Consider the following 54,994-nt stretch of genomic DNA (forward strand, 5'->3'; position numbering starts at 1 on the left):
CCGAGCTTCCCCTCGCGCAGCAGCACCGCCACGATGAACTCGATGTTGGTGCCCGGCGCGTGGTGCCCGGTGTCCACGACGACCTGCGCCTTGTCGCCCAGCTTGAGGCAGTGCGCGTACGCCGTGCCCCAGTCCGGCACGTCGGTCGTGTAGAAGGCCGGCTCGAAGAGCTTGTACTCCAGGAGCATCCGCTGGTCGTCGCCGAGCCGGTCGTAGACGACCGTGAGCGCCTCCGACAGCCGGTCCTGGCGGGAGCGGATGTCGCCCTGGCCCGGGTAGTTGGTCCCGTCGGAGAACCACAGCTTCAGGTCCTTGGACCCGGTGGCGTCCATGATGTCGACGCAGTCGAGGAGATGGGCGATCGCCTTGCGCCGCACCCGCGGGTCGGGATTCGTCACCGAGCCCAGCTTGTAGTCGTCGTCCTGGAAGACGTTGGAGTTGATCGCCCCGATCCGCAGGCCCAGCTGCTCGGCGTGCGCGGCGAGAGCTGCGTAGTCGTCGACCCTGTCCCACGGGATGTGCAGCGCGACGGACGGGGCGGCGCCGGTGTGCGCGTGCACCCGTGCGGCGTCGTCCAGCTTCTCCCGCGGGGTACGCGGCACTCCCGGCTGGGCGAACACCTTGAAGCGGGTCCCCGAGTTCCCGTACGCCCAGGACGGCGTCTCGATGGCCTGGGTCTTGAGTGCGGCCTTCACCGCGGCGAGATCGGTCACTGCAGGACTCCTGTGACATCGGTCGGAAGGGCTGGTCGAAGGTCTTTATGAAACGATTCAAAAGTGAAGCTAGGGGGCTCGGGTGAAGGTGTCAACCCTGTCGGCAGGTCGCGGGTCGGTCGATTCTGGCGCAGGGTGCCGGCCTGCTCCTTGACCGGACGTGCTGTCCCTGCTTAACGTCCCAGAGGGTGGGTTGAAACCTTTCATCGCATCGTCACCGTTAGGAGCGCATCCCGTGCAGCGCGTCTGTTTCCTCCTCAAGGTCCGTGAGGACCGGATCGCCGAGTACCGCGAACGGCACGCTGCCGTGTGGCCGGACATGCTCGAGGCGCTCTCCGCCGCCGGCTGGCACAACTACTCGCTCTTCCTGCGCGACGACGGCCTCCTGGTCGGCTATCTGGAGACCGAGGACTTCGCCGCGGCGCAGGCCGCCATGGAGGCCACCGAGGTGAACGCCCGCTGGCAGGCCGGGATGGCGCCGTTCTTCGAATCGCTCGACGGCGCCCGCCCCGACGAGGCGATGAAACCCCTCGCCGAGGTGTTCCATCTCGCCTGACGACCCGGCCGCCGGTGTCGGTCCGGGCGCCTGACCGGGGCGGCTCCCGAGACGGCGTGACGGTAGTGTGAAGCGCTCCGGCCGCCCCTCGTCACTCGTCTCACGCGCCCCCTCGCTCCCCGCGCCCTCGCCCTCTCGTCCTCTCGGAGGTTCCTGCCTGATGTCCCAGTCGGTGGGTATCAAGGACGTCGCTCGCGCCGCCAACGTCTCCGTGGGCACGGTGTCGAACGTCATCAACCGTCCGGACTCGGTGGCCGCCGAGACCCGGTCCCGGGTGCTGTCCGCCATCGACCGGCTCGGGTACGTCCGCAGCGAGTCCGCACGCCAGTTGCGCGCCGGCCGCAGCAGGATCATGGGACTGCTCGTCCTGGACATGGGCAACCCGTTCTTCGTCGACGTGGCCCGCGGAGCCGAGCGCGCCGCCCGGAGGGCCGGCCTCGGCGTGATGGTCTGCAACAGCGACCAGAGCCCCGGCGAGGAGGCCGAGTATCTGTCGCTCTTCGCCGAACAGCGGGTACGGGGAGTGCTGTTGACCCCGGCCGACGCCACCGGGAGCACCGTCGCCGCCTTCCGCCGCCACAACATCCCCTTCGTCCTCGTCGACCGTGTCGCCGAGGGCCTCACCGAATGCTCGGTCTCCGTCGACGACGTGACGGGCGGCGCGCTGGCCGTACGGCACCTGCTCGACGCGGGGCACCGCTCCATCGCCTACGTCAGCGGCCCGCCGAACCTGAACCAGGTCAGGGACCGCCGCACCGGCGCACTGAACGCACTCGCCGAGGCCGGTCTCGGGCCGGAAGCGCTGCGCGAACTGCCCACCGAGCGGCTCGACGTCGGTGCCGGGCGGGACGCCGGCGCCCGGATCCTCGGTCTCGCCGACCGACCGACCGCCGTCTTCTGCGCCAACGACCTGCTCGCCCTCGGCGTCCTCCAGGCCCTGTACGCGGCGGGTGTCGCGGTCCCCGACGACCTCGCCATCGTCGGCTACGACGACATCGAGTTCGCGGCCGCCGCGGCCGTCCCGCTCACGTCGGTGCGGCAACCGGCCGTCACCATGGGCACGATGGCCGCGGAACTGCTGCTGGAGGAGACCGAGGCGCAGGGCGGCCGGCGCGCGCACGAACACCGGCGGGTGGTGCTCCAGCCCGAACTGGTCGTCCGGAGCTCCAGCCTCTCCGCCCGCTGAGCCGGCGGCCGGCGGGACGTGTGCCGCACCGGGGCCGGCGGCCAGGCGGGACCGGTGCCACGCGGGCGACCCGGACAACCGGGCGGAGGCGCGGGGCTGCTTGAGGCAGCGGTGGGCGTCGTGCTCCCAGGTGATGCCGATGCCGTCGTGGAGCCGGCTCACCCCGCTCGCGACCGCGGAGAACGCCTCGGAACAGGCGGACTTGGCGGCGGCCGTGGGCCGGCTCGCCCCCGGGTGCCGCGCCGGCCGCCGCGCCCAGTTTTCGACCGCGCGCCGCCTCGGCCTGGATGTACGCGTTGACGAGACGGTGCTTCACCGGCTGGTACGAGCCGATGGGCCGGCCGCACCGGACCCGCTCCCTCAGATGGGCGACCGTGACCTCCAGGCGGCGCGTGGCCGCGCCGGCCTGCTCCGCCACCAGCGCCGTACCGGCCGGGTCGAGGGCCCGTGCCGGGTCGAGGGCCCGTGCGAGTCCCCGGCCTGTCGCCGGTCCCGCCGAGGAGCCGGCCGAGCGGATGCTCGGCCGGCCCAGGGAGGCGCGTGGATGAACGGCGCCGTGCCCCAGCCGCCTCCTCGTGCGCCGGGCGGCGGTGGGCGGGCCGGGGCATCCCCCGATCGGCGGGGGACGACAATGGCAGCGTGCCGAAAAGTAATGTGCCCCGCATGAACGCGCCCGGCGGCAATGCGCCGGACGACAAGAAGGCGCCGGTCAGTGACGCGCCGACAGACAAGAAGGCGACGCCTGCCGCCGGCCGGAAGAAGACCGTGAGCGCCCCGCCCGAACGCCGTCGTGAACTGCTAGGCGTCGCCGCGGAGGTCTTCGCCGCGCAGGGCTACAACGCCACCACCGTCCGCAAGATCGCCGACGCGGCCGGAATGCTGGCGGGGAGCCTCTACTACCACTTCGACTCCAAGGAGTCGATGCTCGACGAGATCCTCTCCACGTTCCTCGACGAACTGTGGGCCGGCTACGACACCGTGCTGGCCGCGGACCTCGGTCCGAGGGAGACCATCGAGGCACTCGTCGTGGAGTCCTTCCGCGAGATCGACCGCCACCGCGCGGCCGTGGCGATCTACCAGAAGGAGTCCCGGTACCTCGCGGCCCAGCCCCGGTTCGGATACCTCACGGACTCGCAGCAGAAGTTCGAGAAGGCGTGGCTGGGCACCCTGGAGCGCGGGGTCGCCGACGGGGTCTTCCGCGCCGACCTGGACGTCCGGCTCACCTACCGCTTCGTGCGCGACACCGTGTGGGTCGCCGCGTCCTGGTACCGGCCGGGCGGTCTGCACAGCCCCGACGAGATCGCCCGGCAGTACCTGTCCATGGTCCTCGACGGCATCGCCCTCGGGAGCGCGCACACGTAGCAGCCACCGGGACGCCGGAGCCCCGGCGAAGGAACCGAAGCCATGCCGGAGGCGTACATCGTCGAAGCGGTCCGCACCCCGGTCGGCGAGCGGGGCGGCGGCCTGCCCGCCGTGGAGGACCTCGTCCCCGGTGTGTCGCCACGCTCGGCCCGCGGGCCGGTGACCCCCGCACCTGCCGGCTCGCCGTCTCACGGGCCCGGCGCGCCCCGTACGCCCTAGACTCTGCGGATGGCGAAGTACTTCGATGTGCACCCCGAGAACCCCCAGCGACGCACCATCAGCAGTGTGGCCGAAAGCATCAGAGCCGGCGCGCTCGTGGCCTATCCGACGGACTCCTGCTTCGCGCTGGGATGCCGGCTGGGCAGCCGTGACGGCATCACCCGGATCCGGTCGATCCGCAATCTCGACGAACGCCACCACTTCACGCTGGTGTGTCAGAACTTCGCACAGCTCGGGCAGTTCGTGCAGGTCGACAACGACGTGTTCCGGGCGATCAAGGCGACGACGCCCGGCAGTTACACCTTCATCCTTCCCGCGACGAAGGAGGTGCCGCGCCAGCTGCTGCACCCGAAGAAGAAGACCGTCGGCGTCCGGATCCCCGACCACGTCGTCGCCCAGGCCCTGGTCGCCGAACTCGGCGAGCCGCTGCTCTCCAGCACGCTGCTCATGCCGGACGAGGAGGAGCCGATGACCCAGGGCTGGGAGATCAAGGAACGGCTCGACCACGTGGTGGACGCCGTGGTCGACTCCGGCGACTGCGGCACCGAGCCGACCACGGTCATCGACTTCTCCGGCAGCGAACCGGAGATCGTGCGCCGCGGAGCGGGCGACACCTCGCGCTTCGAGTGACAGCGGCGCGCCGGCGGGGCGGGTCCGGGCAGGGAAACCGCCCGGGCCCGCCGGGCGACGACGCCGCCCGGCGGGCCCTTCGCTGTGACACCGGGCATAGGGGCCACGTCACGTCCTAAGCCCGGTAGTGGACACCGGCGCCCTGTCGAACCGGAACAATGGGCCCATGAAGGAGTCATTCGGGCATTTCTTGGTATTCGGGTAGTAGGTCACATTCTTGCGCTGTGCTCCCGCCGCCTTTAACCATGGCTGACGTCAGGAGGGGCATCCCCCTCCGCCGCCGCACCTCATCCGGTCGGCCCCCCCCCGACGTCCCCCTGGGAGTTCCCCCGTATGACCGCCTTCGCCCGCACCGCCCGCACCGTTCGCCTCCGCAAGCTCTCCCTCACCGGCCTGGCCACCGCGGGCGCCGCGGCAGTGGCGCTGACCCTCGCCCCCTCTCCCGCTCACGCCGCCCCCGCCGCGACGCCCGCGGCGGCCGAAGTCGCGGCGGAGAAGAAGGCCGACAAGCCGAAGAAGGTCAAGAAGGTCTACGCCGACAACCTCGACGGCTGGATCAAGGAAGCGCTCGCGATCATGAAGGGCGAGGGCATCCCCGGCAGCTACGAGGGCCTGCACCGCAACATCATGCGCGAGTCCAGCGGCAACCCGAACGCCCAGAACAACTGGGACGTGAACGCGCAGAACGGCACCCCGTCCAAGGGGCTGCTCCAGGTCATCCAGCCGACCTTCGACGCCTACCACGTCGAGGGCACCCCGCGTGACCTGACCGACCCGGTCGCCAACATCACCGCGGCCGCGAACTACGCCGCCGACAAGTACGGCTCCATCGACAACGTCGACTCCGCCTACTGATCCCTCGCCGGCGGCCACAGGTGCGTCGTCTCGCCCGGCGCGAGCTGGTCCACGACCTCGGCGAGCGCCGAGCAGGCCAGCTCGATCTTGCGGCGGACGGCGATCTGCTCCGCGACGATCGCCGCCAGCAGCAGCCCGGTCAGCGCCGCGCACCCGTTGAGCGCCTGGAGGATCACCATGACCTCCAGCATGGTCCGGTCGCCGAACACGCCGGAGCCGCCGGTCGCCGCCGAGATCGCCATCACCGAGATCAGCAGCGCGCACGGCGCGGTGCCGGGCAGCTGGAACCGCAGAGCCGCCCAGATCAGCACCGGGAACACCAGAAAGAGCAGTGACAGGTCGGCCCGCGTGGCCACCAGCGTCACGGCAACCGAGGTCACGCAGAGTGCCACCGCCTCCGTCCACCACCACGCCCGGGTGTCGCGTGGCAGCCGGGCGCGGCGCAGCACCAGCAGCAGCGGCGTGATCACCAGAACACCCATCGCGTCACCGGTCCACCACGCGGACCACACCGCCCAGAACTCGCCGAGCGACAGCGACCCGCTCAGCACCAGGGTCCCCGCGCCGAACGTCGCACTCACGAGCATCCCGGCCAGAGCGCCGAGGAACACCAGTGCCAGCCCGTCCCTGAGCCGGTCGAGACCGGTGTGGAAGCCGATCCGCCGCAGCATCAGACAGGCGGACAGCGGGGCGAGCGTGTTGCCGGCCAGGATGCCGAGCGCGCCGAGGTCGAGGGTGCCGATCGTGGCGATGGTGAGCAGCGCGCCGAGGGAGATCCCGGGCCACACCCCGGCCCCGGCCCACAGCAGACAGGCGAGGGAGATGCCCGTGGGCGGCCACAGCGGTGTGACGACCGCCCCCTCCACGACCACCTGCTGGAGAAGGCCGATCCGGCCGCCCACCCAGTAGGCGCCTGCGACGGCGAGGACACGCAGCAGTGCTGCGGCAGGGCGTCGGACTCGTTCGCTGCGGACCACGCAAGTCATCACACAGCGTCCCCGCCGCCCCGCCCGTGTGACACGCGCGGCCGGTGGCCGCGAAACTTCCCCGGCGGCTACGCGGCGTCCTGGAGCAGGACGAGAACCGCCGCGTCGTCGGTGTGATCGGTCAGCGCAGCCGTGCCCATCACCCGCGCCGCCAGCTCCTGTGCCGCCGTGCCGTCACGGGCCGCGCACCGGACCACGTCGGTCACCGCCGCCAGCCCCGCCTCGATCGGATACGACGGCCCCTCCACGACACCGTCCGTCAGCAGGACGAACGCGCCGCCCGTGGACAGCTGCCGGGTCGCGACCGGATACACCTCGCCGGGCAGGATGCCGAGCGGTACGCCCGCCTCGTCCTCGACGACCCCGCCCTCCCCGCCGGCGGTCGCCCACACGGCCGGCACATGTCCGGCGCGGGCGCTCCGCAGCTCGCGCAGCGCCGGGTCGTAGCGCAGAAAGCTGCATGTCGCGAAGAGCCCGTGATCGACGGAGAGCAGCAGCTCGTTGGCGCGGCGCAGCACCTCGCCCGGGTCGGCGGTGGCCATCGAGACGGCGCGCAGCCCGATACGGACCTGCCCCATGAACGCGGCGGCCTCCACGTCGTGGCCCTGCACGTCACCGATGGACAGGGCCAGGGAGCCGTCGGGCAGGAAGAAGGCGTCGTACCAGTCGCCGCCGATGTCCAGACCGTTCCGGGCCGGGGCGTACCGTGCGGCGACGCGCAGGCCCGGCACGGTGGGCAGCTCGGCCGGCAGCATCGAACGCTGCAGCGCCTCGGCCAGCTCGACCCGGGCCTTGTGCTGCTCGGCGCCCTGCCGCGCCCGGTCGGTGAGCCGTCCGAGCGCGGCCAGCATCTCCTCCGCGGTCGCCGATCGTGCGGGGCGATGCCAGCTCATGGACGTCTCCGAACCGCGTCCGAAGGTCGACCGGCCCGATGCCCGTGCGGCGTACGGCGGACCGGCCCGGATGGGCCCTGCAGCCCGCGTCCATTCTATTTCCGCCGGACAGGCCCTGCCCGGGCTGACAGAGGGCCGCCGTCAGGGCTGTCCGGAGGGCGGGGGAGGGGGCACCATGGCCCACCGGATCGCACCGGTCAGCGCCGTCCCGGTCGGCTGCACGCAGCGCCGCTCGACCCCCGGCGCGTACGGCAGCCCCAGCGGCTTCCTGGCCCACGGCGGCAGCAGAGCGACGGCGTTCGCGGCCAGGACCGCGTACGGCGCTCTGGCCGCCCACGGCAGGGGCGGGTGGCGGAGCATGAAGCGGGCGGCCTCCCGGGCCTCCCGCGAGGCGCGGAGTTCGGGACGGTAGGCATCGAGCCGCTCCGCCAGCCCGGCCCGGTCGCGCGGCGGATCGGCCGCCCCGAGGGCCTCGGCGACCCGTGCCGTGTCGGCCACGTACCCGTCGCAGCCCGCCGGGTCCAGCGGATGCCTTCCGTAGCGCTGATGCGCGGACAGGAAGCTGTGGACCTCCGCGACATGCACCCAGCCCAGCAGATGCGGGTCAGCGGCGCGGTACGGCTCTCCCGACTCCGTCGTGCCCGCCACACGCGCGTGCACGGCGCGCACCGTCTCCACCGCGTCCCGGGCGTCGTCCGCCGTGCCGTACGTCGTCACCGCCAGGAACGTGCTGGTGCGCTGGAGCCGCCCCCACGGGTCGCCCCGGTAGCCGGAGTGCGCCGCGACGGCGGCCATCGCCAGCGGATGGAGGGACTGCAGCAGCAGGGCGCTCAGCCCGCCGATGAACATGGAGGCGTCGCCGTGCACGGTGCGGATCGGCCGCTCGGGCCCGAACCAGCGTGGGCCCGGGGTGCCATGGATACGGGCACGGTTCTCCGGTCCCGAGGGGCCTGCGACACGGGCGAAGAGCCTGCTGCCCAGCTGCCGCCGCACATTCGGGATCCGGTGCGCCGAGCTGTTCATTCCTCAAGTATCGCGCCCGTCGCGGCGAACCCCCGCCGCCCCGGTCCCGGCGTCAGCGGTGGGCGGCCAGCAGCCCCGCGAGCACGCACAGGGCGATCGAGCCGAGCAGCGCCGCGACGCTCGCGCACAGCAGCCGGCGCCGGAGCTCCTCGTAGCGTGCGGTGTACTCCGCCCGCAGCTCGTTCGCCCGCGAGACCAGGGCCTTGAGGACACGCCGTGACAGCGCGATGCGGTCCTCGGTGTAGATGCGGACGACCTCCTCGCGCTGCGCGCCCGTCAGCCACGGCATCCGGCCGGCGAACTCCTCGGCCTCCCGCTCCGCCTCCCGCACCCGGCTCTGCGCGAGGAGATAGCCCTCCAGCTTGGCGATCCCCGCCGCGACCTCCGCCTCCGGCTGCCGCACCCGGCCCCTCACCTGCCGTCCTTGTCCTCGCCGAGCGGTGGGGCTACTCCCTGCCCCGGCTCGTAGACGTCGCGCCGTCCCGCGTCCGTGACCTCGTCGAGGGTGGCGATGGCCGGATGATGCAGGTCGAACGACGGGGACTCGCTGCGGATGCGCGGCAGCGTCGTGAAGTTGTGCCGCGGCGGCGGGCAGGAGGTGGCCCACTCGAGCGAGCGGCCGTAGCCCCACGGGTCGTCGATCAGGAGCTTCCTGCCGTACTTCGCCGTCTTCCAGACGTTGTAGACGAACGGCAGCATCGACAGACCGAGCACGAAGGAGCTGATGGTGGAGATGGTGTTCAGCGCGGTGAAGCCGTCGGCGGAGAGGTAGTCCGCGTACCGCCGCGGCATTCCTTCCGCGCCGAGCCAGTGCTGCACCAGGAACGTGCCGTGGAAGCCGATGAACAGCGTCCAGAAGGTGATCTTGCCCAGCCGCTCGTCCAGCATCTTGCCGGTGAACTTCGGCCACCAGAAGTGGAACCCGGCGAACATCGCGAACACCACGGTGCCGAAGACGACGTAGTGGAAGTGCGCGACGACGAAGTACGAGTCAGACACATGGAAGTCCAGCGGCGGCGAGGCCAGGATGATGCCGGTCAGACCGCCGAACAGGAACGTCACGAGGAAGCCGATGGACCAGAGCATCGGCGTCTCGAAGGACAGGGAGCCCTTCCACATCGTGCCGATCCAGTTGAAGAACTTCACGCCCGTCGGCACGGCGATGAGGAACGTCATGAAGGAGAAGAACGGCAGCAGCACCGCTCCCGTGACGAACATGTGGTGCGCCCACACCGTCACGGACAGACCGGCGATCGCGATCGTCGCACCGACCAGGCCGATGTAACCGAAGATGGGCTTGCGGGAGAAGACCGGCAGGATCTCGGTGACGATGCCGAAGAACGGCAGCGCGATGATGTAGACCTCGGGGTGGCCGAAGAACCAGAAGAGGTGCTGCCACAGGATCGCCCCGCCGTTGGCGGGATCGAAGACGTGCGCGCCGAACTTGCGGTCCGCCTCCAGGACGAACAGCGCGGCCGCCAGGACCGGGAAGGCCAGCAGGACCAGCACGCCGGTCAGCAGGACGTTCCAGGTGAAGATCGGCATCCGGAACATCGTCATGCCGGGAGCGCGCATGCAGATGATCGTGGTGATGAAGTTGACCGAGCCGAGGATCGTGCCGAAGCCGGAGAAGGCCAGACCCATGATCCACATGTCGGCGCCGACCCCCGGTGTGTGGGCGGCGTCGTTCAGCGGGGAGTAGGCGAACCAGCCGAAGTCGGCGGCGCCCTGTGGAGTGAGGAAGCCGGCCACCGCGATCAGCGAGCCGAACAGGTACAGCCAGTACGCGAACATGTTCAGCCGCGGGAACGCCACGTCGGGCGCGCCGATCTGCAGCGGCATGATCCAGTTCGCGAATCCGGCGAACAGCGGCGTCGCGAACATCAGCAGCATGATCGTGCCGTGCATCGTGAACGCCTGGTTGAACTGCTCGTTCGACATGATCTGCGTGCCCGGCCGGGCCAGCTCGGCGCGCATGAACAGCGCCATCACACCGCCGACGATGAAGAAGCCGAACGAGGTGGTGAGGTACAGCGTGCCGATCGTCTTGTGGTCGGTGGTCGTCAGCCACTTGATCACGACATTGCCGGGCCGCCTGCGCTGCACCGGCAGCTCGTTCTCGTATGCGTCCTCCGACTGCACGTCGAGGCGAGGACCTGACTCAGATGCCACACGAACTCCCGTACGTTCGGGTGCCTTCTGCTCTGCTTCAGGCGCAGATGCACCCACAGGCGGCGACCCCTATGACCTATACCGGTGCAATGTATATGTGTGGGGCCTTACCGGCGGTCCACGACATCCGCCGTCCGGGTGACGGACTTCGCCGGGTCCGGCGTTACGAGTTCCCGATGCCGGGTACCTCTGTGCGGTCGGTGCGCCGTGTGCCGGCGACCTGACACGGGAGGTACGAGGTGGATGCTTCGGTGGACCGGATCGCCCAGCCCTGGGGAGGTCGTACCCCCTACGCACGGCACGGGCAGTGGCCGACGCGGGTGGACACCCACCTGGGTGACGGGGTGTCGGTGGACGACGTGGAACGGTGGGTCCAGACCGCCTCGATTCTTCACTCGGACGGGGACGCCATGGACGTCGCCGTACGAGGCGGCCGCATGGTCGGCGTACGCGGCCGGGCGATCGACCGGGTCAATCGCGGCAGGCTCGGGCCCAAGGACCTGTTCGCCTGGCAGGCAGGCGCCTCGCCCGACCGGCTGACCAGGCCCCTGGTCCGTGAGGGCGGGCGGCTGGTGGAGACCGACTGGGACACCGCGATGGGCCGGGTCGTCTCCCGCTCCCGCGAACTCCTCGGCGGACAGGGCCCCGGCTCCATCGGTTTCTACACCTCGGGCCAGCTGTTCCTGGAGGAGTACTACACGCTCGCGGTGCTCGCCCGGGCCGGCATCGGCACCAACCACCTGGACGGCAACACCCGCCTGTGCACCTCCACCGCCGCGGAGGCGCTCAAGGAGTCCTTCGGCTGCGACGGCCAGCCCGGCACCTACGACGACATCGACCACGCCGACGTCATCGCCCTCTTCGGCCACAACCTCGCGGAGACGCAGCCCGTGCAGTGGATGCGCATCCTCGACCGGCTGGAGGGCGCCGACCCGCCGCGGCTGGTGTGCGTCGACCCGCGGCCCACGCGGGTGGCCCGCAGCGCGACGGTCCACCTGGCCCCGCGCGTCGGCACGAACGTGGCCCTGCTCAACGCCCTGCTGCACGAGACGATCCGTCACGACCGGGTCGACCACGCGTACATCGAGGCGCACACCGTCGGCTTCGAGGAACTGGCCGACCGGGTCAAGGACTGCACCGCGGAGTGGGCGTCCGCCATCTGCGACGTCCCCGCCCGGCAGATCGTCGAGGCGGCGGAGGTCGTCGGCACCGCCGACCGGCTGCTCTCCACGGTGCTCCAGGGCATCTACCAGTCCCACCAGGCCACCGCCGCCGCCGTCCAGATCAACAACCTGCATCTCATCCGCGGCATGCTCGGACGGCCGGGCGCCGGCCTGCTCCAGATGAACGGTCAGCCCACCGCCCAGAACACCCGCGAATGCGGCGCCAACGGCGACCTGCCGGGCTTCCGCAACTGGGAGAACGACCGGCACGTGGCCGACCTCGCGAAGGTGTGGAACGTCGAACCCACCACGATCCCGCACTACGCGCCGCCCACCCACGCCATGCAGATGTTCCGCTACGCGGAACAGGGCTCGATCCGCATGCTGTGGATCAGCGGCACCAACCCGGCCGTCTCCCTCCCCGAACTGTCCCGCATCCGCTCGATCCTGTCCCAGCAGCGGCTGTTCACCGTGGTGCAGGACCTGTTCCTCACCGAGACGGCGCAGCTCGCGGACGTCGTGCTGCCCGCGGCGACCTGGGGCGAGAAGACCGGTACGTTCACCAACGCGGACCGTACGGTCCACCTGTCCGACAAGGCCGTGGAGCCGCCGGGCGAGGCACGGCCGGACCTGGACATCTTCCTGGACTACGCCACCCGCATGGACTTCCGCGACAAGGACGGGGGACCGCTGGTCCACTGGACCGACCCCGAGTCGGCGTTCGAGGCGTGGAAGCGCTGCAGCGCCGGCCGGCCGTGCGACTACACGGGCCTCACCTACGGCCGGCTGCGCGGAGCGAGCGGCATCCAGTGGCCCTGCAACGACGAAGCCCCGGACGGCACACCGCGCCTCTACACCGACGGCATCAGCTGGGCCCACCCCGACACGTGCGAGAACTACGGCAAGGACCTGGTGACCGGCGCGTCCAGCAGCGTCGTCGAGTACCGCTCCCTCAATCCGGACGGCAAGGCGATGCTCAAGGCGGCCGGATTCATGCCGCTGCACGAGGCTCCGAGCACGGACCACCCCTTCCAGCTGACGACCGGGCGCACCGTCTACCACTTCCACACCCGCACCAAGACCGGCCGTGTACCACAGCTGAACGCGGCGGCGCCCGACGTGTGGGTGGAGATCTCCGAGGCCGACGCCGCCGCGCGGGACCTCGCGGAGGGCGACCTCGTCGAGGTCTCCTCGCCGCGCGGCTCCCTGCGGGGCCGGCTGCGCGTCACCGGTCTGCGGAAGGGCACGCTGTTCGTGCCCTTCCACTACGGCTACTGGGACACGCCCGGCGGCTCCGGGCCCGGCCCCGGGACACCCGGGCGTGCCGCCAACGAGACGACCGTCACCGACTGGGACCCGGCCTCCAAGCAGCCGCTGTTCAAGACCTCCGCCGTCGCGCTCACCCTCGTCGAGAAGGCCGACGGAAAGGCCTCCCCGGCCCCCACCACCACCGCCTCCGAGCCCGGACCCGGCTCCGGCGTACCGGCGACGGAAGGCGGGCCGGACGCCCGCGTACACCAGACGACGGACGAGGACCCGGCCTCGCGGGAAGGCGGCTCACGATGAACGGCATCACCCTCGCCCTGCGGGTCCTCCACCACGGTGAACGGCACCTCGCCGGAGAACTCCTCGCGGTCGCCGACCGCCACCGCACCGAGCACGAGGTCCACCACGTCGCCAAGGACATCGCCGGCTGGTCACGGGACCACGTCGAGCGGCTGGCCGACACCGGCCGCGCATACGGTCTCGAACTCGACGAGCCCCGGGCGAAGCCGCCGCAGGCGCTGCTGACGATGGTGCGGCAGAAGGCGGCGCAGGCCGTCGGGCACCGCCCCGAGCCCGGCCTGCTGCTCCTGCGCGACCTGCGCGACCTGCATCTGGACGCGTCCGAGAACTCCCTCTACTGGGAGATGCTCGCCCAGGCCGCACAGGCATCCAAGGACACCCGGCTGCTGGAGCTCGCCTCCGCGTGCCATCCGCAGACGCTCCGGCAGATGCGGTGGACCAACACCATGATCAAGAACATTTCGCCGCAGCTTCTGACCAGCCTGTGATCCGAGGGGCCCGCGATGCCTGTGACGCCCGGGGTGCTCGCCCCACCCGCCACGCCCGAGGAACCGACGAGAAGACCGGAAGCCCCGGTGGTGCTGATCACCGGCGCCTCCTCAGGGATCGGCGCGGCCGTCGCCGACCGTTTCGCCGCCGCGCCGGGCTGGCGTCTGCTGCTCCACGGACGCGACAAGGCGCGCCTCGACGAAGTGGCGAGCCGTACCGGCGGCGCCGCGCTCCCGGCAGACCTCGCCGACCCCGGCGGGGGCGCGCACCTCGCCCGTACGGCCCTCGACTCCGCCGGACAGGTGGACGTCCTGGTCGCGGCGGCGGGCGTCGGCTGGGCCGGGCCCTTCACCGCCATACCGCCCGCGGCGATCGACGAGGTGCTCGCCGTCGACCTGGCGTCCGTGGTGCACCTGGTGCGCGGGCTGCTGCCGCGGATGATCGCCCGGGGGAGAGGGCGGATCGTGCTGATGGGCTCCCTCGCCGGAGCCGTGGGCGTCGCGGACGAAGCGGTGTACTCGGCGGCCAAGGCGGCGCTGGGCGTCTTCGCCGAGAGCCTGCGCTACGAGCTGCGGGGCACCGGCGTGGGGATCTGCCTGGTGCTGCCGGGCGTCGTCGACACGCCCTTCTTCGAGCGCCGCGGCGCTCCTTGTCGCCGGACCCGCCCGAAGCCGGTCCCGGCCGGGCGGGTGGCGGACGCGGTCTGGCGGGCGGTGGTGCGGAGTCGCGCGGAGGAGATCTTCATCCCGCGGTGGCTGTGGCTGCCGGCGCGGATCCACGGGGCGGTGCCGGTGGTGTTCCGGCGCCTCGCCGAACGCTTCGGCTGAGCGGGGGGCGCGGCCCGGCACCGCGCCCCCGCGGTGTCCCGGGGCTCCGCCCCCGGACCCCCGCGCCCTATCGCCGGCGGGGCTGGGTGTGGCCGGTCCTGTCGGGGCGCTGCCCCGAGCCCCGCGCCTCAATCGCCGGCGGGGCCGAAGTTGCCCGAGCCGGCCGCGTCGCAGCCGGCGCTCACCCTGGGCGACGCGCCGCTGAGCGTGGTGCTGGGGGTGGTGCTCTTCGACGAGCGGGTGCAGCTGGGCCGACGGACACCGTTCGAGGTGGTGGCGCTCGGCCTGCTGGTCGCCGGCTGCGTCGTGCTGTCGCGGTCGCCGCTGCTGGCGAAGGACCCGGGCGGCGAGGAGAAGTGGTGACGCGGGTGCCGAAGCGGGCCGGTTTGTTTCTGCCCGTTTGCCTGCCCGGATCTGTTTACTTCTCGATGAAGCGGGCGTAGCATTCGTGAAAACCACAGACTCGGTCATGGAAACGGATGTAAAACCACATGTTCGCAGCGGAGCGTCAGCAGGAGATCATGCGCCTGGCCCGCGACAGCGGTCGGGTGGATGTGCTGTCCCTCGCCGAGGAGTTCCAGGTCACCGCGGAAACCGTGCGGCGCGACCTCAAGGCCCTCGACCGCGCGGGGCTGGTGCGGCGGGTGCACGGCGGCGCCATTCCGGTCGGACACCTGGACTTCGAGCCCGACCTCGCCGAGCGCGACGCCGTCGCGGCCGACGAGAAGGAGCGCATCGCGCGCGCCGCACTCGCCGAGCTCCCCGGCGACGGCAGCGTCATCCTGGACGCCGGCACGACGGCCGCCCGGCTGGCCGCGGGCCTCCCGGTGGACTCGGCGCTGACCGTCGTCACCCATGCGCTGCCCGTCGCCGCCCGGCTCGCCGACCACCCGGGCATCGCCCTCCACCTCGTCGGAGGGCGGGTGCGGCACCGCACCCGTGCCGCCGTCGACGCGTGGGCGCTGCGCGCGTACGCGGAGATCAAGGCCGACGTCGTCTTCCTCGCCACCAACGGGTTCTCCCTCGACGGCGGCCTGACCACGCCCGACCTGGCGGAGGCCGCGGTCAAGCGGGCCGTCGTCGGCGCCGCCCGCAGGGTCGTGCTGCTGGCCGACTCCGCCAAGTTCGGGCAGCAGCACTTCGCCCGCTTCGGCGACCTCGCGGACGTGGACCTGCTGATCACCGACACGGGCCTCGCGCCCGACGACGCCCGCGCCATCGAGGCGCAGGGCACGGAGGTCGTCCGCGCATGATCCTCACCATCACCCCGAACCCGAGTCTGGACCGCACCTACGAGCTGCCGTCACTGGACCGCGGAGCCGTGCTGCGCGCCGCCCGGGACCGCGTCGACCCCGGCGGCAAGGGCGTCAACGTCTCCCGCGCGGTCGCCGCCGCCGGCCACCGCACCGTGGCCGTGGTGCCGCTCGGCGGCCCCGAGGGCGCGCTTCTCGACCGCCTGCTCGGTGAGCACGGCATCGAGGCCGCCGGCGTCCCCGTGGCCGGCTCCACCCGCGTCAACATCACACTCGTCGAACCCGACGGCACCCTCACGAAGGTCAACGCGGCCGGCCCCGACCTCGCCGCCGCGGAGGCCGAGGCGCTGCTGGAGGCCGTACGGACCCGCTCCGCCGACGCGGACTGGATCGCCTGCTGCGGCAGCCTGCCGCGCGGGCTGCGCCCCGAGTGGTACGCCGAGCTGGTGGCGCGCCTGCACCGGGCCGGCGCCCGGGTCGCCCTCGACACCTCGGGCGCCGCCCTGACCGCCGCGCTGCGGGAGCGGCCCGACGTGGTCAAGCCCAACGCGGAGGAGCTCGCCGAAGCCGTCGGCCGTCCCCTCGCCACCGTCGGCGACGCCGTCAAGGCGGCGGAGGAGCTGCGCGAGCGGGGAGCCCGGGCGGTCCTGGCCAGTCTGGGAGCCGACGGCCAGCTGCTCGTCGACGACACCGGCACCTGGTTCGGACACGCGCCCGCCGCGGCGGTCCGCAGCAACGTCGGCGCCGGAGACGCCTCCCTCGCCGGCTTCCTCACCGCCGGCGGCAGCGGCCCCGCCGCCCTCGCCGCCGCCGTCGCCCACGGCACCGCCGCCGTCCAGCTGCCGGGCAGCGTCATGCCGTCACCGGCCGACCTGGACCCGGCGGCGGTGACGGTCACCGAGTCCGTCCCCCTCGACCACGTCCTCGGGGGGCCGGCGTGATGACCGCCCTCCCCGGGCCCGGCCCGGCCCGGACCGACCAGGGCCCGACGGGTGCCGCACCACCACGTCCCACCACCGCCCCCGCGGCGGTTCGCGAGCAAGGAGCCGCGTGATGAGTGAGTTGATCACCGCAGGACTGGTCGACGTCGACCTGTCCGCCGAGACCAAGCAAGCCGCCGCGCGGTCCCTCGCCGAACGGATGGTCGCCGCCGGACGTGTCACCGACATCGACGGCTTCCTCGCCGACGTGGCGGCACGCGAGGCGCAGATGCCCACCGGGCTCGACGGCGGCATCGGCATTCCGCACTGCCGCAGCGAGCACGTCACCGCCCCGACGCTCGCCTTCGGCCGCAGCGCCCCGGGCATCGACTTCGGCGCCCCCGACGGACCGGCCGACCTGATCTTCCTGATAGCCGCGCCGGCCGGCGCCGACGACGACCATCTGACGATCCTGTCGTCGCTGGCCCGGCGGCTCATGGACCCGGAGTTCACCGCCGCGCTCCGCGCCGAGCGCGACCCGGCGGCCGTCGCGGCCCTCGTCCGCGGGGACGAGGCTCCCGCCGAGGCCGCGGGCGGCCCCGAGGCCGCCGAGGCCCCGGGGGCCACTCCTGCGGCCCCCGCCGCGCCCCTCCGGATCGTGGCCGTCACCTCCTGCCCCACCGGGATCGCGCACACCTACATGGCCGCCGAGTCCCTGCAGAAGGCCGGCGAGGCGGCGGGCGTCGAACTCGTCGTCGAGACACAGGGCTCCGCCGGATTCACCCGCCTCGACCCCGCTGTCATCGCCGCCGCCGACGGTGTGATCCTCGCCCACGACGTCGAGGTCAGGGAGAAGGACCGGTTCGCCGGCAAGCCCACCGTCGACGTCGGGGTCAAGGCCGCGATCAGCCGGTCCGCCGAACTCATCGCCGACGTACGCGGCAAGGCAGAACGCGGCGAGACCACCGTCGCGGCGGCCGGCCCGGCGCCCATGGACACCGGCGCCCCGGGCGACCACTTCGGCACGCGGCTGCGCAAGTGGCTGATGACCGGCGTCAGTTACATGGTGCCGTTCGTCGCCGCGGGCGGGCTGCTCATCGCCCTCGCCTTCGCCATCGGCGGCTACGAGATCAACAGCGCCCCGTCGGTCGCCGAACACTTCGTGTGGGGGGAGGCCACGAGCTGGGCCGCGCTGATGTTCCAGATCGGCGGCGCCGCGTTCGGCTTCCTGGTCCCCGTACTCGCCGGATACATCGCCTACGGCATGGCCGACCGGCCGGGCCTCGTACCGGGGTTCGTCGGCGGCGCGCTCGCGGTCACCATCGAGGCGGGCTTCCTCGGCGGACTTGCGGCCGGCCTCATCGCGGGCGCCGTGGTGAAGGCCATCCAGCGCGTACGCGTCCCCGCCGCGCTGCGCGGTGTCATGCCGGTGGTGGTGATCCCGCTGATCTCCTCCGCCGTCGTCGGATTCCTGATGTTCGTCGTCGTCGGCAAGCCCATCGCCTCCCTCCAGAAGGCCATGACCGACTGGCTGAGCGGCCTGTCCGGCGGCAATGCCGTCCTGCTGGGCGTCCTGCTCGGTCTCATGATGTGCTTCGACCTCGGCGGCCCGGTCAACAAGGTGGCCTACGCCTTCGCCATCGGCGGCCTCGCGGCCCCCACCGAAGGCAGCCTCAAGGTCATGGCCGCCGTCATGGCGGCGGGCATGGTCCCGCCGCTGGGCATGGCCCTGGCGACGACCGTCCGCGGGAAGCTGTTCACCAAGACGGAGCGGGACAACGGAAAGGCCGCCTGGGTCCTCGGCGCCTCCTTCATCAGCGAGGGCGCCATCCCCTTCGCCGCGGCGGACCCGCTGCGGGTGATCCCGTCCGCGATGGCCGGCGGAGCCGTCACCGGCGGCCTGTCCATGGCGTTCGGCGCCACGCTGCGCGCTCCGCACGGCGGCGTCTTCGTCGTCCCCCTCATCGGGCAGCCGCTGCTCTACCTGCTCGCCGTCGCGGCCGGCACGGCGGTCACCGCCGCCCTCGTGGTCCTGCTCAAGAGCCACCGCAAGCGCGAGACCGCGGCCGCGACCACCCCCGCCCCCACCGACGCGGCCGCGGACGTCAAGGTCCCCGCCGCCGCATGACCGGCCGGTCCGGCCCGGGGCGCGTCCCCGGGCCGGACCCCGGTCACGTACCGCCCACCGGCCCGGCGCCGTGCCGGCCACGGCGGACATCCACCCCACCGGCAGCCTCGTCCCCCTCCCCGTAGGAGTGTCATCCCCATGCCACAGCGCACTGTCGTCATCGGCTCCCGTTCCGGACTGCACGCCCGGCCCGCCGCCGTCTTCGTCCAGGCCGCCGCCCGCCAGCCGGTCCGGGTGACCGTCGCCCGCGACGGAGGAACCCCGGTCGACGCCCGCAGCCTGCTGTCCGTGCTCGCGCTCGGCGCCAAGCACGGCGACCCGCTGGTGCTGTCCGCCGAGGGCGACGGCGCCGAGGCCGCCCTCGAGGAACTGGCCACGCTGGCCGCGGCCGACCTCGACGCACAGGAGCAGCGGTGACGACCGGCACCACCACCATCGGCACCCCCGTGCTGCACGGCATCGGCACCGGGGGCGGCAGCGCCGCCGGGCCCGTCGCCCGCATGGCGCCCCCGTCCGCCATGCCGCCGGCGCACACGGTGGCGCCGGCCGACGCCCCCGCGGAGGCCGCGGCGGCGCGCGGCGCGCTGTCCTGGGTCGCCGCCGATCTGGAGGAGCGGGCGGCCGCCGCCGGCGGCGACGCGGGCGCAGTCCTGTCCGCGCAGGCCATGATGGCCGCCGACCCGACCCTCGCGGACCAGGTCGCGGACCTCGTCCTCGGCGGGGTCGACGCGGCCCACGCGCTGGACGGGGCATTCCGCACCTTCCGCTCGTCCCTCGAGGCGGCGGGCGGCTACTTCGCCGAACGCGTCGCCGACCTCGACGACCTGCGCGACCGCGCCGTGGCCCGTGTCCTCGGACTCCCGATGCCCGGCCTGCCCGACCCCGGCGGGCCGTACGTCCTCGTCGCCGACGACCTCGCGCCCGCCGACACCGCCCTCCTCGACCCGGCCAAGGTGCTCGCCCTGGTCACCGAGCGCGGCGGACCCACCAGCCACACCGCGATTCTGGCGAAGATCCTCGGCCTGCCCGCGGTCGTCGGCTGCGCCGACGCCGCCGCGCTCACGGACGGCACACCGGTCCTCGTCGACGGCACCACCGGTACGGTCGTCCCCGACCCGGACCCGGACACCGTCGCGGCGGCCGCCGCACGCGACGAGCACCGGCGCCGCCTCTCGGCCCGGGCCGCCGGCCCCGGGCGCACGGCCGACGGCCATCCGGTCAAGCTGCTCGTCAACCTGGGCGCGCCGCAGGAACTGCCCGCCGCCGCGGCGGCCGACAGCGAGGGCGTCGGACTGTTCCGTACGGAGTTCCTCTACCTCGACCGCGAGCAGGCCCCCACCGGCGAGGAGCAGACGGCCGCCTACCGCGAGGTGTTCGCCGCCTTCGCCGGCCGCCGGGTCGTCGTGAGGACCCTGGACGCCGGGGCCGACAAGCCGCTGCCGTTCGCCACCGCGGCCGACGAGCAGAACCCCGCGCTCGGTGTCCGCGGCCTGCGGACGGCGCGCCGGGACCCGCAGCTCCTCGAGACGCAGCTGGCCGCGATCGCCACGGCGGCGCGGGGCGCCGACACCGACGTATGGGTGATGGCGCCCATGGTCTCGGTGCCCGCAGAGGCCGCCGACTTCGCCGAACGGGCGAAGGCCCACGGGCTGCGGACCGCCGGCGCCATGGTCGAGGTGCCCGCCGCGGCACTGCGCGCCGGGGACCTCGCGCGGCAGTGCGACTTCCTCAGCATCGGGACCAACGACCTGGCCCAGTACGCGTTCGCCGCCGACCGCACCCTGGGCGCTCTGGCCGGACTCCTCGACCCCTGGCAGCCGGCGCTGCTCGAACTCGTGCGGACGGCCGCGGAGGCGGGAGCCGACCAGGGCAGGCCCGTCGGGGTGTGCGGCGAGGCCGCCGCGGACCCGCTGCTCGCCCTGGTCCTCGTCGGCCTGGGCGTCACCAGCCTGTCGGCCGCGCCGGGCCGCCTCGCCGACGTCCGGGCGTCGCTGGCGTCGCACACCCTGGACGACTGCCGCCGGCTCGCCGGGCTCGCGCTCGCCGCCGCCGACGCGGCGACGGCCCACGAGGCCGTGCAGGAGGCCGTACGGGAGACGGCGACGGCCTGACCTGGTGACCCAGGCCGCCGGCGGCGCGGCCCGTCCGGGCACGGGCCGCGCCCACCGCTGTGTCCGGGGCAGCACTCCACGGCCAACGGTGCGAGCATGACGAGAGGGCCGTGGAGCACGGGCCGTCGCCGTCGCGGACCGGGACCAGAGGGCGGCCACAGGGATGGTGGAGCCGTTGAACGCCGCTGACCGGCAGCGGGAGCCGGACCTCCTGTGCGCTGTGTTCGAAAGCATGGGCGCCGGACTCTTCGTCACCGACATCACCGGACGGGTGACGGCCTCCAACCCGTGGGCCCGGCGACTCGTCGGACGGACCGAGGAACAGATCCTCGGCCAGGACGCGCACGACCTGCTGCACCGCCAGGCCGACGGCAGACGGATCCCCCGGGAGGAGTGCCGCGTCCTCGCGGTGATCACCACCGGGCGCCCGGCCGAGGGCAGCGACGAGTTCTACCTCCGGGCCGACGGCACCACCGTCCCGATCATCTGGGCCGCGACCCCCTTGACGCGGCACGGGCGGGTGGACGGCGCGGTGATCGTCTTCCACGACTTCAGCCTGCACCGGGAGGCCGCCGAGCAGCGGGCGACGCACCTCGCGGCACTGGAGGAGCTCACCGAGCGGCTGACCATGGTCGCCGAGATCTCCGCGGTGCTCAGCTCCACCATGGACGTCCCCAAGATGCTGCACCGGATGGTCCGCCTGCTGGTGCCGGACCTGGCCGACTGGGCGGCCGTCGACCTGTGCCACCAGGACCAGGCGCAGGACATGGAGCGGATCGCCGTACGGACCAGAGGTGAGGCGGGCGCGGCGGACGAGCTGCTCGGCCCGCTGCCGCCGCTGACCCGGACCCCGTCGTCGTCGGCACTGGTGCGGGTGATGCGGGGGAGCCGGCCGCTGCGGCTCGACGCCGGTGACCCGCCCCGTGCCGGGGAGCCGCCGCTCGCGCCCGCGCACCGGGAGCTCTTCGACCGGCTCGGCGGGCACTCGGCCGTCGTCGTGCCGCTGAGCACCCGCCGCCAGGTCTTCGGCGCGCTCACCGTCGGCCGCACCGGGGAACGCCGGCCGTGGACGGAGGCCGAGATCCTCGTGCTGGCCGACATCGGCCGCCGCGCCGGGCTGGTGCTGGACAACGCCCGGCTGTTCGACCGGCAACGGCATGTGGCGGAGACCATGCAGCGTCAGCTGCTCACCCCGCTGCCCCAGGTCGACCATCTGCAGATGGCCGCCCGCTACCAGCCCGCCCAGAGCGCCGCGGAGGTCGGCGGCGACTGGTACGACTCGTTCCTCCTGGCCGACGGCGTCACCACGATGGTCATCGGCGACGTCGTGGGCCACGACCTGCAGGCCGCGGCCCACATGGCCGAGGTGCGCAACATGCTCCGCGCCCTGGCCTGGGACCGCCAGGAACCGCCGAGCCTCATCATGCGCCGCCTCGACGAGGCCATGACCAACACCAGTGACGCGCCCATGGCCACCGCCGTGTTCGCCCGGATCGAGGGGCCGAAGGGCGGCCCGTGGGAGCTGCACTGGGTCAACGCCGGCCACCCGCCGCCGCTGCTGGTGACGTCCGACGGGCACGCCCGCTTCCTCGAGCAGGGGCGCGGCCCCCTGCTCGGCATGGACTCGGTCCTGCATCTGGGCCTCGGCTGGCCGGACGCCCGTGAGCCGCTGCCCGCGTGTTCCACGCTGCTGCTCTACACCGACGGCCTCGTCGAGAGCCGGCACCGCTCGATCGATGTGGGCCTCGCCCAACTGCGGCGCCATGCGGCCGCCCTCGCCGGCCGTGGGGTGGAGGACTTCTGCGACGAACTGCTCGCCCGCATCAGCCCCAGCGGCGACGACGTCGCCATGCTCGCCCTGCGCATCCCGGCGTGGGGCGAGGGCAAGGACGGCGACCCGCCCCCGCCGCTGCGGGTGCACAACCCGGCCGCCGCCGACCGCGCCGCCCCTGGATCGCAGGTGGAGGACAGCCCGGTGCGGGACACGTCGGTCGACGGCGGGTCATCGGAAAGCGCCTGATACGCGGCAAAGCCCTCGCAGACGGGCGGATTATGTCCAACTCCGCTAAATTCATCCTTCCGGGTGAGTGATCGGATCGCAGACGCCGGGAGCGGCCGGCGCTGTGGGGGTGGGGCGCGCCATGGCACTGTCACAGCTGAGCGATCCGACGCCCCACTCACCCGTGTTCGTGGACGCGACCGGGCGCCGCGGCAGGACGTTCCGCCGCCTCGGCGGGCTGCTCGCCGTCGTGTGCTCGGGCTACGCGGTCGCGCTCGTCGCCCTCATGGCGGGAGGCGACGCCAGCGCGCCCTGGCTGCCGAACCTCGGCGGCGCGGACGTGGCCGAAGGCGTCGAGACACGTCCCTTCCTGAGCGCATCCGCGACTCCCGCGGCGAGGGTCCCGCCGGCCGCTCCCCGCCCGGCACCGGACCCCGCACGGACACGCCCGCCCGGCCCCGCGAGCCGGCCGGTCCAACTACCCGTGGCCGCTCCGTCGGCCGCGTCCCCGGCGCCTGCCCTGCACCCGGCGGAGCCCACCGCGCCGGGCGGCACGGCAGCCCCGCTCCCGGCCCCGTCCGCCACGGCCCCGCACTCGGAGCCGTCCGGCACCGGCGAGCCCACGGTTGCCAACACCCCCGGCCCCACCACCACCGAGCCGGCGCCCTCCCGTTCCGCGGCACCCACCACCCCGGGAACACCCAGCGGCTCCGCAACGCCCGACGCTCCGCCGCCGACCGCCGACCGCCGACCGCCGACCGCCGCCCCGGCCCCCGCCGGCACCTGTCCGCCGGGGCCGCCGCCCGCGGACGTGGACGCGGAGTGCGGCCTGCCCTGACGCTCGCCCGCCGGCCGGCGTTCGAGGCGCGGGCCGGGGCGGACAGGCCGCGAGCCCGGTCCACCCGTCAGTCGTGCGGGACGACCGCGACCGGACACGGCGCGTGGTGGAGCGCCGCGTGCGCGACGGAGCCGATGCGCGTGCCGACGGGAGAGCGGCGCACCCGCCGCCCCACCACCAGCAGTTCGGCGGCGGGCGACGCCGACAGCAGCACCTGTCCGGCGCTGCCGATCTCCACGTGCTCGACCACCGGCACGTCGGGGAACCGCCGCCGCCACGGCTCCAGAGCCTCGGCCAGCACCTGCTTCTCGTACGGCTCCAGGCCGCCGGCCTCGTCGGCGAGCCGCAGCGCCCCCGAGCCGTAGGCGTACGCGGGCGGCAGGCTCCAGGCCCGTACGGCCCGGACGGTCGCGCCCCTGGCGGCCGCCGCCGTGAAGGCGAAGCCGAGGACCTCCCGGCTCTCGTCCGCGCTGCCCTGCTGGCCCACCACCACCTGCCCGGTGCCGTCGTCCGGCTCGTCCTGCGCGGGCGCGCGGACCGCGACCACCGGACGGGTCGCGGCGGCGATCACCTGCTGCCCGTAGGAGCCGAGCAGGAATCCGACGAGGGCGCCGTGGCCGCGTGAGCCGAGCACCAGCATCTCGGCCTCGGCAGCGGCGCGGAGGAGCGCGGGCACCGGAGTGTCCGCCACGATCTGCGGCGTCACGGACAGGTCCGGACGGCGCCCGCTCACCCTCGTCGCCGCGTCCCGCAGCACGGCCTCTGCCGTGCGCGCCTGCGTCTCCCGGTCCTGCACCAGGGGCACGTCGATCGGCTGCCAGAGCCAGGCGTGCACCAGGCACAGCGGCAGCCCGCGCCGCTCCGCCTCCGCGCCGGCCCAGTCCGCCGCGGCCAGGCTCTCCGCCGAACCGTCCACCCCTGCCACGATCGCGCGACCCATCGGAATGCCTCCCTGGTGCTGCGCCGTCTGATGCTGCCGGATGCCGCCGGGCCGGGTCTCGGACGAGCCGGTCACCGGCGCTGCCTTCTTCATGGTGCCGGACACACCGGGCAGGGCGGATCCTGGAATCAGCACCTCCGACAGGGCGGGAGAGCACGCCATGCAAAGAACGCAGGAGTGGAAGGTCGGACTGTTCCTCTCGGAGGAGGACGGTACGACGAAGGCCAGGGCGGTGCTGGACACCGGCACCACGACCCTCACCGGGCACGGGACCGCGCACTGCAGCCCCGCGGACGTGGACGTCCCCGAGATCGGTGACGACCTTGCCGCCGGGCGGGCGATGCGCAGTCTCGCCCAGAAGCTGATGCGGACCGCCGACCGCGACCGCGAACTCGAAGCGATGGGCGCGGGCCCCGCCGAGCCGCCCGCCCCCGGGTCGGTCATGCCGTACAGGACCCCCTGACTCCGGCCCGCGGGCCCTCCCGGCGCTTCGGCGGGCAGAGTGCGGGGTACGTGGCCATCCTGATCGCGTGTCCGGATCGCCCGGCGCCGACCGCCGGGCTTCACCGCCCGCGGCGCCGCGCCGGTCGCACGCCGCCGCCCCGGCCGGCGCGCACCTCCGGCCGGGGACGACCGCCGACGAGGGAGGACCGACATGACCGCGAGCGTTGGCCCCGCACCGCCGGACCACGGCGGCGACCCCGACCCGCACCGGTGAGCCCGGCCGGCTGGCGCGGTGTCGACGCCGTCGTCCTCGACACCGACGGCGTCATCACCGACTCCGCGCGGGTCCACGCCGCCGCGTGGAAAACGGCCTTCGACGCCTGTCTGCGCGCCCATCCGCCCGACGACCCGGCCGCCCGCCGCCCGTTCGACATCCAGGACGACTACCTCCGCCATGTCGACGGCCGGTCCCGCCAGGACGGCGCCGCCGCGTTCCTCGCCTCGCGCGGTCTGCGGCTGCCGCCGGGCAGCCCCGACGACGCGCCGGGCACGGACACCGTCGGGGCCGTCGCGGCGTACAAGGAGGAGCTGTTCACCGCGCGGCTGCGCGAGCGCGGGATCGAGCCGTATCCGGGGACCGTGCGGCTGCTGAAGCTGCTGCGGGAGCGTTCCGTCCCGCTGGCGGCCGTGTCCGCCTCCCGCCACGCGCGGGAGCTGCTCACCGTCGCCGGGGTACTGCCCTGGCTGGACGCGCTGGTCGACGGCACGGAGGCCGCCCGGCTGGGGCTCCCCGGCAAGCCGGAGCCCGCGCTGTTCCTGGAGGCCGCCCGCCGGCTCGGCGTCACCGCGGACCGCGCGGCGGTCGTCGAGGACGCCCTGGCCGGCGTCGAGGCGGGCAGACGCGGCGGCTTCGCCCTGGTGATCGGCGTCGACCGCACGGCGGGTCCCGGCACGGGCACCGCCCTGCTCGAGCACGGCGCCGACCTCGTCGTCCGGGACCTCGCCGAACTGCTGCCGGACGGCCCCGACTCCCCACCCGCCGCAAGCGACACCGAGGACTGAGGATGCACGAGTGGATCTGGACGTACGAGGGGTACGACCCCGCCCGTGAGCGGCTGCGCGAGGCGCTCTGCACGCTCGGCAACGGCTACTTCGCCACCCGCGGCGCCGCCCCCGAGTGCTCCGCCGACGCCACGCACTACCCCGGCACGTACGCCGCGGGCTGCTACAACCGCCTCACGTCGACCGTCTCGGGCCGCCAGGTCGAGAACGAGGACATGGTCAACCTCCCCAACTGGCTCCCGCTGCGCTTCCGGATGCACACCGGCGTCGGCGACGCGCCCTGGTTCACCCCGGACAGCACGGCCCTGGCCGAACACCGCCAGAGCCTCGACCTGCGCGCCGGCACCCTCGAGCGCACCCTGCGCTACGCCGCGGAGGACGGCCGCGTCCTCCACGTCCGGCAGGTCCGCCTGGTCCACATGGCGGACCCTCATCTCGCCGTGCTCCGCACCCAGTTCACGGCCGAGGGCTGGTCGGGGGACCTCGACGTGGAGGCCGCGCTCGACGGCTCCGTCACCAACAGCGGCGTGGCCCGCTACCGGGACCTCAACGGCAGCCATCTGATCCACGTCAACGCCGGAGACGGCGAGTCCGACACGATGTGGCTGCGCTGCCGCACCACGACCTCCGACATCCGGATCGGCATGGCCGCCCGGACGGCCGCCGACGACCCCGCGGAGGAGGAACGCGCCCACACCGCCCACGAGCCCCTGCGCGCCGTGCAGGTCATGCGGCTCGCGCTGACCGCCGGCACCACCCGTACCGTCGACAAGACGGTGGCCCTGCACACCTCGCGGGACCCCGCCATCAGCGACCCCCTGCACGCGGCCCTCGACCGGGTCGGCCGGGCTCCCGGCTTCGAGGCCCTGCTGGAGAGCCACCGGACGGCATGGCGCCAACTGTGGCGCAGGGGCGAGCTGGACGTGCCGGGGGAGGCGGGGAGCATCCTGCGGCTGCACCTGTTCCACGTCCTGCAGACGCTCTCGCCGCACACCGCCGACCTCGACGTGGGCGTCCCGGCCAGGGGGCTGCACGGGGAGGCGTACCGGGGCCACATCTTCTGGGACGAGCTCTTCGTCCTGCCGTACCTCAACCTGCACTTCCCCGAGGTGTCCCGCGCGCTGCTGATGTACCGCTACCGCCGGCTGGAACAGGCGCGCGGCCTGGCCCGCGACGCCGGGCACAGCGGCGCCATGTATCCGTGGCAGAGCGGCAGCGACGGGCGCGAGGAGACACAGGTGCTGCACCTCAACCCGCGGTCAGGCCGCTGGCTGCCGGACCACTCGAGGCTCCAGCACCACGTCGGCTCCGCGATCGCCTACAACGTGTGGCAGTACTGCGAGGCGAGCGGCGACACGGAGTTCCTGCAGACCAAGGGCGCGGAGATGCTGACGCAGATCGCGCGCTTCTGGGCCGGCTTCGCCTCGTTCGACGAGGAGTTCGGGCGCTACCGCATCCGGGGCGTGGTCGGCCCCGACGAGTACCACGAGGCGTATCCGGACTCCGGGGCGCCCGGCCTCGACGACAACGCGTACACCAACGTGACCGCGGCCTGGGTGCTGGCCCGCGCCCTGGAGGTGGTGCGCGAACTGCCGGAACCGCGCCGCCGCGAGCTCGCCGAGCGCACCGGCCTGGACCGCGGCGAACTCGCCCGCTGGGAGGACGTGTCACGCCGGCTGTACGTGCCCTTCCACGCCGGGGTCATCAGCCAGTTCCACGGCTACGAGGACCTGGAGGAGCTCGACTGGGACGGCCTGAGCGCCCGGCACGGGGACATCCGCCGCCTCGACCGCGTACTGGAGGCGGAGGACGACACCGTCAACCGCTACCAGGCCTCGAAACAGGCCGATGTGCTGATGCTCGGCTACCTCTTCTCGCCGGCCGAACTGGGCGGCCTCTTCCGGCGGCTGGGCTACGCGTTCGACGACGAGATGTGGCACCGGACCGTGGACTACTACCTCAAGCGCACCAGCCACGGCTCGACGCTGAGCGGCCTGGTCCACGGCTGGGTGCTGGCGCGGGTACGGCGTGAGGACGCGTGGACGTACGTCCGCGAAGCCCTGGAGGGCGACATCGCCGACCTCCAGGGCGGCACCACGGCGGAGGGCGTGCACCTCGGCGCGATGGCGGGCACCCTCGACCTGATCCAGCGGGGCCTGACCGGGATGGAGACCCGGGGCGGGGCGCTCTGGTTCGACCCGGTGCACTCCCCGCAGCTGGCCGAGTACGGCTTCTCGATCCGCTACCACGGCCACTGGGGCGTACGGGTGCGGATGCGGCCGGGGGAGCTGCACATCGGCGTGCCCGCGTCCGACGAGGCGCCCATCGAGGTGCGCCTCGGGGACCGGACGGTGTCGGTGGAGCCCGGCGGTTCACGGCTGCTGATGCTGCCCGACCACGGGCATCAGCCGCCGCCCTGACGGGACGCCGGACTCCCCGGACGCCTCAGGTGTCGTCGTGCTCGAAGGACAGCCGGTCCACCACCGTCACCGTGCCGTCCACGCTCTCGCAGAGCCGCACGACGACCGGCACCAGGCTGCGCCGGGGCAGCATCCCGCTGAGCGTCACCCTGCCGTCCGTCACCTCGACCGTGACCGCGGCGGGGGAGACGCCGAGCGTGCCGGCGAGCACGTCCTCCACGATCTCCTCCTGGATGGACCGGTCCCGCCGCAGGAACAGCTGCAGCAGATCGCTGCGGCTGACCACGCCGATGAGGACCCCGCCGCCGTCGACCACGGGCAGCCGCTTGACACGCCGCTCCTCCATCACCCTGGCCGCCCGGACGGCGCTCCACTCGGGCCTTGCCACCACGGCGGGGCTCGTCATCAGCTCACCGGCCGTCTCGCCCTCGTCACCGGAGGTGTGCCTGCGCAGCAGGTCGGCCTCGGACACGACGCCGATCGGGCGCTGGGCGTCGTCGACGACGGGTACGGCCGTGATGCCGTACTCGTCCAGCAGCCGGGCGATCTCCTTGAAGGTGGTGCCGGGCTGGACGGCGACGGCCTGCGGGGTCATGAGGTCGGCCACGCTGCGGTGTCTCATCGCGCATCGGGTCCCTTCACGGCGGGGCGCCGCCGGTGGTCTGCTGCTGCGACAAGTCTGGCGCGCCCCGGCACGGGATGCCGCACCGCGGCCGGCCGCGGCCCGAGGACGCCGGGTCCGCGGGTCATCCGGACAGTGCGGCGAGGGTGGCGTCGAGGTCCGCGGGCCGGGGCCGGTTGTGCGGAAGCTTCGCGAGGACGTTGGCCATGCCGCAGGTGTCCGTGAGCGCGGAGAACACCAGACCGCCGGCGACGCCGGCGGAGAGCAGGCGGGCCGCGGACCGGCGCCGTCCGAGGGCGAGCCCGGCCAGGACCAGCGACCCGGCCGCGAAGCGGACCTGCCGCTCCATCGCCCACGGCGCGGCCGCCGGCCGGGCGGTGCACGTCGTGGCCCAGCCGGGCCCAGGCGGACGTGCCGCCGGTCAGCGTGGCGGCGGTGATGCCGTGCGCGGCGAGCGTGGCGCAGGCCGTGGCCGAGCGGGCCCCGGACGCGCAGACCACGAGCAGGCCGCCCCTGCCGGCCGCGGCCCTCAGCGCGGGCAGCGCCGCGGCGAGGTGGTCCAGCGGGACGTTGTGCGCGCCGGGCAGATGACCGGAGGCGTACTCACCCGGGGTGCGCACGTCGACGACGGTCAGCTCGTGCAGCCGGGCGTGTGCCTGGGCGGGGGCGAGGGCGGTGGGAGTGCTCACGCGGGGACGCTCCAATTCCTGTCGGGGTCTGGCGGGGCTGTTTCCGGCCGTAGTACGCCGGTCTCGGTGCTGGGCGACACCCGTTCCGTAGGATACCCGGCGGGGTATGACGGCATAAGGAGTGGTCCCGTGGAACTGTCGATGGCGGCGGAGGAACTGACGACCGTGGTCAACCGGCTGCGCAGGGCGCAGGGGCAGATCGCGGGAGTCGTCAGGATGATCGAGGAGGGGCGGGACTGCGAGGACGTGGTGACCCAGTTGGCGGCGGCGTCGCGCGCCCTGGACCGGGCCGGTTTCGCCATCATCGCCACGGGCCTGCAGCACTGCCTCACCGACCCGGACACGGTCGCGAGCGGCGACCGTGAGGAGATGCGGGCCCGGCTCGAGAAGCTCTTCCTCTCCCTGGCGTAGCAACCGGCGGGAGCGTCGCCCGCGGGACCGTGGTCCGGTCGGCCGCCGTGCGGTCCCGGACCCCGCTGGCTACCGTGAACGTGCGCGGCGAGACCGCGCCTCGCCGCAGCCGGCGGACCGACACGGGAAAGGTGCCCGCCATGCCCGAAGAACCGCAGACCGGACACGGCTCCCTCGGTCCCGGGCACCCCAAGGGGGACATCGGCCGGCGGGTGGCCACCCGCCGGCAGCAGCTCGGGCTCTCCCGGGAGGACGTCGCCCTGCGCGCCGGTTCCGCACCCGGATACATCGAGTACCTCGAGGAGAAGACCGCCACGCCCGGCATGGGCTTCCTGCTGAGGCTGGCGGACGCCCTGGAGACGACCGTCACCGCCCTGACCGGCGGCGGCGCGGAGCTGGCCCCCGGCATCGGCATGGCCGGCGAGCGCCCGGAACTCGCGGAGCTCGGCCAGGACCAGTGCTGGGCCCTGCTCGGTACGCACGGCGTGGGCCGGGTCGCCGTCGTCACCGGGGAGGGCCCCGCCATCCTCCCGGTCAACTACCTGGTCTCCGAGGGACGGATCGCCTTCCGTACCTCACCGGCCGCCGTCCCTGCCAAGGCGGCGGGCACCGAGACCGCCTTCGAGGTGGACCACATCGACGACGCGTTCAGTCAGGGCTGGAGCGTGCTGGCGGTCGGCGCCGCCCGCGCGGTCACCGACGACGAAGGCGTCTCGAAGCTGGAGAGCCAGGCGTACAGCGCGCCGTGGGCGGGCGGTGAGCGCGATCTGTGGATCGTGCTGACTCCCGAGCGGCTGACCGGGCGCCGCATTCTCGTGCGCGGAGCACCGGGGCAGGGCCTGCGGCACTGAGTTCACTCGCCGGTTCGAGGTCCCTCCGAGTGCCGGCGGCACCCGCTCACGCACGCACCGGGTGTGCGCCGAACTCCCTTGCCCGTGACGCACCTTGAGGGGGTACCGCGCGCACCCCGATGGCGCAACGGGAACGCGCGTGGCGGGCGGAGGTTTCACGCCAGATCGGCGCGGCCGCCCCGCCCCGGGTGCCCGGCGTCGGTGTTTGAGCAGGCCGGCAGGTGCGTCGTCACTGGTCATGTCCCCCTGCGGCCGGTGCGGTTCGACAGCGGAGCCAGGGCGAGTATTGTCGAGCCCGACCGATGATGCAATTGCAGCTGGGATTACAGTGGCGGAATCCCGGTGAACAAGTCTGCGGACAAAGAGGAGTTGGGCGGAGTGGAGTTCGTCAACGGAATGCAGGCCGACGCCCTGGAGTCGGTGACCTGGATCAAGAGCAGCCACAGCAACGCCACCGGCAACTGCGTGGAGATGGCGGAGCTTCCGGACGGCCGGATCGCGATCCGTGACTCCCGCGGTCCGCAGGGCCCGGCGCTCGTCTGCACCCGCGACGAGTTCGCGGGGCTCGTGGCCGGAGTCCGCACAGGGGGATTCGACTCGGTAATCGGCTGAAAACAGCCGTTGGGCCGGCAGCTCGCCCATGGCTTCGACGGGGGAGTCCTGGATACTGTCGTCGTCCCTATTCCTCCGCAGGAGCGCCCGATGGCTGCAGCCGAACCGAGTCCGTCGTTGTTCGTCCGGCCGCTCGGAGCGGTCGAGAACAACCCGACCGCCCTGAAGCTCATCCTCGGCGGCAAACTGCGCGAACTGCGGGTGAGGGCCGGGCTCGACCCGGCGGACGTCGACTCCCGGCTGGGCTTCTCCCGTTCCAAGACCAGCCGGATCGAGCTGGGCCGCCACGGCTGCAAGCCGGCCGACGCCATGGTGCTGCTGGACCTCTACGGCGTCCAGGCGCCGGAACAGATCGCCGAGTTCATGCGGCTGGTCTCCCAGTCCCGCCAGTCGGACTGGTGGCGCTCCTTCAGCGACGTCCTCTCCGACTTCTTCGAGCCGCTGGTCGCCCTCGAGGGCGCGGCGGCGACCGTCCGTACCTACGAGCCGTTCTACGTACCGGGGCTGCTCCAGACCCCCGCGTACACCGACGCGGTCGTCCGGTCGGGCCCCGGACACCTCCTCATGCACGAGGTGGAGCGCCGTGTCGAACTCCGCCAGCAGCGCCAGCGGCAGCTCGACCAACCGGACGCCCCACGGCTGTGGGCCGTCATCGACGAGTCCGTGCTGATGCGCTCCGTCGGCGGGACCGAGGTGATGCGTGAGCAACTGCTGCATCTCGTCTCGATGATGGAGCGGCCCCGGGTGACACTGCAGGTCGCACCGCTGGAGGTGACGGCCGCCGTGGGAGTGGGCACGAGCGTCACCTATCTGCGCTTCGCCCTGAGCGACCTGAAGGACGCGGTCTACATCGAGCATCTGACGGACAGCACCTTCAGCCAGAAGCCCCAGGCCGTCGAGCAGTACCGCGACATGCTGGACCGGCTCGGCGCCTGCGCCCTCACGCCCAAGCAGTCGCTGGAACTGATCAAGGAACGCCTCAAGAACCTCTGACCCACCCCGGCCGACCCGGACGCCGGCCGGACGCGCACTGCGACGGCTGCGGCCCGGTGCGGCGCCCCTCGGGGCGTCCCACCGGGCCGCCGGCACCCGCCCCGCCCTCTACGGCAGGCGCGCGACGCCACCCCACTCGATCCACTCGTCGGTCTGCTGCACCGGCGCCAGCTCGCTGTCGGGACGCCAGGTGGAGACCTCCACGAGCCCGGGCTCCAGGATCTCCAGGCCGTCCAGGAACGCGGCGACCTCGTGCTCCTCACGCACCCGGCCCCAGTGGTTGCCGGTGGCCTCCGCCATGAAGTCGGTGACGAACTTGCGGATCTCCGGCCGGTCGCTCACCAGCTGGCAGACGACCAGGAAGCTTCCCGGCGCCAGCCGGGCGGCGACCCGCCGCACCAGCGCGGCCGGGTCGTCCTCGTCCGGAATGCAGTGCATGACCGACACGAACAGGGCCGCGACCGGCTTGCTGAAGTCGATCAGCCGGCGGGTCTCCTCGTGGTCGAAGATGACGTCGGTGTCCCGCATGTCGGCCTGGATGACGGTGGTGCGCTCGTTCTCGTCGAGGAGGGCCCGCCCGTGCGCGAGGACGATCGGGTCGTTGTCGACGTAGACGACCCTCGACTCGGGATCGACCGCCTGCGCGACCTGGTGCACGTTGTCCTGCGTCGGCAGACCGGATCCGTGGTCGATGAACTGGCGGATGCCGTACTCGCTCGCCAGCAGCCGTACGACACGCCGCAGGAACCTGCGGTTGTTGACGGCGAGCGTCTTGGTGCTGGGAACCTGCTTCAGCAGCTCCTCGCACGCGTCGCGGTCCGACTGGTAGTTGTCGTCGCCCCCCAGGAAGTAGTCGTACATGCGCGCCACGCTGGGCACTTTGGTGTCGATGGCGTCGGGGCGCCACGAGCTCTGCATCCAGTCCTCACCCGCGTCGATGGAGATCCGGTCGTGTGGGGTCCACATGCTAGGGAGCACCGGGACGGCGGTACAGGTGGATGTCCGGCGCGGGCGGCCCCGCACGTCGGCTTTCGGCCACGGCGCGGCCGTACCAACTGTCCCTTTTTCACCAGGCGTTACGGGTTCTCACAGCGCGCCCCAGGAGTGGGCGCGGCTGCGCAGGTGGTCGTGGACGAGGGCCAGCGGCGGATGGACGAGGGCGCCCGTCCGTGTCGCCAGGTAGAGCGTGTTGAGCGGTGGCGCGACGGGCTCGTGGAGCAGTTCCACGGAGCCCGCGGACAGGGCCGGCTCGGCGAGGTAGCGGGGGAGCGCGCTCACTCCCGCGCCCGCGACGACCGCGGCCAGAACGGCGCGCAGGTCCGGGACGATCACGGCGACGCGGTTCGGCGGCCGGCGGTTGAACTCGCTCAGCCAGTAGCGGCGCACGATCGGCAGGTCGTCCGCGTAACCGACCAGCGGGAGATGCGACAGGGCGTCCACCGGGTCGCCGGCCAGCCGCGCGCTGTCGACGGTGCGGGCCAGGGACGGCGGACCGACCAGGACGAACTCCTCGTCGACGAGCGGTGTGGCCGCGATGTCCTGCTGCGCCGGTCTGACGGAGGACACCACCAGATCCACCTCGCCGGCCGCGAGCGCGGCCAGCAGGTCCCTGGCGAGGCCCAGCGTGACATGGATGCGCATCCCCCGGGTGGTCAGCGGCGCGAGCGTGGGCAGCACGCGCAGGGCGATCAGCTCGGCCGGCCCCGCGATCCGTACGGTCCCGACGTGGGCCGCCCCCGCCGACGTCGGCTCCAGTGCCGCGCGCAGCTCGTCGAGGCGCGTGCCGATGCGGGCGGCGAGGTCGGCCGCGTGGGCGGTCGGGGTGACGCCCTTGCGGGAGCGGACGAACAACTGCTCGCCCAGCTGCTCCTCCAGCCTGGCCAGCTGGCCGGTGACCGCCGGCTGGGTGAGGCCGAGCCGTTCGGCGGCCGCGGACAGCGATCCGCAGCGGTAGATCTCCACGAAGGTCGACAGCAGATCCAGACCTGGCACGCGACACCCGTTCCATAAGAAAACTTATGAGGCTCATGATGCCCGCGGACGGAGCGGGGGCAAAGCTGGTGTTGTCCCCCTCGACGCTGCGATCAGCAGCGGTCGCAGTACAGCCCCGAGTGAAGGAAGCAAGGACTCTCCATGTCGAAGATCCTCATGGTCGTATCCGGCGCCGACAGCCTGAAGCTGTCCGACGGCACCAGCCACCCCACCGGCTACTGGGCGGAGGAACTGGCCGCGTCGCACGAGGTGCTCCGGGCCGCGGGCCACGCAGTGGACATCGCGACCCCCGGCGGCGTCCGGCCGACCGTGGACGCCATCAGCCTCGACGAGCGCGGCGGCGTCGAGGAGGCCGACGCCCGGCGTTTCCGCGCGTACCTGGAGTCGATCGACGCCGAGCTGGCCCGGCCCGCCGATCTCTCCGGCGTGTCGGTGGCCGACTACGACGCCGTGTACATCCCGGGCGGTCACGCGCCGATGGCGGATCTCGCCGTCAGCACGGACGTCGGCCGGCTGCTCAACGACGCCGACCGCAGCGGGAAGATCGTCGCGGCGCTCTGCCACGGCCCGGCGGCGCTGCTCAGCGCCGTGGGGGAGGACGGCTCCTTCACCTTCGCGGGCCGTGAGCTGACGGTCTTCAGCGACGAGGAGGAGCAGCAGGGCGGTCTCGGCGACAAGTCGCCCTACCTGGTCGAGTCGCGGCTGCGCGAGCTCGGCGCGGTGGTCCGGCCGGGTGACGCGTGGTCGAGCCGGGTCGTCGTCGACGGCAACCTGATCACCGGCCAGAACCCGCAGTCGAGCGCGGACACCGCGCAGCGGGTGGTGGAGGCGCTGGCGGGCCGCTGACCCGGAGGCGGCCCGACGGGCCGGGCCACCGGTCCGAACGCCGCTACCCGGCGGCGGCCGGGGACACCGCCAGGGAGAAGGAGTGGCCCGCCGGGTCCGAATAGATGCGTTCCTCGTGGGGCCCGCGCCGGTTGTTGGTGTCCATCGGCCGGGCCCCCAGGCCGACCGCCTCCCGCTCCGCCGCGTCCAGGTCGCCGCGGCGGACGAGGATGCGCAGATGGGACTGCTGGGAGTCCTCGGGTCGTGGCCAGCTGGGCGGCGCGTAGCCGTGGTCACGGCGCATCGCGAGATGCACGCCGCCGTGACCGACGATCTCGATGAAGTCGGGGTCGCTGCCGACGCGTATCTCCGCGCCGAACAGCCCCGCGTAGAACTCCGCCAGTTCCATCGGCTCCGCGGCGTCGAGGACAAGGACGCTGGTCTTCTCTACGGTCATGCACTGCGGCTACCCGCTGCCACGCCCGGCATACGGAGTGCTCTGCGCGGTCTCCCGGCCTGACGGCGTGCGGACGGGCCGGGCGTCCGGGCGTTACGGACGCCGCCGCGCGGGCACCCGCCGCGCAGGAAGGCAACCTCGGAGCGTACGCGATCGGCCCCACTCGAACACGGACAGTGACCGTCGCGTTCGCAGGTCGGCTCCCCGAGGAGCAACATGGAACCGGCCCCCGTACGAACCGCCCTCGACGGCCGGACATGGTGATGAACGAGAAATCGACCCCTACAGCGACCCGCACGACCGCGTCCGCCGCGGTGTTCGGCGCCCCTTGCTGGGTCAGCCTCATGGCCCGCGACCTGCAAGCGGCCCAGGACTTCTACGGAGCGGTGCTCGGCTGGAAGTTCCGCAGGGGGCGGCTGGGGGACCAGTTCAGGGTCGCCGTCGTCGACGGCATGCCGGTCGCCGGGATCGGCGCGCTGGCCCCGGCGCTGACGGTGGCGGTCGCCTGGACCCCGTACTTCGCCGTCGAGGACGCCGACCGGACCGCCTCCCGCATCCGGGAACGCAGCGGCACCGTGGCGGTCGGGCCGCTCGCGCTGTCGCTGGGCCGCGGTGTGCTCGCGGCCGACCGGGACGGCGCCGTCTTCGGGCTGTGGGAGGGCGAGCTGATGCGGGACTGGCCGGCCTGGCGCGACAAGGCGCCCGCCTGGATCCGGCTGCTGGCCAGGGACGCCTTCGAGTCGGCGATCTTCTACGGCGAGGTGTTCGACTGGGCCTCCGGCCGGGAGGGCTGCTGCGACGTCAGCTATCTGGAGGACGCGGTCGTACTGCACCGCGAAGGACGGGTGCTCGCCCGGCTGACCTCGGGCGCGGACGGCACCGCGACCAGCCCGCTGCTCCATCCGCGCTGGCACGTCCACTTCGCGGTGAAGGACCTCGAAGGGACGGTACGGGCCGCCGGCCGCCACGGCGGCAGCGTCCTCGGCGAGCGGGCCACCTCGCACGGCGCGGAGGCCACCCTGCGCGATCCGGACGGCGCCATCTTCACCGTGACCGCCACGGACAACGCCGTACCCGAGTAGACGCCGTACCCGCCCAGCCGTCGGAAGCGACCGGAAGGATCTGCAGACATGGCACGCGCCGCTGTGTTCGACGTCGACGGGACACTGGCCGACACCAACCACCTCCATGTCGTCGCCTGGTGGGAGGCCTTCCGCCAGGCGGGCCACGAGGTGCCCATGCACGACATCCACCGCTCCGTCGGGCTGCCCGGCCAGGACCTGGTCGAGCACCTGCTCGGCGACGACCGGGACACCGGCCAGGACAGCACCCTCAAGGCCGCCCACAAGGCTCTCTACGGGACGTACTTCGACCGGCTGCCGGCCTTCGACCAGGCCGGGGACCTGCTGCGCGCCCTCGCCGGCGACGGCTGGCAGGTCGTGCTGGTCACCTCGGCGGGCGGCTCCGAGCTGGCGGCACTCCGGCGGGCCATCGACGCGGACGACGCCATCACCGCGACCGCGAGCGCCGACGACGTGGAGGAGGGCAAGCCCGCGCCGGACCCGGTCGAGCAGGCGCTGGAGCTGGCCGGAGTCGCGGCGTCGGACGCCGTGTTCGTCGGCGACACCGTGTGGGACATGCAGGCCGCCTCCCGGGCCGGGGTGCCGGCCGTCGGGCTGCTCTGCGGCGGTATCCCGCGTACCGCCCTGGAGGCCGCGGGCGCGGCAGCGGTCTTCGACAACCCGGCGGCTCTGCTCGCCCAGATCGAGACCAGCCCCCTCGCCGCCGGATAGCCCGACAGACCGAAGCCACGGGGCCCGGTCACGGCAGCACGGCTCAGTGCGCGCGGTGGCCCGCCAGCGGGGCCGTCCGCTCGCCCGCGCCCTTGCGGACCCCGCGCAGGAACTCCTCGATCGCCTCCGTCGAGCTGTGCCGCGGCTGCCACTCCAGTTCCTCCCTGGCCCGGTCGGTGCTCATCACCGGCAACCGGAGCAGGGCGTCGAACAGGTGCGGCGACGCCGGGACGGCACGCAGGTTCCAGGCGGCCGACAGCGCGGCGTGCACCGCCCGCAGCGGCACCCGGATCACCTTCGCCCCCAGCAGCTCCCCGAGCGCCGACGCGTCGATCACCGGCTCGGCGGCCAGATTGAACGCCCCGCGCGCGTCGAGGAGGACCGCCATCAGATACGCCTGGGCGGTGTCGTCGGTGTGCAGCACCTGGAAGCGCAGCCCCTCCAGGTCGGGGACGAACGGGAGCAGTGCCGGGTTGAGCAGCGGGCCGGGCAGGAACCGGCCCGCGAAGATCCGGCGCTGTTCGCTCGCCGAGGTCTCCTTGAACATGAAGCCGGGACGGATCCGCGCCACCCGTATCTCGGGATGCCGCAGCTCATACGTGTCGAGCACCCGCTCCACGTACGCCTTCTCCCGGCAGTAGGCCGCGTCCGGCCAGCCGTTCGTCGGCCACGACTCGTCGACGCCCGGACCGGTCTTGGGGCCCGGCGAGTAGGCGCCGACCGACGAGGCGTGCACCAGCACGGGCACCCGCGCCGTCGCGACGGCCTCGAAGAGCCGCATCGAGCCCAGTACGTTCGTCTGCCAGGTGGTGACGGGGGAGTGCGTCGGCTGGAACTGCCAGGCGAGGTGGATCACGGCGTCCGCACCGTCCAGTTGCCGTACGAGCGTCTCGCGGGCGTCCTCGCGCGACAGGTCCACGGACGCCCACTCCGTGCGCGAGATGTTCAGATCGGGGACCCGGCGCGCCAGACCGAGGACCGACGCGATCCGCGAGTCCGCGGCGAGCGCCCCGACCACGCTGGTGCCGACGTTTCCGGTGGCTCCCGTGACCACCACTCGCAGTCCTGTGTTCGCGCTCATCTGCGGCTCCGTGGGTTCCTGGGAAGCGGGCCGGCCGTCTTCCGGGTCCCCGGGCCGGCCGGACCGAAACGGATGAAATCGGCGGCAGTGGGCACCCGGGGGATCAAGAACCCGCCGGGCGGCGTCACAGGCCGCCCGCACGTCGGCGAGGGAGCCGCGAATGACCAGTGTGCCGGGAGTCGACCGGAGCGCGGACGCGCTCGTGCTCGCGCCGGGGGTCTACGCCCCGCAGAGCGACACGTTTCTCCTGGCGGACGCGCTCGGACGCGAACCGCTGAAGCCCGGCGCCGAGGTGCTCGACGTCGGAACCGGCACCGGAGCCCTGGCGCTGGCGGCCGCCCGCCGCGGCGCCCGGGTCACCGCCGTCGACAGGTCCTGGCGCGCTGTCGCGGCCACCAGGCTCAACGCGGCGCTGGCCCGCCGGCAGGTGCGGGTACTGCGCGGCGATCTGCTGGACCCGGCGGCGGACCGGCGCTTCGACCTGATCGTGTGCAATCCGCCGTACGTGCCCGCGCCGCGCCCCGGGGTGCCGCGTCGCGGTGCGGCGGTCGCCTGGGACGCGGGGCACGACGGCAGGGCGGTGCTGGACCGGGTCTGCGACGGCGCGGCCGGCCTGCTGCATCCGTCGGGCGCCCTGCTGATGGTCCACTCGGCGCTCAGCGGGGTGGGGGCCACCCTGGACCGGCTGCACGACGCCGGACTCGACGCCGCCGTAGTGGAGCGCCACGTCGTCCCCTTCGGACCCGTACTGCGTTCCCGTGCCGGCTGGCTGGAGCGCCAGGGGCTGGTCGCTCCCGGCGAGGACAAGGAAGAACTGGTGATCATCCGTGCCGAGCGACCCTGAGGAAGAAACCGTCCCCGCGCCCTGCCGGGTGACCGTGACCCGGGAGGGACCGATGCTCGTGGAGGGCCCCGTGGAGGTCGTGCTCGAGGACGGGAGCACCGTACGGTCCGACCGGTTCACGGTGGCGCTGTGCACCTGCCGGCGGAGCCGGACGTACCCCTGGTGCGACACCAGCCACCGCCGGCGCGGCAGGAGGTGACCGATGGCGGACCGTACCCCCGAACCGGGGACCGGCCCGGAGGGCGAACTGCCCGGCGCACGGGGCGAGCTGTCGCAAGGAGTGCTCACCGCCCTGCGCGGCCCCGCCGGCGGCCCAGTGCCGCCCCTTCGCGTCGCCCGGGCCGCCGATCCCTTCGGGGACGACCTGCAGCTGGCTCTCTACCTCTGCTACGAGCTCCACTACCGGGGCTTTCGCGGGGTCGACACGGCCTGGGAGTGGGAGCCCGGACTGCTCGGCCTCCGCGCGGCGATGGAGGGCCGCTTCCTCGCGGCGCTCCGCGAACGGACCGCCGGCCACCCCGACCTCGACGAGGCCCTGGACGAACTGCTCGTGGAACCCGTCGACGGCGCCGGGGTGTCGCACTTCCTGATGGAGGAGGGACAGCTGTGGCAGCTGCGCGAGTACGCGGCCCAGCGCTCGCTGTACCACCTCAAGGAGGCCGATCCGCACGCCTGGGTGATCCCGCGGCTGCGCGGGCGGGCCAAGGCGGCCTTCGTGGCGGTGGAGTTCGACGAGTTCGGCGGCGGCCGCGCGGAGCGGGTGCACGCCCGGCTGTTCGCGGACCTGATGGCGGACCTCGGGCTCGACACCGCCTACGGCCGGTACCTCGGCGCCGCCCCGGCCGAGATGCTCGCGACCGTCAACCTGATGTCGCTCCTCGGACTGCACCGGGCCCACCGCGGCGCCCTGGTGGGGCACTTCGCCACCGTGGAGGTGACGTCGTCGCCGGGTTCGCGGCGGCTCGCGGAGGCGATGCGCCGCACCGGGGCCGGTCCGGCCGCCGAGCACTTCTACGCGGAACACGTGACGGCGGACGCCGTGCACGAGCAGATCGTGCGCCGGGACGTCATCGGCGGGCTGCTGGCCGACGAGCCGTCGCTCGCCCCCGACATGGCCTTCGGGATCGCGGCCACGGCCTTGCTGGAGGACCGGCTCGCCGAGCGGCTCCTGACCGCCTGGCGCAGCGGTTCCACCAGCCTGCGGGCCCCGCTGTGAACCCTGCGACACGCCCCGAGAACGGGGATTGCGGCGCGCCGTGATGCGTCCCCGTACCGACGACTACCTACAGTAGCCAGCTGTGTGGCGGACTGGACCGCACCGGTTCACAATGAGGCACCGGACGGACCTCGCTCCGCCGTGTCAGGGGGCCGCATAAACCGGGAGACCACGATGCTGATGCCCGACACGAGTGTGATCACCAGGCTGATTGCCCGCTACCGGGCGCAGGAACATTACGTCCTCGCCGCTCCCCACGACGACTCCGCCCGGAGACGGTTCGAGGACACGGCCTACACCCTGTGCGTGCTCATGTGCGAGCGCACGGCCCGCGAGGCGCTGCTCGCGGCGGAGACGTATGTGGGCCGCATCCGGCAGGGCGCCCAGACCGTGGGTGAGGGCGCGGCATCCGGCGGGCGCTGAGGGGGGCCGTACACGACGGCGCACGGCGTCCGGGCGAGGGAGCGGGGAAGGACCGAGGTGTCTGAGGTTGGCTCGAGGCTACGCACACCGGTGGCCGGCATCGTCAGCCGGCGCAAGGAGCCGGCCGTCGTGCAGACGCTGCGGTCGGCCGCGGCGGCGACCATCTCCTATGTGGTCGCCCTGCAGGTGGTGGACAGTCAGGTCCCCCCGCTCACCGCGCCGCTGACCGCGCTCCTCGTCGTCCAGGTCACCCTCTACGCCACGCTCACCACCGGCGTGCGACGGGTGAACTCCGTCGTCGTCGGCGTGCTCATCGCCATCGGCTTCAGCGCACTGGTCGGACTGTCGTGGTGGAGCCTCGGGCTGATCATCCTGGCCTCCCTGATCGTCGGCAGATTCGTGCGCGTCGACGAGTTCGTCCCCGAGGTCGCGATCAGCGCCATGCTCGTCCTCGGCGTGACACAGGTGGGCGACGCCGCCTGGGACCGGGTGCTGGAGACCCTCGTCGGCGCCGTCGTGGGGCTCCTGTTCAACATCCTGCTGGTGCCCCCGGTCTGGGTCGAGGCCGCCGGGGACTCGATCGAGGATCTCGGGCGGCGCATGCGCCGGCTGCTGCTGCACATCGGCGAGGAGCTGACGACCCACACCCCCGTAGAGCGGGCGGCCGCCCGGCTCCACGAGGCGCGCAGGCTCGACAACGACATCGCCGGGGTCGACGCCGCCCTGCGGCAGGCCGAGGACAGCCTCCGCTTCAACCCGCGCGTCAAAGAGGGCCTGTTGCACCGCATCGTGCTGCGCACCGGCCTCGACACGCTGGAGATCTGCGCCGTCGTGCTGCGGGTGCTCGCCCGCACCATCACCGACCTGGCCAAGGAACGCCGCGACGAGGACCTGTTCGGCCACGAGATCGGCGTCGCCCTCGAGGAACTCCTCTCCCATGTCGCCGACACGCTGGTGAGCTTCGCCGTCCTGGTCACCACCCAGACCAGCGAGAGCGCCGACGCCGCGGAGGAACGGCTCACCGGCGAGCTCGCCGCCGCCCGCAGCAGCCGCGACAACGCCGCGGAGCTGCTGCTCCAGGGGATCCAGCAGCAGCCGCGCCAATGGCAGCTGCACGGGGCGCTGCTCACGGAGATCGACCGCATCCTCGACGAGCTCGACATGGACCACCGCTCCCGGCGCCTCATGGAGGAACTCGACCGCCACACCCGGGAACGCCGGGAGAAACGCCCCCGGTTGTCGGCGCTCCGCGACTGGCTGTGGGGCCGCACGACGCTGGCGCCGCGCCCCTGACGGGGGCTTACCGGGGTCGCTGCCCCCGGGGCGCTGCGCCTCGATCTCCCCCTACGGCCTGGCGGCCGTGGGCGGTGCCCCCAGCGGGGCTGGAGCTTGCCGGTCGAGTCGGGGCGCTGCCCCGAGCCCCGCGCCTCAATCGCCGGCGGGGCTCGAGTTGCCTTCGTGGGCGCCCTTGTTTCGCACAGGGAGACACCAGGCATGCCCGCCGGGCTGGGTTGCCGCCGAGCGGCATTTCCAGCCCGGCCCGGGGGTGCTCCCCCTACGCCTGGCGGCGCAGGAGGTGCCCCCACCCACGGCCGCCAGGCCGTAGGGGGAGTTTGAGGCCACCGCGCGGAGCACGCGGTACCGGGCCCGGCGAAGCCCGGCCCGAGCCGCCCACCGGCACGGGCCCTCGGCGGAGGCCCCACGCGGGGGAGGCGCGCATACGGACCCGCCGCGTCAGCCGGCGCCCGGCGGTTGCGGGGCGAGCAGGAAGCCGTCCGCCGGGCGGGTCGGGATACGGCTCAGCGGGATCGACAGGTCCTGCGGCGGCACCCCGTAGTCCAGCCGGGCCAGCCGCAGCGAGAGGACCTTCAGCAGGGCGACGGTGATGTCCTCCCCGGGACAGCGGTGCCCCGTCGCCGCGTCCCCGCCGCCCTGCGGGATCAGCAGCTCGCTCCCCACCGGCCCGCCGCCCTCGAAGCGCGCGGGATCGAAGACGTACGGGTCGGGCCACAGATCCGGATCGTGATGGTGGCCGTACACGTCCAGCAGGACGAGCGTGCCCTCGTCGATCCGCTCGTCCCGCCACCAAAGATCCTTCGCGGCGACCCCGCCGAGGAACGGCACGAACGGATAGAAGCGGCGCACCTCGTGGGCGAACGCCTCCGCGTACGGCGGGCCGGAGGTGCGCAGCGGTTCCCGGTGGTGCGGCCACCGGTGCAGCGCGTGGGCGGCGAACGTCACGTACCAGGCCACGGCCGCGGTCGGCCGGATGACGTTGAGCACCTCGACCGCCGCGGTGTGCGGGTCGAGGAGGCTGCCGTCCGCGTCGCGGTGCACCGCCACCGCGTGCAGCGCCGAGTCCGCCGGCACCGGCCCGTCCGAGCGGATGTGCTCGATCAGCGAGCCCAGCCGTTCCTCCTGGCGGGCGCGGGCCCTGCGGGCGCGCAGATGCCGTGGGCCCGCCGTGGCGAACCCGTCGACCATCGCCACCAGATCGCGGGCCGTCGCCCGGCCGCCGTCCTCGTACGGCACGCCCGCCCAGTCGCAGACCGCGCGGGTGATCACCACGCTCGCCTCCGTGAACAGCTCGATCCGCGGCTCGTGCGCCCACTGCGCGGCGGCCTCGTCCCATCGGGCGCCGGCGCGTTCGGCGAGGTCGTCCACCGACGCCGGGTCCTTCAGGAGCGAGACGAAGAGCGCCTTGCGCGCCCGGTGCCGCTGCTCGTCGAGCGTGTGGACCGCACCACGGCCGAAGAGGGTGTCCAGGACGGGCCCGGGCAGCGCGGAGCGGCGTCGGATGTGCTCCTCGTCGTAGAAGAAGCGCACCGCCTCCGGGCCGTGCAGGGCGACGGCCGGACGCCCCATCAGACGGGTGCGGACGACCGGACCCTCGCCGCTGCGCCGCCGCAGGTCGGGCAGCCAGGCGTATCCCTGGGCGAGAGCGGGGAGGGTGGCGTCCGGGCGCAGGATCTCGCGTAGTTCCATGCCGGACAGCTTCCCCGTCGCGGCTACGGAATGCACCGATTTACGCCGGTACGGTCACTCTCTGCGCCGGTGCTCCCGCAGACTGCGGCCTCTGCTGCGGACGACCTCCTCGGCCACGACGCTCAGCTTGCGGTTGCTCCGCTGCGAGAACCGGCGCAGGACGTCGAACGCGTCCGCGGGTCCGCAGCCGAGGGCGTGCATCAGGATGCCGCTGGCCTGGTCGATCACGGCACGCGAGTCGAGTGCCGTCTCGAGCTGGTTCACCTGGGCGAGCGCCGCCCGGTAGTGGTGGTCGCGCACCAGTTGCTGGGCGAACTGCTCGCCCAGCACGACGACCGGATGGAGCGCCAGGTGTTCGAACGCTCCCGGCCGGAAGCTGTAGAGACTCAGCGTCAGCTCCACCTCGCTGCGGCGGAACGGCATCGTGACACTGGACCGGATGCCCGAGTCCAGGGCCGCGGCGCGGTAGACGGGCCAGCGCTCCTCGTCGAGCAGGTCGGCGGCGGCGACGGGCTCGCCGGCGTCCAGGGCGCTCGACGTGGGCCCCTGGCCCGAGTCGAACTCGACCGAGAGCAGACTGGTCAGATCGGGGTGCGTGGCCGCGGCACGGCGTTCGGACGCACCGTCGGCGACCGTGGTGGCGGCGCCGCAGCAGGTGTCCACGCAGCGCATCGCCGCTTCACTGAAGTCCGAGAGGTCGCGTGCGGTGGCCGCGGGATCCACGACAGGGTCCGGCGGGGTCAGCATGTGCATTCTCCTTCCCGCCGGTGCGGCTGCCCGTCTCGGTCCCGGACAAACCCCTGGCCGGGGCCGTGCGGACGCTCCGCGTCGGATAACTTGCTCCCATGGCGGAGATCGATGAGTTCGGTGACGGCCTTGAGGACTTCATCCGCCGGGTGGGTGAGCTCCGGGCCGCGCGCGGACTCCCCCCGGAGGAACAGCAGACGCTGCTGGACGCCACCCTCTTCGAGCTTCAGCATGTCGCCGAGACCCTGTGGCCCAAGTACGAGCAGCTCGCCGGCCAGGGGCCGGCGCGGGCTGCGGCGGACCGTACCGAGCTCCAGCTGCTGCGGGCGCTCTTCCAGCGGCTTCCGCTGCCCGTGGCCCTCATGGGCGGTGACACGGTCGTCAGGCGGATGAACCTCGCCGCCACGGACCTCACCGGAGTACGCGCAGGCTTCGCCGCCGGCCGGCCGCTCTCCGGCCTGCTCAGACCCGGCGACCGGGGCGCGCTGCGGTCGCAGGCGGCGGCCGTCGCCCGGGGCGAGGGCCCGCGCAGCCTGCGGCTGCACCTGCAGCACCGGCCCGACGAGACGCTGCGCGCCACGCTCACCGCCCTGCGCCCGCCGAACGAGCCGCAGCCGGCCGTGCTGATGGTCCTTCAATCGGTCCTTCGGTCCGACACGGCGGCCGCCGCCCCGGCCGGCACCGGAGGGGCGGGCGACCCGAATCCCGGGCCGCAGGCCCCCGGCACCCGGCTGCGCCGCGCCACCGCCCCCGACCTCGCGGAGGCGGCGGGCCACGCCGCCCAGATGGACCTGCTCGACGCGATGACCACCGCCCTGCTGCGGGCGCCGGCCGGTGACCCGGAGGCCGCCCTCGCCGCGGCGGCGGCCGTCCTCGCCGCCCATGGCGCCGACTGGGTCGTCGCCGATCTCGCGACCGGCGGCGCCCTGCGCCGGACGGCCGTGCTGGGGCCGGCCGGCGACGAGGCGGCCGGCGTCGCGGCGCGGATCTCCGACCAGGACCCGGCCGGCTGCCCGATCGTCGTCGAGTGCGCCGCCGAGGGTTCGCCCGTACTCCAGGTCAGGCCGGACGACCTCGACTCGTTCGGACGGGACCGGGGCGGCGACTCGGTGCTCGTCCAGGCCGACGTCACCTCGCTGATGTGCGTGCCCCTCAGGGAGCCCGGTGGCGACGCGGGCGGCGGGGTGGGGCCCGTGCTCGGCGTGCTGTCGCTGTTCCGCAGCGGCGGCACGCCGGCCTTCTCGATGGCGCAGGCACGGGCGTTCGACGTCGTCTCGCGGCATGTGGCGCTCGCTATGCGGCGTTCCGCATGACCTGCTCGGACGGCGCGGTTCCGTCGCGCATGACCTCGTTCCGCAGCTGATCGCAGCTCCGGCTGATCAGCCGGGAGACGTGCATCTGGGAGATCCCCAGCGTGTGGGCGATGCTGCTCTGGGTCATGTCGCGGAAGAAGCGCATGTAGAGGATGTTCTGTTCCCGCTCCGGCAGCTTGCGCAGACCGGGCTTGACCGCCTCCCGGTCGACGAGCACGTCGAGGGCGGGGTCGGCGGAGCCGAGGGTGTCGCTCAGCGAGTAGCCGTCGTCGGCGCCCGGCAGCTCCGCGTCGAGGGAGAGCGCGGTGAAGCTCTCCAGCGCCTCCAGGCCGACCAGTGCGTCCTCCTCGGAGACTCCGGCACGCTCGGCGATCTCCGCCACCGTCGGGGCGCGGCCCGAGATGGTCTGGACGAGGTCCTGACGGGCGAACCGGACGCGGTTGCGCAGGTCCTGCACGCGTCGGGGCACATGCAGGGCCCACATGTGGTCGCGGAAGTGCCGCTTGACCTCGCCGACGACGGTGGGCACCGCGAAACTCTCGAAGGCGCCGCGGGAGGGGTCGTACCGGTCGACGGCCTTCACGAGGCCCAGCGCGGCGACCTGCTGGAGGTCCTCGAGCGACTCGCCCCGGTTGCGGAACCGGCCGGCGATCCGCTGGGCCATCGGCAGCCAGGCCGACACGATCTCCTGGCGCAGTTCCTGCCGCTCCGGTCCGTCGTCGAGTTCGGCCAGCCTGCGGAAGGCCTCGGCGGTGTCGGGAGCGTCGGAATGAGAGTGCTTGGTGTGTGCGAACGTGGGCATGATGTCGCGACTCCCTGGGATCTGGGGGTTGCTGTGCCGGAATCACTCACCCGGGGGAGACGGACAGGGGCCTGACGCGCCCGGAGCAATCCGCTCCCACGGGGCGTGCCTCCTGTCCGAAGCACAATCCGCACCTGCCCGGGCGGGTGGGGGCGAAACCTCTCACCCCACGGCAGGGACGTCGATCCGGGCCTCCACCGGCAGGTGGTAGACCGCGAACGCGTGCCCGATGACCGGCTGCGCGACATTGCGCACCTTCACACCCCCGGCGGTCATCCCGTGCTCGGTCCCCAGATGGGCGTGGCCGTGCACGGCGAGGTGCGCCTCCGCCTCGTCGACCGCCTCCGCGAGCAGATAGCTTCCCAGGAACGGGTAGATCTCGGGCGGTTCCCCGGCGAGGGTGTCGGGCACCGGCGAGAAGTGCGTGAGAGCGATCCGCACGTCGCACCTCTGCTCCTGGAGTTCCAGCAGGGAACGGGCCAGATCGGCCGCGCAGCGGCGGCTGTAGCGGACGAACGCCTTCATCTCCGGCTCGCCGAACTCCCCGGCGCTGCGGCCCGCGAAGCCGCCTCCGAACCCCTTCGTACCGGCGATGCCGACCTTGGCGCCGTCGACGTCCAGCACCGTGCTCCCGCCTTCGAGGACCGTGACGCCGGCCCGCTCCAGCACGCCCGCCACCTCGTCCTGGAGGTCGCTCTGGTAGTCGTGGTTGCCCAGCACCGCGACGACCGGCACGGGCAGGTCCGCGACCTCGGCGGCCACCACCTCCGCCTCCTCGAGGGTGCCGTGCCGGGTCAGGTCCCCGGCCAGCAGCAGCATGTCGGCGCGGTCGCCGAGCGTCTCCCACGCGGGGCGCAGCAGGCCCCGGCTCTCGGGTCCCAGATGGATGTCTCCCACGGCGGCAACACGGATCACTCGAACTCCTCGGGCCGTTCGGGGGCCGTCGCGCAGGCGACCGTGAGGTCGGCCCGCACCGGCAGCCCGCCGAGTTCGGTCTCTGCGATGCGCAGGATCTCGGTCCTGCACGCGGCGGTGGAGACGGTGCCCCAGAGGTGCACGTAGCCACCGCGCATGTCGATCTGGACCCCCAGTTCGGAGATCTCGTCGCCGGCGAGACGGTCGCGCAGCCGCTCGATCCGGTACTCGGATGCCTCAGGGTGCTTCATCGGGCGCCTCCTCGGACGTCCTGTGCTGCCGCGGTCCGCGCGCCGGCCCCGCCTCCCGCGTCGGGATGACGTCCAGCCGCTCCAGCAGATAGAGGAACGCGTCCGGCATCGGCGAGGCCGAGTGGTCGCGGCGCAGCCGGTCCCAGTCGACGCGTTCGCGCAGCGCTCTGGCGACCGGGAGCAGCGCGCCGAAGTCGCAGTGGTGCTCGGACAGTGCGGTCAGCCGGCTCTCCAGCAGGTCGGACGGGGCGAGCACCGGCATGTGCACGGAGTCGACGGGGAGGATCTCGGCCCGGTCGAGCATCTCCTTGGTGACCGGGCGGTGGGCCAGTTCGAAGATCAGGTCGATCTCCTCGCCGCCGGCCCTCGCCTTCACCAGCCAGTCCTCCGGCGGGGAGACGACCTGGATGCCCCCCTCGATGAGGGTCTGCACCACGCCTTCCGCGTCCTGCCTGCGCAGACAGAAGTCGGAGTCGTGCTGCAGCCGGGTCGGGACACCGTGTGCGTAGGCGGCCACGCTGCCGACCAGAGCGAACGGGTAGCCCGACGCCTTGAGCAGTGCGCCCACCTGTTTCGTCGCCTGCAGGATGGCCTGGGTGTGGTCCTGCGGCAGCTCTTCGGGGGCGCTCGCGGCCACCGGTTCGGTCACCGCCGCACCGAGGCCTTCGTACGACCCGGTAGCCGGGGGCAGAGTTTCCGGCCGGGCCGCGTCCTGGGTGTGGTTCATCGCCGGTGCTCCGTCCTCGTTCCGTCGGAGATTCTCGTGAAGTCGCTGTCCCACGTATGTCGCTGCCCTTCACATGTGCCGTGGGGGATGTCGTGAGGACACGACACGTACCCCGTTGACGGCGATCGATCCGTGTTCGGGGGTTCGCGCTCTGCCGGGTGGGACTCGCGGCGGGCCGTACGGTGCGGGGCGGTGTGGAGCCGTGTGTGGCGGGTACCCGCAGGCCCCGGGCTGTCACGGTCGCCGCCGTGCGGCAGTCGGGCAGTCGTCATTGCGTCAGTCGTCATGCGTCGTCATGCGTCGGGTCAGCAGTCGTCCTGCCGGTGGTCGTGGACGCCGGCAACGAGCGTCGAGGAGGCGGAGGCCCATGGTCTCGGGAGCGACCAGGCAGTCGGGGGAGGAATCGGCCTCCGGCGGTGAGCGGTTCGGCGTCGTCACCAGGCAGCGGGGCGGCACGGCCGTCCTCTCCCTCAGCGGGGAGCTGGACCACGACACCGCGGAACCGCTGCGCAGAGCCCTCGCGCAGCAGGTGCGGCTGGGCGCCAGGCGGATTCTCGTCGACTGCGGCGGGCTGGAGTTCTGTGACTCCACGGGGCTGAACGTCCTGCTGCACGGGCGGCTGGACGCCCGCGAGGCGGACGGGCGCGTCGACTTGGCCGCGCTGAGACCACCCGTCGCCCGCATGTTCGAAATCACTGGGGCGCACGCGGTGTTCCAGGTGTACGCCGGCGTGGAGGAAGCGCTGGCCGACGAGCGGTCCCTCTGAGCCGGGGAGGCCTGATGAGCACGGGCCATGCCCAGACCCGCCGTCTCGCGCTGTTCGGCACGCGGGGCGTGGTGAGCCGGTGCCGTGACTTCACCGAGCAGGCGCTGGCCGACTGGGGGTGGCGTGCGACCGGCCCGGAGGAGCAGTACGACGTCGTCGAGGACGTCCTGCTGCTCGTCTCCGAGCTGGTCACCAACGCGTGCCTGCACGCGGGAGGGCCCGAGGAACTGACGCTCAGCCACGTCGGGGACCGGCTGCGCATCGAGGTGGCCGACGCCGATCCCCGCCCGCCCGCGCCCAGGCCGCAGAGCGACCTCGCGCAGCCGGGCGGCCACGGCCTGATCATCCTGGAGCGGCTCGCTCAGCGCTGGGGTTCCCAGGCCCGTGGCACCGGCAAGGTGGTCTGGCTCGAGGTATGGCTCAGTCCTGGGCCGGGAGGACCGGGGCGTCGTCCATGATTCCGGCGCGCAGCCTCTGGAGGATGCGCGCGAGCAGGCGCGACACATGCATCTGCGAGATGCCCAGCCGCTCGCCGATCTCGGACTGCGTCAGCTCTTCGCGGAAGCGCAGCGACAGGATCAGCCGGTCACGCTCGTCCAGGCCCGCGATCAGCGGCTTGAGCGCCTCCAGGGAGTCGACGATGTCGAAGGCCGGGTCCTCCCTGCCGAGGCGGCGGGTGACGGAGTTCGTCGCGTCCTCGTCGTTCACCGTGGCGTCCAGGGACTGGGCCGTGTAGCCGTTGGCCGCGCACTCGCCCTCGAGCACCTCCTCCTCGCTGACGTGCAGGTACTCGGACAGCTCCGCGGTCGTCGGCCTGCGTCCCAGCTGCTGTTCCAGCAGGTCGAGCGCCTTGGCGAGGTCGATCCGCAGTTCCTGGAGCCGGCGCGGCACCCGGACGGACCAGCTCGAGTCCCGGAAGAAGCGCTTGATCTCGCCGACCACGGTCGGCAGCGCGAACGAGGCGAACTCCACCTCGCGGTCGATCTCGAACCGGTTGATCGCCTTGATCAGCCCGATCGTGCCGACCTGGATGATGTCCTCCATCGGCTCCGCGCGGCCCGCGAACCGGAGCGCCGCGAACTTCACGAGGCTCAGATTCAGCTCGACCAGTGTGTTGCGAACGTAGGAGTACTCCGGTGTGCCCTCCTCGAGGACCGCCAGCCGTTCGAACAGCGCCGTCGACAGTGCGCGGGCGTCCATCGGACTGACGGAGCGCGGGTCGGGGATCTCCGGGAGGCCGGCCGGCACGGCGTGCCCCGGCGTGCCGGGGCGGGGAGGACCGGTGGAGGCGGCCGCCGGGACCGCGGTGGGGTCCGGGACGTCTGTGCGGCGCGGCGTCTCTGCCGTACCCGGGGCCGCCGCACGGACGGATGGCTGGGTGTGCGTCGAGCTGGACATCATCGAGGCTCCTTCGACGGGGGCGGAGGCCGGCGCTGTCGGCTGCAGCGGGACCGTCGGTCGAGCTCCTTTACGTACCGATGATTCCCCTTTGTAGTGGTTTGAAGCAATCGGGCCGCTTTGAAGCGGTTCATCGGGGCACCGGTTCGGTATGGGGCAGGCACCGGAGCAGTCGCGGCTCTCCCGCACCCGCCGCTTCGCGCTGGACGGCGGACGGGGCGTGGTGGGCCGGTGCCGTGACCTGACCCGGCAGGTGCTGGACGAGTGGTTCGTCCCCGCCGGGCCCGAGGGGCGCGTCATGGTCGACGACGTGCTGCTGCTCGTCTCCGAAGTGGTCACCAATTCGTGTACGCACGGTGGCGTCCCGTCCGAGCTGAGGATCGACCGGGGCCCCGGCCGGATCTGGGTCCAGGTCAGCGACACCAGCACCGCCCGCCCCCGCCCGCACGGCCCGCACCGGCCGGCCCGCGCCTCTGGGCACGGCCTCTACCTGCTGGAACGTCTCTCCGACGAGTGGGGCTGGGCACGGCACGGGGACGGGAAGGCCGTCTGGTTCGCCGTCTCGGTCCCGCGTGACGTGGTCCCGCGCCGGGCGGGCCACCGCAGCCGCCGGACGGACGGGGCCGCCGGGGTGTCGTGACGGAGCCCGCGTGCCACAGTGGAGAAGGCCGCGGGCGACACCGCTTCGGCGGCGGGCCGCGGCGCCGTACGTCACGACAGCGCGAGGTCTGCGATGGACGCGTCCAGCAGTGCCCCCGAGCCCGCACGGGCCCGCCCTCCCGCTGGGCTGAGCGAGGAGGGGCTCAGGAAACTGCTGGCCGGGCTGACGGCCGTGCGCGACGGGGATCTCTCGGTCCGGCTGTCCTACGAATCCGGGCTGCTCGGCGAGATCGCCGCGATCTACAACGGCATGGTCGACGAACTCTCCCTCGTCACGTCCGAGGTCACCCGGGTGGCCGGGGAGGTCGGCGGGCAGGGCCTGCTCGGCGGCAAGGCCCGGGATCCGCGGGCCGGCGGGGTGTGGCGGGAGCTCACCTCCGGCGTCAACACCATGGCGGACAACCTCACCTCCCAGGTCCGCTCCATCGCCCAGGTCGCGACCGCCGTGGCCCGCGGCGACCTCACCCAGAAGATCCGGGTCGACGCACGGGGCGAGATCCTGGAGCTGAAGGAGACCATCAACACGATGGTGGACCAGCTCTCGTCGTTCGCGGAGGAGGTCTCCCGCGTCGCCCGCGAGGTCGGCACCGACGGCAACCTCGGTGGCCAGGCCAACGTCCGCGGGGTGTCCGGGACCTGGAAGGACCTCACCGACAACGTCAACGGCATGGCGAACAACCTCACCAACCAGGTCCGCAACATCGCCCAGGTCACCACGGCGGTCGCCCGCGGCGACCTCACCCGCAGGATCGACGTCGACGCCCGCGGCGAGATCCTGGAGCTGAAGACCACCATCAACACCATGGTCGACCAGCTCTCCTCCTTCGCCGCCGAGGTCACCAGAGTGGCCCGGGAGGTCGGCAGCGAAGGGCGGCTCGGCGGCCAGGCCGAGGTGGAGGGCGTCTCCGGCACCTGGAAGCGACTCACCGAGAACGTGAACGAACTCGCCGGCAACCTCACCCGACAGGTGCGCGCCATCGCCGAGGTGACCAGCGCAGTGGCGGAGGGCGACCTCACCCGCTCCATCACCGTCGAGGCCCCCGGCGAGGTCGGCGACCTCAAGGACAACATCAACGCCATGGTCGAGTCCCTGCGGGCCACCATCCGAGCCAACGAGGAGCAGGACTGGCTCAAGACCAATCTGGCCCGGGTCTCCGGCCTCATGCAGGGCACCAGGAACCTCACCACGGTCGCCGAGCTGATCATGGACGAGGTGCCGCCCCTGGTCCGCGCGCAGTACGGCGGCTTCTTCCTCGCCGAGGAGAGCGAACAGGGCACCCAACTCGTCATGATCGCCTCGTACGGCGCGCAGGACGAACGGAGCGGACAGGGCCGCCGGATCCGGCTCGGACAGTCCCTGGTGGGCCAGGCCGCCCGCAGCCGGCGCACCGTCGAGGTCCACGACCTGCCGCCCGGATACGCGACGGTCTTCTCCGGCACCGGCCGGACGGACCCCGGCCATCTGATCGTGCTGCCCGTCGTGGTCGAGGACCAGCTCCTCGGCGTCGTCGAACTCGCCGCCGTACAGCCCCTCACCGTCCTCCACCGCGACTTCCTCGACCAGCTCATCGAGTCGGTCGGCGTGAACGTCAGCTCGCTGATCGCCAACACCCGCACCGACGAACTGCTCGACCGGTCCCAGCGGCTGACCGCTGAACTCAGCGCCCGCTCCCGCGAACTCCAGGCCCGTCAGGAGGAGTTGCAGCGCTCGAACGCCGAACTGAAGGAGAAGGCGGCGCTGCTCGCCGACCGCAACCGCGACATCGAGCGCAAGAACCTCGAGATCGAACAGGCCCGGCAGGAGCTGGAGGCCCGCGCCCAGCAGCTCTCCCGCACCTCGATGTACAAGTCCGAGTTCCTGGCCAACATGAGCCACGAGCTGCGCACCCCGCTCAACAGCCTGCTCATCCTGGCGCAGCTGCTCGCCCAGAACCTCGAGGGAAACCTCACCGAGAAGCAGGTCGACTACGCCGAGGTCATCCACTCCGCCGGGTCCGACCTGCTGCAACTCATCAACGACATCCTGGACCTGTCCAAGGTCGAGGCCGGCAAGATGCCCATCCACCCGGCGGCCTTCCCGCTCAGCGGGCTCATGGAGCACGTCGAGTCCACCTTCCGGCCCGTGGCGACCGAGCGCGAGCTCACCTTCGAGGTCGTCGCCGAACCGGACGCGCCGCAGTGGCTGACCACCGACGAGGCCCGGCTCCGGCAGGTGCTGCGCAATTTGCTCTCCAACGCGCTCAAGTTCACCGACCAGGGCCGGGTCGAGCTGCGGGTCGCCGTCGCGAGCGAGGAGGAACTGCCCGCGGCCGTACGGGACTCGGGGCCCGTCGTCGCCTTCCGCGTCGCCGACACCGGCATCGGCATCCCCGCGGACCGGCTGGAGAGCATGTTCGGCGCCTTCCAGCAGGGCGACGGGACGCCGTCCCGCCATTACGGCGGCACCGGCCTCGGCCTGTCCATCAGCCGGGAGGTCGCCCTGCTGCTCGGCGGAGCGCTGGAGGCGCAGAGCACCCCCGGCCGCGGCAGCTGCTTCACCCTGTACCTGCCGGTCCACCGGCGCGGCTCCACCGAGGCGGAGCCCGATGCCATCGCCCACGGCAGGGACGACGCCGGCCGGGCGACCGGAGCGCCGGTGAAGGGCCGTACGGTCCTGGTGGTCGACGACGACACCCGGAACGTCTTCGCGCTCACCGAACTGCTGGAGAACGAGGGCGTGCGCGTCCTCCAGGCGGACAACGGCCGGACCGGGATCGACCTGGTGCGCTCCCACCACGAGATCGGTCTCGTCGTGATGGACGTGATGATGGCCGGCATGGACGGCTACGCCGCCATGGAGGCGATCAGGAAGGTGCCGCACGCCGCC

At 73.0% G+C, this 54,994-nt stretch carries 55 protein-coding genes and 3 pseudogenes (2 of these 58 only partly in view); 37 read left to right on the top strand and 21 right to left on the bottom strand.

From position 1 onward, the window contains the following. Positions 1-713, bottom strand: partial view of an L-rhamnose isomerase gene (rhaI, locus tag ACFYOP_RS12440; RefSeq protein WP_356896067.1) — the 5' portion only. 448 nt of this gene lie to the left of the window's left edge; the window shows 713 of its 1,161 coding nt (coding positions 1-713); it begins with the start codon at positions 711-713; the stop codon falls past the left edge of the window. A 235-nt stretch (positions 714-948) separates the two neighbouring features. Here rhaI and ACFYOP_RS12445 point away from each other — a divergent pair, with 235 nt between their 5' ends. Then, positions 949-1,269, top strand: a complete 321-nt coding sequence (locus ACFYOP_RS12445) for an L-rhamnose mutarotase (RefSeq protein WP_356896069.1) — start codon at positions 949-951, stop codon at positions 1,267-1,269. A gap of 160 nt (positions 1,270-1,429) precedes the next feature. Next, on the top strand, positions 1,430-2,455 hold the full coding sequence (locus tag ACFYOP_RS12450) for a LacI family DNA-binding transcriptional regulator (protein ID WP_356896071.1): 1,026 nt from the start codon (positions 1,430-1,432) through the stop codon (positions 2,453-2,455). Between the two features lie 286 nt (positions 2,456-2,741). Here ACFYOP_RS12450 and ACFYOP_RS12455 read toward each other — a convergent pair. Next, a pseudogene (locus tag ACFYOP_RS12455) lies at positions 2,742-2,873 on the bottom strand (acyl-CoA dehydrogenase family protein); the annotation flags it as partial. Positions 2,874-3,118: 245 nt separating this feature from the next. On the opposite strand from ACFYOP_RS12455, the gene ACFYOP_RS12460 reads away from it, so the two are divergent. From ACFYOP_RS12460 to ACFYOP_RS12475, 4 genes and pseudogenes are all read left to right on the top strand, one after another. Then, positions 3,119-3,817 carry a TetR/AcrR family transcriptional regulator gene (locus tag ACFYOP_RS12460; protein ID WP_356896073.1) on the top strand — a complete coding sequence of 233 codons (699 nt, stop codon included), beginning with the start codon at positions 3,119-3,121 and terminating at the stop codon, positions 3,815-3,817. Positions 3,818-3,859: 42 nt separating this feature from the next. Next, positions 3,860-4,026: pseudogene (locus ACFYOP_RS12465) on the top strand (acetyl-CoA C-acetyltransferase); the annotation flags it as partial. Positions 4,027-4,045: 19 nt separating this feature from the next. Continuing rightward, positions 4,046-4,666: an L-threonylcarbamoyladenylate synthase gene (locus tag ACFYOP_RS12470; RefSeq protein WP_356896075.1), complete on the top strand. Its 621-nt coding sequence runs from the start codon at positions 4,046-4,048 to the stop codon at positions 4,664-4,666. 333 nt (positions 4,667-4,999) lie between these two features. After that, positions 5,000-5,521 (top strand): transglycosylase SLT domain-containing protein, encoded by a 522-nt coding sequence (locus tag ACFYOP_RS12475; RefSeq protein ID WP_356896077.1) that lies wholly within the window; start codon positions 5,000-5,002, stop codon positions 5,519-5,521. On the opposite strand, the gene ACFYOP_RS12480 is transcribed toward ACFYOP_RS12475, so the two are convergent. The 5 genes from ACFYOP_RS12480 to ctaD form a co-directional block, all read right to left on the bottom strand. Then, positions 5,515-6,498 carry an MASE1 domain-containing protein gene (locus ACFYOP_RS12480; RefSeq protein ID WP_356896079.1) on the bottom strand — a complete coding sequence of 328 codons (984 nt, stop codon included), beginning with the start codon at positions 6,496-6,498 and terminating at the stop codon, positions 5,515-5,517. The genes ACFYOP_RS12475 and ACFYOP_RS12480 overlap by 7 nt on opposite strands. A 77-nt stretch (positions 6,499-6,575) precedes the next feature. After that, positions 6,576-7,400 (bottom strand): PP2C family protein-serine/threonine phosphatase, encoded by an 825-nt coding sequence (locus ACFYOP_RS12485; protein ID WP_356896081.1) that lies wholly within the window; start codon positions 7,398-7,400, stop codon positions 6,576-6,578. 141 nt (positions 7,401-7,541) lie between these two features. Further along, complete coding sequence (locus ACFYOP_RS12490) at positions 7,542-8,423, bottom strand: oxygenase MpaB family protein (RefSeq protein WP_356896083.1); 882 nt, start codon at positions 8,421-8,423, stop codon at positions 7,542-7,544. 52 nt (positions 8,424-8,475) lie between these two features. After that, the gene (locus tag ACFYOP_RS12495; RefSeq protein WP_356896085.1) at positions 8,476-8,838 is read right to left on the bottom strand and encodes a hypothetical protein; all 363 of its coding nucleotides are present in this window, start codon (positions 8,836-8,838) and stop codon (positions 8,476-8,478) included. After that, positions 8,835-10,595: a cytochrome c oxidase subunit I gene (gene ctaD / locus ACFYOP_RS12500; RefSeq protein WP_356896087.1), complete on the bottom strand. Its 1,761-nt coding sequence runs from the start codon at positions 10,593-10,595 to the stop codon at positions 8,835-8,837. Before ctaD ends, ACFYOP_RS12495 begins: the two co-directional genes overlap by 4 nt. 239 nt (positions 10,596-10,834) lie before the next feature. Between ctaD and ACFYOP_RS12505 the strand changes: the two genes are divergently transcribed. The 11 genes from ACFYOP_RS12505 (at position 10,835) to ACFYOP_RS12555 (ending at position 23,889) form a co-directional block, all read left to right on the top strand. Then, on the top strand, positions 10,835-13,324 hold the full coding sequence (locus ACFYOP_RS12505; protein WP_356896089.1) for a nitrate reductase: 2,490 nt from the start codon (positions 10,835-10,837) through the stop codon (positions 13,322-13,324). Beyond that, complete coding sequence (locus ACFYOP_RS12510; protein WP_356896091.1) at positions 13,321-13,812, top strand: hypothetical protein; 492 nt, start codon at positions 13,321-13,323, stop codon at positions 13,810-13,812. Before ACFYOP_RS12505 ends, ACFYOP_RS12510 begins: the two co-directional genes overlap by 4 nt. A gap of 15 nt (positions 13,813-13,827) precedes the next feature. Next, entirely contained in the window at positions 13,828-14,640 is an 813-nt protein-coding gene (locus ACFYOP_RS12515) for an SDR family NAD(P)-dependent oxidoreductase (protein WP_356896093.1), read from the top strand. Between the two features lie 150 nt (positions 14,641-14,790). After that, complete coding sequence (locus ACFYOP_RS12520; RefSeq protein WP_356896095.1) at positions 14,791-15,003, top strand: hypothetical protein; 213 nt, start codon at positions 14,791-14,793, stop codon at positions 15,001-15,003. Positions 15,004-15,131: 128 nt separating this feature from the next. Beyond that, a complete protein-coding gene (locus ACFYOP_RS12525) occupies positions 15,132-15,893 on the top strand; it encodes a DeoR/GlpR family DNA-binding transcription regulator (protein WP_356896097.1) in 762 nt (253 codons plus the stop codon). Continuing rightward, the gene (pfkB, locus tag ACFYOP_RS12530; RefSeq protein ID WP_356896099.1) at positions 15,890-16,834 is read left to right on the top strand and encodes a 1-phosphofructokinase; all 945 of its coding nucleotides are present in this window, start codon (positions 15,890-15,892) and stop codon (positions 16,832-16,834) included. The genes ACFYOP_RS12525 and pfkB overlap by 4 nt, the downstream gene beginning before the upstream one ends. A gap of 112 nt (positions 16,835-16,946) precedes the next feature. Beyond that, positions 16,947-18,941 (top strand): fructose-specific PTS transporter subunit EIIC, encoded by a 1,995-nt coding sequence (locus tag ACFYOP_RS12535; RefSeq protein WP_356896101.1) that lies wholly within the window; start codon positions 16,947-16,949, stop codon positions 18,939-18,941. Between the two features lie 138 nt (positions 18,942-19,079). Beyond that, positions 19,080-19,358 carry an HPr family phosphocarrier protein gene (locus ACFYOP_RS12540; RefSeq protein WP_356896103.1) on the top strand — a complete coding sequence of 93 codons (279 nt, stop codon included), beginning with the start codon at positions 19,080-19,082 and terminating at the stop codon, positions 19,356-19,358. Then, positions 19,355-21,052, top strand: a complete 1,698-nt coding sequence (ptsP, locus tag ACFYOP_RS12545; protein WP_356896105.1) for a phosphoenolpyruvate--protein phosphotransferase — start codon at positions 19,355-19,357, stop codon at positions 21,050-21,052. Before ACFYOP_RS12540 ends, ptsP begins: the two co-directional genes overlap by 4 nt. 163 nt (positions 21,053-21,215) lie before the next feature. Further along, positions 21,216-23,072 (top strand): SpoIIE family protein phosphatase, encoded by a 1,857-nt coding sequence (locus ACFYOP_RS12550; RefSeq protein ID WP_356896107.1) that lies wholly within the window; start codon positions 21,216-21,218, stop codon positions 23,070-23,072. Between the two features lie 121 nt (positions 23,073-23,193). Beyond that, positions 23,194-23,889: a hypothetical protein gene (locus ACFYOP_RS12555; RefSeq protein WP_356896109.1), complete on the top strand. Its 696-nt coding sequence runs from the start codon at positions 23,194-23,196 to the stop codon at positions 23,887-23,889. Positions 23,890-23,956: 67 nt separating this feature from the next. Here the strand turns inward: ACFYOP_RS12555 and ACFYOP_RS12560 are convergent, their stop codons facing one another. Further along, a complete protein-coding gene (locus ACFYOP_RS12560) occupies positions 23,957-24,829 on the bottom strand; it encodes a universal stress protein (RefSeq protein WP_356896261.1) in 873 nt (290 codons plus the stop codon). Between the two features lie 160 nt (positions 24,830-24,989). Here ACFYOP_RS12560 and ACFYOP_RS12565 point away from each other — a divergent pair, with 160 nt between their 5' ends. The 3 genes from ACFYOP_RS12565 (at position 24,990) to ACFYOP_RS12575 (ending at position 28,755) form a co-directional block, all read left to right on the top strand. Continuing rightward, positions 24,990-25,292 (top strand): dsRBD fold-containing protein, encoded by a 303-nt coding sequence (locus tag ACFYOP_RS12565; RefSeq protein ID WP_356896111.1) that lies wholly within the window; start codon positions 24,990-24,992, stop codon positions 25,290-25,292. A gap of 251 nt (positions 25,293-25,543) precedes the next feature. After that, complete coding sequence (locus tag ACFYOP_RS12570) at positions 25,544-26,335, top strand: HAD-IA family hydrolase (protein ID WP_356896113.1); 792 nt, start codon at positions 25,544-25,546, stop codon at positions 26,333-26,335. A gap of 2 nt (positions 26,336-26,337) precedes the next feature. Continuing rightward, positions 26,338-28,755, top strand: coding sequence for a glycosyl hydrolase family 65 protein (locus tag ACFYOP_RS12575; protein ID WP_356896115.1), 2,418 nt, complete (start codon positions 26,338-26,340; stop codon positions 28,753-28,755). A 25-nt stretch (positions 28,756-28,780) separates the two neighbouring features. On the opposite strand, the gene ACFYOP_RS12580 is transcribed toward ACFYOP_RS12575, so the two are convergent. Both ACFYOP_RS12580 and ACFYOP_RS12585 read right to left on the bottom strand, forming a co-directional pair. Beyond that, a complete protein-coding gene (locus tag ACFYOP_RS12580; RefSeq protein WP_356896117.1) occupies positions 28,781-29,377 on the bottom strand; it encodes a CBS domain-containing protein in 597 nt (198 codons plus the stop codon). A 124-nt stretch (positions 29,378-29,501) separates the two neighbouring features. Continuing rightward, positions 29,502-30,066: pseudogene (locus tag ACFYOP_RS12585) on the bottom strand (rhodanese-like domain-containing protein). A gap of 129 nt (positions 30,067-30,195) precedes the next feature. Here ACFYOP_RS12585 and ACFYOP_RS12590 point away from each other — a divergent pair. The 4 genes from ACFYOP_RS12590 (at position 30,196) to ACFYOP_RS12605 (ending at position 32,933) form a co-directional block, all read left to right on the top strand. Then, complete coding sequence (locus ACFYOP_RS12590) at positions 30,196-30,477, top strand: metal-sensitive transcriptional regulator (protein ID WP_356896119.1); 282 nt, start codon at positions 30,196-30,198, stop codon at positions 30,475-30,477. A gap of 140 nt (positions 30,478-30,617) precedes the next feature. Beyond that, complete coding sequence (locus ACFYOP_RS12595; protein ID WP_356896121.1) at positions 30,618-31,328, top strand: pyridoxamine 5'-phosphate oxidase family protein; 711 nt, start codon at positions 30,618-30,620, stop codon at positions 31,326-31,328. 396 nt (positions 31,329-31,724) lie between these two features. Then, positions 31,725-31,940 carry a DUF397 domain-containing protein gene (locus tag ACFYOP_RS12600; RefSeq protein WP_356896263.1) on the top strand — a complete coding sequence of 72 codons (216 nt, stop codon included), beginning with the start codon at positions 31,725-31,727 and terminating at the stop codon, positions 31,938-31,940. Between the two features lie 90 nt (positions 31,941-32,030). Further along, positions 32,031-32,933, top strand: a complete 903-nt coding sequence (locus tag ACFYOP_RS12605; RefSeq protein ID WP_356896123.1) for a helix-turn-helix transcriptional regulator — start codon at positions 32,031-32,033, stop codon at positions 32,931-32,933. Positions 32,934-33,041: 108 nt separating this feature from the next. Here the strand turns inward: ACFYOP_RS12605 and ACFYOP_RS12610 are convergent, their stop codons facing one another. Both ACFYOP_RS12610 and ACFYOP_RS12615 read right to left on the bottom strand, forming a co-directional pair. After that, positions 33,042-33,851, bottom strand: a complete 810-nt coding sequence (locus tag ACFYOP_RS12610) for an SAM-dependent methyltransferase (protein WP_356896265.1) — start codon at positions 33,849-33,851, stop codon at positions 33,042-33,044. A gap of 168 nt (positions 33,852-34,019) precedes the next feature. Beyond that, entirely contained in the window at positions 34,020-34,925 is a 906-nt protein-coding gene (locus ACFYOP_RS12615) for a LysR family transcriptional regulator (protein ID WP_356896125.1), read from the bottom strand. Positions 34,926-35,066: 141 nt separating this feature from the next. Here ACFYOP_RS12615 and ACFYOP_RS12620 point away from each other — a divergent pair, with 141 nt between their 5' ends. Then, positions 35,067-35,771 carry a type 1 glutamine amidotransferase domain-containing protein gene (locus ACFYOP_RS12620; RefSeq protein WP_356896127.1) on the top strand — a complete coding sequence of 235 codons (705 nt, stop codon included), beginning with the start codon at positions 35,067-35,069 and terminating at the stop codon, positions 35,769-35,771. Between the two features lie 43 nt (positions 35,772-35,814). Here the strand turns inward: ACFYOP_RS12620 and ACFYOP_RS12625 are convergent, their stop codons facing one another. After that, the gene (locus ACFYOP_RS12625) at positions 35,815-36,207 is read right to left on the bottom strand and encodes a VOC family protein (protein WP_356896129.1); all 393 of its coding nucleotides are present in this window, start codon (positions 36,205-36,207) and stop codon (positions 35,815-35,817) included. Positions 36,208-36,470: 263 nt separating this feature from the next. On the opposite strand from ACFYOP_RS12625, the gene ACFYOP_RS12630 reads away from it, so the two are divergent. Continuing rightward, positions 36,471-37,289 (top strand): VOC family protein, encoded by an 819-nt coding sequence (locus ACFYOP_RS12630; protein WP_356896131.1) that lies wholly within the window; start codon positions 36,471-36,473, stop codon positions 37,287-37,289. 48 nt (positions 37,290-37,337) lie between these two features. Continuing rightward, positions 37,338-38,000 (top strand): HAD family hydrolase, encoded by a 663-nt coding sequence (locus tag ACFYOP_RS12635; RefSeq protein ID WP_356896133.1) that lies wholly within the window; start codon positions 37,338-37,340, stop codon positions 37,998-38,000. Positions 38,001-38,043: 43 nt separating this feature from the next. On the opposite strand, the gene ACFYOP_RS12640 is transcribed toward ACFYOP_RS12635, so the two are convergent. Continuing rightward, on the bottom strand, positions 38,044-39,081 hold the full coding sequence (locus tag ACFYOP_RS12640; RefSeq protein ID WP_356896135.1) for an SDR family oxidoreductase: 1,038 nt from the start codon (positions 39,079-39,081) through the stop codon (positions 38,044-38,046). Positions 39,082-39,241: 160 nt separating this feature from the next. Here ACFYOP_RS12640 and ACFYOP_RS12645 point away from each other — a divergent pair, with 160 nt between their 5' ends. The 5 genes from ACFYOP_RS12645 (at position 39,242) to ACFYOP_RS12665 (ending at position 42,857) form a co-directional block, all read left to right on the top strand. Continuing rightward, positions 39,242-39,925, top strand: coding sequence for a HemK2/MTQ2 family protein methyltransferase (locus tag ACFYOP_RS12645; RefSeq protein ID WP_356896137.1), 684 nt, complete (start codon positions 39,242-39,244; stop codon positions 39,923-39,925). A 52-nt stretch (positions 39,926-39,977) separates the two neighbouring features. After that, on the top strand, positions 39,978-40,124 hold the full coding sequence (locus tag ACFYOP_RS12650) for a CDGSH iron-sulfur domain-containing protein (protein ID WP_388451422.1): 147 nt from the start codon (positions 39,978-39,980) through the stop codon (positions 40,122-40,124). 3 nt (positions 40,125-40,127) lie between these two features. After that, the gene (locus tag ACFYOP_RS12655) at positions 40,128-41,141 is read left to right on the top strand and encodes an iron-containing redox enzyme family protein (RefSeq protein WP_356896141.1); all 1,014 of its coding nucleotides are present in this window, start codon (positions 40,128-40,130) and stop codon (positions 41,139-41,141) included. 174 nt (positions 41,142-41,315) lie between these two features. Next, positions 41,316-41,564, top strand: a complete 249-nt coding sequence (locus tag ACFYOP_RS12660; RefSeq protein ID WP_356896143.1) for a DUF5133 domain-containing protein — start codon at positions 41,316-41,318, stop codon at positions 41,562-41,564. Between the two features lie 90 nt (positions 41,565-41,654). Next, entirely contained in the window at positions 41,655-42,857 is a 1,203-nt protein-coding gene (locus ACFYOP_RS12665; protein ID WP_356896145.1) for an aromatic acid exporter family protein, read from the top strand. 441 nt (positions 42,858-43,298) lie between these two features. Here ACFYOP_RS12665 and ACFYOP_RS12670 read toward each other — a convergent pair whose 3' ends face one another. Continuing rightward, positions 43,299-44,549 carry a cytochrome P450 gene (locus ACFYOP_RS12670; RefSeq protein ID WP_356896147.1) on the bottom strand — a complete coding sequence of 417 codons (1,251 nt, stop codon included), beginning with the start codon at positions 44,547-44,549 and terminating at the stop codon, positions 43,299-43,301. 54 nt (positions 44,550-44,603) lie between these two features. Then, complete coding sequence (locus tag ACFYOP_RS12675; protein ID WP_356896149.1) at positions 44,604-45,296, bottom strand: GAF and ANTAR domain-containing protein; 693 nt, start codon at positions 45,294-45,296, stop codon at positions 44,604-44,606. 98 nt (positions 45,297-45,394) lie between these two features. Here ACFYOP_RS12675 and ACFYOP_RS12680 point away from each other — a divergent pair, with 98 nt between their 5' ends. Next, positions 45,395-46,609, top strand: a complete 1,215-nt coding sequence (locus tag ACFYOP_RS12680; RefSeq protein ID WP_356896151.1) for a PAS domain-containing protein — start codon at positions 45,395-45,397, stop codon at positions 46,607-46,609. Here ACFYOP_RS12680 and ACFYOP_RS12685 read toward each other — a convergent pair. The 4 genes from ACFYOP_RS12685 to ACFYOP_RS12700 form a co-directional block, all read right to left on the bottom strand. Then, complete coding sequence (locus ACFYOP_RS12685; RefSeq protein WP_356896153.1) at positions 46,590-47,411, bottom strand: RNA polymerase sigma factor SigF; 822 nt, start codon at positions 47,409-47,411, stop codon at positions 46,590-46,592. The genes ACFYOP_RS12680 and ACFYOP_RS12685 overlap by 20 nt on opposite strands. A 162-nt stretch (positions 47,412-47,573) precedes the next feature. Next, positions 47,574-48,326: a metallophosphoesterase gene (locus ACFYOP_RS12690; protein WP_356896155.1), complete on the bottom strand. Its 753-nt coding sequence runs from the start codon at positions 48,324-48,326 to the stop codon at positions 47,574-47,576. Then, positions 48,323-48,577, bottom strand: coding sequence for a BON domain-containing protein (locus ACFYOP_RS12695; RefSeq protein ID WP_356896157.1), 255 nt, complete (start codon positions 48,575-48,577; stop codon positions 48,323-48,325). The genes ACFYOP_RS12690 and ACFYOP_RS12695 overlap by 4 nt, the downstream gene beginning before the upstream one ends. Then, positions 48,564-49,304 carry a nucleotidyltransferase family protein gene (locus ACFYOP_RS12700; RefSeq protein WP_356896159.1) on the bottom strand — a complete coding sequence of 247 codons (741 nt, stop codon included), beginning with the start codon at positions 49,302-49,304 and terminating at the stop codon, positions 48,564-48,566. The genes ACFYOP_RS12695 and ACFYOP_RS12700 overlap by 14 nt, the downstream gene beginning before the upstream one ends. A gap of 367 nt (positions 49,305-49,671) precedes the next feature. On the opposite strand from ACFYOP_RS12700, the gene ACFYOP_RS12705 reads away from it, so the two are divergent. Next, the gene (locus ACFYOP_RS12705; RefSeq protein ID WP_356896161.1) at positions 49,672-50,070 is read left to right on the top strand and encodes an STAS domain-containing protein; all 399 of its coding nucleotides are present in this window, start codon (positions 49,672-49,674) and stop codon (positions 50,068-50,070) included. 14 nt (positions 50,071-50,084) lie between these two features. Then, positions 50,085-50,528: an ATP-binding protein gene (locus ACFYOP_RS12710; RefSeq protein WP_356896163.1), complete on the top strand. Its 444-nt coding sequence runs from the start codon at positions 50,085-50,087 to the stop codon at positions 50,526-50,528. Here ACFYOP_RS12710 and ACFYOP_RS12715 read toward each other — a convergent pair. Then, on the bottom strand, positions 50,491-51,471 hold the full coding sequence (locus tag ACFYOP_RS12715) for a SigB/SigF/SigG family RNA polymerase sigma factor (RefSeq protein ID WP_388451427.1): 981 nt from the start codon (positions 51,469-51,471) through the stop codon (positions 50,491-50,493). The genes ACFYOP_RS12710 and ACFYOP_RS12715 overlap by 38 nt on opposite strands. A 148-nt stretch (positions 51,472-51,619) precedes the next feature. Here ACFYOP_RS12715 and ACFYOP_RS12720 point away from each other — a divergent pair, with 148 nt between their 5' ends. Both ACFYOP_RS12720 and ACFYOP_RS12725 read left to right on the top strand, forming a co-directional pair. Beyond that, positions 51,620-52,108: an ATP-binding protein gene (locus ACFYOP_RS12720; RefSeq protein WP_356896165.1), complete on the top strand. Its 489-nt coding sequence runs from the start codon at positions 51,620-51,622 to the stop codon at positions 52,106-52,108. Between the two features lie 93 nt (positions 52,109-52,201). Then, on the top strand, positions 52,202-54,994 hold the 5' portion of the coding sequence (locus tag ACFYOP_RS12725; protein ID WP_356896167.1) for a HAMP domain-containing protein. It continues 150 nt past the right edge of the window; 2,793 of the gene's 2,943 nt are visible here — the first part of the coding sequence; it begins with the start codon at positions 52,202-52,204; its stop codon lies off the right edge, out of view.

It is taken from the genome of Streptomyces sp. NPDC006294 (assembly GCF_042870895.1).
Classification (GTDB): Bacteria; Actinomycetota; Actinomycetes; order Streptomycetales; family Streptomycetaceae; genus Streptomyces.

Coding starts and splice junctions, on each gene's coding strand:
- ACFYOP_RS12700 (WP_356896159.1), bottom strand. CDS start 49,304: ATGAACCACACCCAGGACGCGGCCCGGCCGGAAACTCTGCCCCCGGCT.
- ACFYOP_RS12680 (WP_356896151.1), top strand. CDS start 45,395: ATGGCGGAGATCGATGAGTTCGGTGACGGCCTTGAGGACTTCATCCGC.
- ACFYOP_RS12620 (WP_356896127.1), top strand. CDS start 35,067: ATGTCGAAGATCCTCATGGTCGTATCCGGCGCCGACAGCCTGAAGCTG.
- ACFYOP_RS12635 (WP_356896133.1), top strand. CDS start 37,338: ATGGCACGCGCCGCTGTGTTCGACGTCGACGGGACACTGGCCGACACC.
- ACFYOP_RS12450 (WP_356896071.1), top strand. CDS start 1,430: ATGTCCCAGTCGGTGGGTATCAAGGACGTCGCTCGCGCCGCCAACGTC.
- ACFYOP_RS12490 (WP_356896083.1), bottom strand. CDS start 8,423: ATGAACAGCTCGGCGCACCGGATCCCGAATGTGCGGCGGCAGCTGGGC.
- ACFYOP_RS12515 (WP_356896093.1), top strand. CDS start 13,828: ATGCCTGTGACGCCCGGGGTGCTCGCCCCACCCGCCACGCCCGAGGAA.
- ACFYOP_RS12595 (WP_356896121.1), top strand. CDS start 30,618: ATGCCCGAAGAACCGCAGACCGGACACGGCTCCCTCGGTCCCGGGCAC.
- ACFYOP_RS12695 (WP_356896157.1), bottom strand. CDS start 48,577: ATGAAGCACCCTGAGGCATCCGAGTACCGGATCGAGCGGCTGCGCGAC.
- ACFYOP_RS12675 (WP_356896149.1), bottom strand. CDS start 45,296: ATGCTGACCCCGCCGGACCCTGTCGTGGATCCCGCGGCCACCGCACGC.
- ACFYOP_RS12655 (WP_356896141.1), top strand. CDS start 40,128: ATGGCGGACCGTACCCCCGAACCGGGGACCGGCCCGGAGGGCGAACTG.
- ACFYOP_RS12560 (WP_356896261.1), bottom strand. CDS start 24,829: ATGGGTCGCGCGATCGTGGCAGGGGTGGACGGTTCGGCGGAGAGCCTG.
- pfkB (WP_356896099.1), top strand. CDS start 15,890: ATGATCCTCACCATCACCCCGAACCCGAGTCTGGACCGCACCTACGAG.
- ACFYOP_RS12685 (WP_356896153.1), bottom strand. CDS start 47,411: ATGCCCACGTTCGCACACACCAAGCACTCTCATTCCGACGCTCCCGAC.
- ACFYOP_RS12555 (WP_356896109.1), top strand. CDS start 23,194: ATGGCACTGTCACAGCTGAGCGATCCGACGCCCCACTCACCCGTGTTC.
- ACFYOP_RS12575 (WP_356896115.1), top strand. CDS start 26,338: ATGCACGAGTGGATCTGGACGTACGAGGGGTACGACCCCGCCCGTGAG.
- ACFYOP_RS12640 (WP_356896135.1), bottom strand. CDS start 39,081: ATGAGCGCGAACACAGGACTGCGAGTGGTGGTCACGGGAGCCACCGGA.
- ACFYOP_RS12705 (WP_356896161.1), top strand. CDS start 49,672: ATGGTCTCGGGAGCGACCAGGCAGTCGGGGGAGGAATCGGCCTCCGGC.
- ACFYOP_RS12475 (WP_356896077.1), top strand. CDS start 5,000: ATGACCGCCTTCGCCCGCACCGCCCGCACCGTTCGCCTCCGCAAGCTC.
- ACFYOP_RS12550 (WP_356896107.1), top strand. CDS start 21,216: ATGGTGGAGCCGTTGAACGCCGCTGACCGGCAGCGGGAGCCGGACCTC.
- ACFYOP_RS12485 (WP_356896081.1), bottom strand. CDS start 7,400: ATGAGCTGGCATCGCCCCGCACGATCGGCGACCGCGGAGGAGATGCTG.
- ACFYOP_RS12460 (WP_356896073.1), top strand. CDS start 3,119: ATGAACGCGCCCGGCGGCAATGCGCCGGACGACAAGAAGGCGCCGGTC.
- ACFYOP_RS12510 (WP_356896091.1), top strand. CDS start 13,321: ATGAACGGCATCACCCTCGCCCTGCGGGTCCTCCACCACGGTGAACGG.
- ACFYOP_RS12660 (WP_356896143.1), top strand. CDS start 41,316: ATGCTGATGCCCGACACGAGTGTGATCACCAGGCTGATTGCCCGCTAC.
- ACFYOP_RS12580 (WP_356896117.1), bottom strand. CDS start 29,377: ATGAGACACCGCAGCGTGGCCGACCTCATGACCCCGCAGGCCGTCGCC.
- ACFYOP_RS12715 (WP_388451427.1), bottom strand. CDS start 51,471: ATGATGTCCAGCTCGACGCACACCCAGCCATCCGTCCGTGCGGCGGCC.
- ACFYOP_RS12610 (WP_356896265.1), bottom strand. CDS start 33,851: ATGCAGAGCTCGTGGCGCCCCGACGCCATCGACACCAAAGTGCCCAGC.
- ACFYOP_RS12605 (WP_356896123.1), top strand. CDS start 32,031: ATGGCTGCAGCCGAACCGAGTCCGTCGTTGTTCGTCCGGCCGCTCGGA.
- ACFYOP_RS12670 (WP_356896147.1), bottom strand. CDS start 44,549: ATGGAACTACGCGAGATCCTGCGCCCGGACGCCACCCTCCCCGCTCTC.
- ACFYOP_RS12625 (WP_356896129.1), bottom strand. CDS start 36,207: ATGACCGTAGAGAAGACCAGCGTCCTTGTCCTCGACGCCGCGGAGCCG.
- ACFYOP_RS12565 (WP_356896111.1), top strand. CDS start 24,990: ATGCAAAGAACGCAGGAGTGGAAGGTCGGACTGTTCCTCTCGGAGGAG.
- ACFYOP_RS12710 (WP_356896163.1), top strand. CDS start 50,085: ATGAGCACGGGCCATGCCCAGACCCGCCGTCTCGCGCTGTTCGGCACG.
- ACFYOP_RS12540 (WP_356896103.1), top strand. CDS start 19,080: ATGCCACAGCGCACTGTCGTCATCGGCTCCCGTTCCGGACTGCACGCC.
- ACFYOP_RS12630 (WP_356896131.1), top strand. CDS start 36,471: ATGAACGAGAAATCGACCCCTACAGCGACCCGCACGACCGCGTCCGCC.
- ACFYOP_RS12645 (WP_356896137.1), top strand. CDS start 39,242: ATGACCAGTGTGCCGGGAGTCGACCGGAGCGCGGACGCGCTCGTGCTC.
- ACFYOP_RS12720 (WP_356896165.1), top strand. CDS start 51,620: ATGGGGCAGGCACCGGAGCAGTCGCGGCTCTCCCGCACCCGCCGCTTC.
- ACFYOP_RS12525 (WP_356896097.1), top strand. CDS start 15,132: ATGTTCGCAGCGGAGCGTCAGCAGGAGATCATGCGCCTGGCCCGCGAC.
- ACFYOP_RS12600 (WP_356896263.1), top strand. CDS start 31,725: ATGCAGGCCGACGCCCTGGAGTCGGTGACCTGGATCAAGAGCAGCCAC.
- ACFYOP_RS12470 (WP_356896075.1), top strand. CDS start 4,046: ATGGCGAAGTACTTCGATGTGCACCCCGAGAACCCCCAGCGACGCACC.
- ACFYOP_RS12535 (WP_356896101.1), top strand. CDS start 16,947: ATGAGTGAGTTGATCACCGCAGGACTGGTCGACGTCGACCTGTCCGCC.
- ACFYOP_RS12650 (WP_388451422.1), top strand. CDS start 39,978: ATGCTCGTGGAGGGCCCCGTGGAGGTCGTGCTCGAGGACGGGAGCACC.